The following is a 57671-nucleotide window of genomic DNA, read 5'->3' as shown; positions in this document are numbered from 1 at the left end:
CTAGATGTTGCATTGGAAAAATTACTATCTCAAACGAAAACCGTCACAGATACAGAAATCATTCCACTGACCTCCTCTGCACAGCGCATCATTGCAACAGACCTAATTTCCCCTATCAATGTTCCGCCATTTGATAATTCTGCGATGGATGGTTATGGCTTACGTTTTGCCGATTGGGATGGTAAAACGCCAATGCCTGTGGCAGGTAAATCATTTGCTGGCAACCCGATGGAAGGTGAGCTCAAAGCGGGTTGCTGCGTGCGTATTATGACGGGTGCTCCAATTCCACAAGGTGTGGACACTGTTGTCATGCAAGAGTCTACAGAACAAACCGAACAAGGGATTATATTCACCCACCCCATCAAACAAGGCAGTAATATTCGTAAAGCTGGGGAAGATATTGCCCAAGGCAGTGCGGTGTTCCCTGCAGGAACCTTACTTACCACTGCTCAGCTACCTTTAATTGCTTCACTGGGTATTGCAGATGTCACCGTATATCGTCGCCTTAAAGTTGCCGTTTTTTCAACGGGTGATGAACTGCAAGCGGTCGGCCTTCCTTTAGCTGATGGGCAAATTTATGATACTAACCGCTTTACCGTCCGTCTGATGCTTGAAAAACTTAACTGCGAAGTGCTCGATTTAGGTGTGATACCGGACTCGCCAGAAAAACTCAAACAAACCTTTATCGAAGCTAACCAACACGCGGATTTAGTGATCAGTAGTGGTGGAGTTTCCGTGGGTGAAGCCGACTATACCAAACAAATTTTGGATGAATTAGGCACGATTGGTTTTTGGAAGTTAGCTATAAAACCAGGAAAACCCTTTGCATTTGGCAAGCTGAGTGACGCTTGGTTTTGTGGGCTACCGGGGAACCCCGTTTCCGCAGCACTCACCTTCTACCAATTGGTTCAACCGCTGATTGCTCGTCTTTCAGGGCACAGCCAATGGCGTGCCCCGCTACGCTTTAAAGTTCCAGTTACCACCACATTGAAGAAAAGCCCGGGCCGTTTAGATTTTCAACGAGGAATTCTAAGCACCAATGAGCAAGGACAGTTACAAGTCGCCACAACGGGTCACCAAGGCTCACACGTGTTTAGTTCATTTAGTTTAGCTAACTGCTTTATTGTCCTTGAACGAGAGCGTGGGCGTGTTGAAGCAGGTGAAATGGTTGAAGTCGAAATGTTTAACTATTTATTAAAAAGTGAATAATAACTGTGCAAGAGCTTAGCGATCTGGAAATGTTGCGGTATAACCGCCAAATTATCCTCCGTGGGTTTGATTTCGATGGGCAGGAAAAACTTAAGGCTGGCAAAGTGCTAGTTATTGGCCTTGGCGGTTTAGGCTGCTCTGCAACACAATACCTTGCTGCTGCCGGTGTCGGTCATCTGACATTGGTGGATTTCGATACTGTGTCGTTATCTAACTTGCAACGGCAAATTTTGCACCGTGACGCCACCATTGGTACACCCAAAGTTGATTCAGCTAAAGTGCAACTTGCTGCCATTAACCCACATATCCAAATTGACACCGTCAATGCACAACTAGATGATGCTCAACTTGATGAATTAATCATGCACCATGATGTGGTCTTAGACTGCACCGATAACGTTGCCATTCGTGAACAGCTTAATCGCCTGTGTTTACCACAGAAAAAACCACTAGTTTCAGGTGCTGCCATCCGCATGGAAGGGCAATTATCTGTTTTTACTTATGAAGAAAGCACCCCTTGTTATCACTGTTTAAGCCGTTTATTTGGTGAAAATAACTTAACTTGTGTTGAAGCCGGAGTTATGTCCCCTTTAGTTGGTACCATTGGTACGCTAGAAGCAATGGAAACAATTAAATTATTAGCTAATTATGGGAAAGTTAATTCAGGAAAAGTATTGTTATTTGATGCAATGACTATGGATTTTCGCCAATTTAAACTTAGCAAAGATCCCCACTGTGAAGTCTGTTCTAAAGGCTAACGACTAAATTTTCGGGCAAGTTGTTTTTTCTCATCACTCAGGCGAGGCTTTTCTCGCCTTTTTCCCATTTTCATCACACCAAAATTAGGAATAATCCGAAAAAATAATTTAATTGTCCTTTCACCTTATACTATCTCTCTTTTGTGGTGCTTGATGGTTTAAATATCACCACTGTTTATTCTTTTGATAAAGTTACTGAGAGTATGAATATGCAATTCCCTCCTTGCCCGAAATGCCAGTCTGAATACACCTATACTGATAACGATATGTATATCTGCCCTGAGTGCGCGCATGAATGGAATGATGCCGAGCCTGTAGCTGATATTGATGAATTGATTGTAAAAGATGCCAATGGCAACCTGTTAGCTGATGGTGATACCATCACGGTTATTAAAGATCTTAAAGTCAAAGGCAGCTCTTCTATGCTAAAAATTGGTACCCGCGTTAAAGGTATCCGTTTGGTCGAAGGCGACCACAATATCGACTGTAAAATTGATGGCTTCGGCCAAATGAAATTGAAATCTGAATTTGTGAAGAAAAACTAAGTTTACTTCGCCCATTAAAAAGCCCTCAGAATTGAGGGCTTTTTGTTTTTCATCCAAAAACCAGATTTAAAGAACGACACCTTGGCTTGTCAGGTATTCATCATAAGTACCTTTGAAATCAATGACTTTATCTTCTTTAATCTCCAAAATACGGCTCGCTAACGAGCTGACAAACTCACGGTCATGGGAAACGAAAATTAACGTTCCTTTGTATAATTCGAGAGCTAAGTTTAATGATTCGATAGATTCCATATCCAAGTGGTTGGTTGGTTCATCCATAATCAAAATATTTGGTTGTTGCATCATTAACTTACCAAATAACATGCGCCCTTGTTCACCACCGGATAACACTTTAACTTTCTTTTTAATGTCATCTTGAGAAAACAGTAAACGGCCTAAAATACTGCGCACCGCTTGCTCGTCATCTCCTTCACTTTTCCACTGACTCATCCAGTCAAACACGGTTAAATCTGTTTCAAAATCTTCTGCGTGGTCTTGAGCATAGTAACCAATGCTACTGTTTTCTGACCATTTAACCATTCCGCTCGTTGCAGGTTGTTCACCCACCAGCGTTTTTAAGAATGTCGTTTTACCGATACCGTTAGCACCAATAACCGCCATTTTTTCGCCAACTTCCAGTAATAAATTGACGTTTTTAAATAATGGCCCTTGGTCATAACCGTTCGTTACCGCTTCTAATTCCAGTGCATTGCGGAACAATTTTTTCTCTTGTTCAAAACGAATGAATGGGTTTTGACGGCTAGACGCTTTCACCTCATCCAATTGAATTTTATCAATTTGACGTGCGCGGGAAGTCGCTTGTTTCGACTTAGAAGCATTCGCACTAAAACGACTAACGAAAGATTGCAGCTCAGCAATTTGCGCTTTTTTCTTTGCGTTATCCGACAATAGACGTTCACGAGCTTGGGTTGCCGCGATCATATATTCATCATAGTTACCCGTGAATAAACGTAATTCACCATAATCTAGGTCAGCCATGTGCGTACATACGGTATTTAAAAAGTGCCTATCATGGGAAATAATGATCATGGTACAGTTACGATCATTCAGCACTTGCTCTAACCAACGAATCGTATCGATATCCAAGTTGTTCGTCGGCTCATCGAGTAATAAAATATCTGGATCAGAAAATAGGGCCTGTGCCAGTAGCACACGCAGTTTCCAGCCAGGTGCGACTTCACTCATCGGCCCATAATGCTGTTCAACAGGGATACCTACACCCAGTAATAATTCACCTGCACGTGCTTCTGCGCTATAGCCGTCCATTTCACCATAAGCGACCTCTAAGTCAGCGACTCGGTAGCCGTCTTCTTCGCTCATTTCAGGTGAGGCGTAGATCCTATCGCGCTCTTGTTTGACGTCCCACAGTTCGCTATGCCCCATAATCACGGTATCAAGCACGGTAAATTCTTCAAATGCGAACTGATCTTGGCGAAGTTTACCAATACGCTCATTTGGATCAGTCGTGCTCACATTACCCGCTGTTGGGGTTAAGTCTCCCCCTAAGATCTTCATAAATGTGGATTTACCTGCGCCATTTGCGCCGATCAAACCATAACGGTTGCCTGTGCCAAATTTAACTGAAATGTTTTCAAACAGTGGCTTACTGCCAAACTGCATAGTGATATTGTTCGTTGTTAACACTGCTATGCCTTAAATTAAACGGTGTAAAATAGCCTGCGATGATTTGGGTTCCATGACTACAGCGTGCAAAACAACCCAAAATAGTGATTTGAGCAGCAAAATACATTCCATGCATGGTCATTAGAGTATGGCAGGTATAAATAGCGGCGCATTATGCCATATTACACCGCTTAGATCTTGTGCTGTTTTCAGCAAATTGATTAACACAGAAGGAAAGGCTGACTAAATGCCAAACTAAAGCGTGATCCCCATAGTACGGCTGATTTCTGTTAGCCCTTCTCGCTCATAAAACTTAATGGCTTTATGATTTTGCGCTAATACCGACAGCTCCAAATGGCTAAACTGCCTACTCTTCGCCCATACTTTAATGCCATCGAGTAATTTTTGCCCTGCTTTTTCACCACGGAAATTGGGGTCAACCACTAAGTCAAAAATATAACCAAAATTTCGAGGAACAATGCAGCTATAAGGATCAGCAACTTGTTGTTGCGCGATGCAAAATCCTTTAATCTCACCGTTAAATTCAGCAACTAACAAATAAAATTTATCATCGATAATCGCATTTTCAATAAATTCCCTAGCCTGCTCTGCAGGTTGTAAGCGCTCGGGGTCTAGTAATGCCATTTCCGAAAACAAAATTTGATAAAGCGATAAAATAGAGTCTATATCACTTTTTATAGCTTCCCTTATCATGCATTCCTCTCTGTGATTTCGATATTAATGCTAATCGTAAGTTTTAATTGGTGGCGCAATATACGTTTCGAAGCTTTCTAGTAATTCAGCTGGCGAATCATTCACAATCGCCATATGACGATATTTTTCATGTAGGAAACCTTCATCCGCCATTTTATTTGTCATATCAATCAATGGTTGCCAATAATTATTAATATTAAACAAGGCACATGGTTTAGTATGTAAACCAATTTGGCTCCAAGTAAATACTTCTGCGTACTCTTCAAGCGTGCCATATCCGCCTGGTAAAGCGACAAAAGCATCGGCAAGTTCAATCATTTTACTTTTACGCTGATGCATCGTTTCAACTTTATACAGCTCAGTTAAATTCTTATGAGAAATTTCGCGTTCTTCTAGCAATGAAGGGATCACACCAATCGCCTTACCACCTAATGACAAAACAGTATCAGCAACCGTTCCCATAATCCCCACACTCGCCCCACCATAGACTAATGCGATATCGCGACTAACCATTTCTTTAGCAAATTCAATGGCTTTTTGCTGATAAATTTCGTTTTTCCCCATGCTTGAACCACAATACACTGCAATGCTTTTAATTTTTCCCATTTGTTCCTCATTTCCATTTTTATAGTGGCTTTTTAGAGAATGGAATTATACGAGCCTAGTGTAGAAGCTCAAGCATCATCCTTCCCACCATAAAATTAATCCATGTTTATAACATCGTCATTCAGTTAAACCAACACCTTGAATACCCATAGAGCACATTTATCACCTTGTTATCGTTAGCTGTAAAATAAAGAAATATAAAGCAGCAGGGTTTTATGAGATAATCTGTCAGAAATTATTTTTCATCATCAAATACTTATTTTTCTAAATATTTATTGCCAATTAAGTTACGTTGTCTGAGGTTTACTTATTTATGTCTGCCGACACTAAAAAGAGCGCATTTCCGCTATTACCTATCGGGTTATTACTGCTTGCTATGACCTCTATTCAAAGCGGGGCTTCTTTAGCTAAAACTTTATTTCCTGTTATCGGCGCTCCCGGTGTTACTGGTTTACGTTTATTGCTTGCTACAATTATATTATTTGTTATTTTTAAACCTTGGCGTTTAAAATTCAGAAGAAGCTCGCTAGTTCCACTGCTAGCCTACGGCTTGTCCCTAGGTACGATGAATTATTTGTTTTACCTTTCCCTTGAGCGCATTCCATTAGGAATAGCCGTTGCACTAGAGTTTACTGGTCCTTTAGCTGTCGCAATGTTCTCCTCTCGCCGCCCAATTGATTTTTTGTGGATAGCCCTTGTTATAGTTGGGTTATTATTTTTACTCCCAATTGGCGATAATATTGAATCCATTGATACACTCGGTGCTATCTATGCTCTCGGAGCCGGTGTCTGTTGGGGGTTGTATATTATATTTGGCCAACGAGCGGGAGCGGGCTATGGCGCTGCCACCGTGGCTATCGGTTCATTTATTTCTGCGATGATTTTCTTCCCGATCGGTTTAATGCAAACAGGTGTCGAGGTGATGTTCGACCCCTCAATTTTACCTATTGCACTAGCAGTCGCGATTTTATCAACCGCATTTCCTTATACTTTAGAAATGATCGCGCTAACGCGTTTACCTGCCCGAACTTTTGGTACATTGATGAGCCTTGAACCTTGTATGGGTGCATTTTTAGGAATTGTTTTCCTAAATGAGCACTTAACGATGACTCAGTGGTTAGCCTTATTATGTATTGTCTGTGCTTCTATTGGCTCCACCTCAACAGCGGTACCAAAGTCAAAAATTGAAAAAGTGTCCTAGCCACTAAAAGCTAGAAGCAAACAAAGACAGTCAAGGTTAATAAATTCGATATATTGATATTTATTAACCTTTTTTCGTGTAAAGTTTTATTCATCAATTTGAAATAATCTATTTTTATTTCTAGTTTATGCTTTAAATAAAAATTAATTATCTCTATCGCACTTATTGTCAAAAACGATTAGTATCGAAGATCCACAATTAATTAACGGTTAATAAAGTTTATCGAATAGACCTATTAAATTAATCGTTTATTACATTATGACAAATTAGTTTGGTTATTTTATATTTATTGACAGATGAGGTTACTAAACAAATTCATATTTAAGAGAGGATGAATCATGAGCACAGCTAAATTATTTAAAGCATCTTCAAATGAACTTTTATATACACGTAATGATATGGAAGACAGCGTAAAATTGGAAACCATTGGAATTCTTAATGTTATGGTTGTCCACTTTACCGATCTCTCTCTAATGACTAAACAAGCCCACTGGAATATGCGTGGTCGCAATTTTATCGCTGTACATGAAATGCTAGATGGCTTTAGAACCACGTTAGTTGAACATTTAGATGAATTCGCAGAGCGCGCGGTTCAATTGGGTGGGGTTGCTATTGGTACAACCCAAGAAGTTAACCGCTTCACCTCGTTAGAAGCTTACCCAATTAATATCCATAGCGTACAAGACCACTTGAAAGCGTTAGCCGACCGCTATGCTATTGTCGCGAATGATATCCGCAAAGCCATTGATGAAGTGGAAGACGAAGACACTGCGGATATGTTTACTGCGGCTTCCCGCGATATGGATAAATTCCTCTGGTTCTTAGAAGCAAATATTGAGTAATGTCGTAAATAGAGTCAATTAAAATTGACCAATGGCCACTGAAAAGTGGCCATTTTATTTGCGAGTAAATAACTATAAATCAAACTGTTATTTAAATATCTAAAAATAAAATGAGTTAATTTAATTATTTACTGTTTTTTAGGTATTTCGGGTTGTTCTATCGGAAATACTGGTAATGCATTTAATAGCCTTTTACCATAATTTTTAGTCAGCAAACGTTTATCATAAATAATAATTTCACCATAACATTCATGACTACGAATTAGCCTGCCCGCTTGCTGTATCAAATTAAATGAAGCGCTCGGTAAACTTTGTACTTCAAATGGGTATCTCTTCAATGATTTCAACCAATCCCCTTCTGTGATAATCACTGGGTTTGTTACTGGTGGAAACGCAATTTTATGAATATGGACCTGAGTTAAGTATTCCCCTTTGAGGTCTAACCCCTCAGCAAACGATTGTAAGCCAATTAAGGCACTAGCTTGCCCTTGGTTAATTCTTTCGCAATGTGTTTCAACTAACCGGTAGCGAGGTTGATCTCCTTGGACCAAAAGCTGCAAGCGCAAACCTTTTACGTGTTCGAGAAAGCCTTCCATCGCTCTTTGGCTACTAAATAAAACCAATACTCCACGATGAGTATTTTGAGTAAATTGCTCACGGAAAAATACCGCCATTTCTGCTAAGTGTTCAGCTTCATTATTGATAGTTGGCTCATATTCCATTTTAGGAATAATAATTTTACCCTGCTCAACATGGTTAAAAGGGGAAGACAATGTCACAAAGCGGTCATCACTTTTTTCGGATAGCCCTGTGAGCTCCATAAAACGTGAATAACTGTTCAACGACCTCAGTGTTGCCGAGGTAATGACAATATGAGGCACATTGCGCCATAACAAATGTTGTAACTGCTCACTTACTCGGATCCCCGCACAATGCATAAAGAAACGAGATTGGTTTTTCTCATAACGCCGACTTAACCATTTTGACACAGGAGCTCCTGAACTTTGCTCTAATGCCGCCAGCCGCCATAGCTTCGACATATTTTCAAAGTACCCCATAGCCCTGCTAGTCACAATAATGGAACGATGTAAGCGAACGATATCTTGTTTCGCAGTTTGTTCCGTTAAATCATTTAAGATAGCTTCAGCCAGCCCTTGTAACGCATCAGTCTGCTTGAACAACACCTGACAGCTTAATTGCATTGCTTCAGGTAACACACCTAGTGGAAATAAATATTCAGTTTCTTTTGATGTTTCTGGTAATAATGCATTCGCTAATAATGAGAAATCGCGAAATGTTTCCCGTAATTTTTCTGCATGTTGCTGTAACCGTTCAGGATTAGCAAGCTTTGGTGGCTTCACTGGACGAAATTGGCTCATATATTGCCCAACATGCTGAATAAAGCTATCAAGCTGTGCCGTTAATTGAACTAACGTAATTTCGCCTTCAACTTCAAGGGCATCCCTCGCAACGTCTGGGACATGGTGGCCTTCATCAAGCACTAATAATAAGTTTTTCGGGTCCGGCAAAACCGACTCACTCTCCATTGCGGCCATAACCAATGCATGATTAGCGACCACCACATCGGCATCTTCGATTTCCCGCCTAGCAATAAAAAATGGACACCGCTGATAAAATTGGCAATTACGACCCAAACAATTCATTTTATCAGTGCTAACTTTACGCCATAAACTATCACTAAATGCACGTTTGTGGTGATCCCTTAACCCATCCCATGCAAAGCTCTGAAAATCATGCCGCAGCTGCTGACAAATTGCCCGTTCTTCACTATTCGCAATTTCTGTTTTATCTTCCACCAATAACATTAAATCAATTTGTTCGCCTTCTGCTGCGCAGATAGCTTCTAAATTACGAGGACAAACATAACGAGCACGCCCGAATGCACCCGTATATTTTAGATCAGGAATAATTTTGCTTAATAACGGTAAATCTTTGCTATAAATTTGGTCTTGTAGCGCCACATTTGCCGTACTGACTACTAAGGTTTTTCCTTCTTCCCTGCCAACTGCAATTCCCGGTATTAAATAAGATAGCGTTTTCCCCACCCCTGTAGGTGCCTCTATGACCAAATGGCGACCATCATCATCCGCTAGGTTTTTTGCGACTTGCGCGATCATCTCCCGCTGTGGGGCTCGGGAAACAAACCCGTCAATTTGTACGGACAACCCTTTATACCACTGAGTTATTTGTTCTTTAGTTTTATTTGACAGGGACATAAATTATGCAGGTGACCAAAGTTAAGATGAAAGATAACGAAACCGACAACAATACGAAATAGGAAAAAAATTTTTTTGCCAACCGCTTCGCAAAACTACTGTATTAATACCCATTATACATAAAAATTGGGAAGCTTTTTGCAAAACGCCCATTATGCAACAGAAAAAATAGCTTTTAACTTGTTTGCAACACTCATCTGGTTATACTCTGAGTTCTTATACTATTTTGAATTTTTATCACTAGGCAGGCTATAAAAAATGAAAAAGGTTGTTATCGCACTTTGCGCATTATGTGCTTTTGGTTCTGTTGGCGGTATTGTTTTAGCGGGTATGAACATTTATACACGTTCAACAACTCCCCTTGAACAAGGGCAGCCACAATCCCCTTCAGCACTGCCAGCACCCAATCAAATTCAATAATTTTAAAATAATTTATCAGCCCAGGATGGAGATAGCTTATGTACAACGATTATTTCGTCACCCCACAATGGTTAAATTCACATCTATTTGATGACAACATCGTTGTACTCGATGCATCCTCTCCACCACCGACTGCACCTTATGATTGCCGCCAGCAATATTTAGAAGAACACATTCCTAACGCTCAGTTCTTTCATCAAGACGAAATTGCAGACAAAAGCTGTGATTTACCCCATATGCTGCCAAGTGCCGATATTTTTAGCCAAGCCGTTAGTGCCATGGGCATTGGCAATGACACCCACGTTATTATTTATTCGCAGAATAATTTATTTTCATCCCCAAGAGCATGGTGGACTTTTACCACAATGGGCTGCAAAAACGTTAAAATTTTAGCTGGTGGTATCGATGCTTGGAAAACTGCTGGGTTTGATGTTCAGTCCGGGGAAGTCACTCCACCAGCTGCGAAACAGTTCCATGCAACACGCAAAGACAGTAATGCACTGAATCAAGAGCAAATGCTTGATATTGTGAATCAAGGCAAAATTCAAATTATTGATGCTCGTGCAGAGCCACGCTTTCTTGCCCAAGCGCCGGAACCTCGTCCAGGGTTGCGTATGGGTCATATTCCTGGGAGCAAAAACGTCCCATGGGATCTTCTCGTTGAAAAGGGTGAATTCAAATCACCAGAGCAACTTAAAGCTATCTTTACTAAACAAGGTGTGGATATCCATGCACCTTCTGTGACGACCTGTGGTTCAGGAATGACCGCTGCGGTGGTATTAATGGCATTAACATTATTAGGTAACCAAAACGTACGTTTGTATGATGGTTCATGGGCCCAATGGGGGCAAGATAACGGCCTGCCAATTGAGTCGTAGCCTCCCCACCGCCATAAAAATATAAGCCACTTAATATTCAAGTGGCTTATAGAATAAAGATTTATCAAGTAGAGAAAATAGCTATTTGGCAAATATCCCAGCTAAGAACAGCACGACTATCGCTCCGATAACCGCGACAACAAAGCTACCAAAGTTGAAGCCATCAACTTTTCCTTTACCAAAGAAAGTGCTGATGTAACCACCCACAACAGCACCAACAATCCCCAACACGGTGGTCATAATGAACCCCATGTGGTAAGTACCCGGCATCAGCCACTTAGCTAAAACACCAGCAATTAGACCAAAAATAATCCAAGCTATTACACCCATCTTACGCCTCCCAGACTAGGTAATTTCACGACATACATCAAAATATTCTCAGACAACAGTATGAGCTTTAAATAAATTAAATCGCTCTCCTACCAATTAAGTAAAGACCCTATGAGTTAATTTCGCAACTATAAAATTTTGCTAATTAACATTATTCATAACTAATTACTCACAATTTCAGTTATCACTTGCGCAATCTGTTGGGCATTTTTTAACGATCTAACCTGAGAAAACAGTTCATCTGCCTGATGGTATTCTTTACGTAAATAACCTAGCCACTGCTTGATTCGAGCAGCATGGTAATGGCCTGTATCTCCTTGTTTTTCAAGCTCCGTATACTTTAATAACAACCTGCCAACCTGCTCCCAAGGCATTTTAGATTCATTAAATTTAACCACCCGGCTAAGGTTTGGGGTGTTTAGTGCTCCACGACCAATCATCACGGCATCACAACCTGTGATTTCAAGGCAGCGCTGTGCGCTCGCATAATCCCAAATTTCACCATTAGCAATCACTGGGATCGATAATTTACGGCGGATCTCTCCAATAGCAGACCAATTAATACTCTCTGCTTTATAACCGTCTTCTTTCGTTCTACCGTGAACAGTGAGCTCTGTGGCCCCTGCCTGTTGAACCGCATCTGCAATTTCATAAGCAAATTCAGAGCTATCCCACCCTAAACGGACCTTAACCGAAATAGGTAATTCTTTTGGAACCGCTTCTCGCATTGATTTAGCAGCTCGATAAATTAAATCAGGTTGTTTCAATAATGTCGCACCACCGCCATGGCCATTGACTGTTTTTGATGGACACCCGCAATTTAAATCAACCCCCCAAGATCCTAACTCGACCGCTCGGTTTGCATTTTCTGCTAACCACTGAGGATGCTGCCCTAGCAACTGTACACGGACAAGTGTCCCTGAAAGGGTACGACTTTCATGCTTTAGCTCAGGGCATAAACGGTAAAATGTTTTTGCGGGTAAAAGGGTATCAACCACACGAACAAACTCTGTTATGCATAGGTCATAGTCATTAACTTCACTTAATAAACAACGAACTAGAGGATCTAAAACCCCTTCCATAGGAGCTAATAAAACGCGCATAAGTGACTCACAAAAAACGTAATAATTCCTGCTTATCATACCGTTTATTTAATTGATAAGCAGGAAAAATTCTAAGACAGGAGTGGCCAGAGACTGGCTTGAAATGTTTTTTCAAATAGCTCTAGTCAATGCTATTAACATTAAAAAGAGCTACAAGATTACGGGAGGTTAACTATCACTACGCCCTTGTTTGACTTTTTTCTGTGCGTTTTTCCATGGGGAACCCGCCCCCTTTCCTGAACTCGGCTTTGACGATGGTGCATTGCTACGACGTGGTGCTTTACTTTGATTCCTATCACCTGAACCGCCTGAACGACGTTCATTCCGTTGTGGTGTTTTTTGAATAGGCTCCGCTTTGATGGATGGGTCGGGCTCATAGCCTTCAATCGCCATCAATGGAATCGATTTTTTCAATAATCTCTCGATATCCTTGAGTAACTTAGCCTCATCAATACAGACTAAGGAAACAGCCATTCCAGTTGATTCTGCACGGCCTGTACGGCCAATACGGTGAACATAATCTTCTGCAACATTAGGTAGCTCAAAATTCACCACATAAGGAAGCTGTTCAATATCAAGACCACGAGCTGCGATATCCGTTGCCACTAAAACACGAATATCTCCAGATTTAAAGTCAGCTAATGCACGTGTACGCGCCCCTTGGCTCTTGTTGCCATGAATAGCCGCAGCTTTAACGCCATCTTTATTTAAATGCTCAGCAAGACGGTTTGCGCCATGTTTTGTACGTGTAAAGACGAGGACTTGTTGCCAATTTTCACGGCCAATCATAAACGAAAGCAGCTCTGCTTTTCTTTTTTTATCAACCAGATGCACATACTGGGTAATTTGCTCCGAAGCTGAGTTTCGTGGAGCAACTTCAATAGTCACTGGATTATTGAGTAATTTATTCGCCAGTTGTTTGATTTCGTCAGAAAACGTTGCTGAGAATAATAAGTTTTGGCGCTTTTTAGGTAACTTATTAATCACCCTACGAATATCATGAATGAACCCCATATCTAACATACGGTCAGCTTCATCAAGTACGAAAACTTCGACTTGAGAAAGATCTACCGCATTTTGGTGCGCTAAATCTAATAAGCGCCCCGGAGTTGCAATTAAGACATCAACCCCGCCACGTAACTTCATCATTTGTGGGTTAATGCTTACCCCACCAAAGACCACAAAAGAACGAATACGTAAATGACGGCTATATTCTTTTACATTTTCAGCTACTTGTGCTGCAAGCTCCCTTGTTGGCGTCAAAATTAACGCACGAATAGGCTTGCGATCCTTCCCTGCTCGAGGAGTTGTAATAAGCTTTTGTAAAATTGGCAATGTAAAACCAGCCGTTTTACCTGTACCTGTTTGAGCGCTAGCTAAAAGATCATTTCCTGCAAGCACGGCTGGGATAGCTTGTTGTTGAATAGGCGTAGGGCTTTCATAACCTAATTCATTAATGGCAAGCAAAATTTCCTCGTTTAACGCGAGGTCTGAAAAAGTAGTCAAATTAATTACTCCGGGCTTCACCGCTTCAAATTGAATGTGGCAGTTATGGGGAAGTGAGTCAGAAGAAAAGCGCAAACTGCCGTGCGACACTGTGTAAAATTCTAACATCATTTGCTGATGATAAATATATTAATTTAGTTTGGTTAATAAATTAATATAAAATCTCATTCGTATAGTATATATACTTACATGGTACTATGAGATGTCGTTTTTTGATTTTTATAAAAATGAAAAGCCACCAAGAGCTAATTAGATATTATTTAATTCTGAATTTTTAAAGGAATGGTTATGAATACAAATTCATCGTCAACATTGCGAGGAGAAAATGCGAAAATGCAATTGCTTCTCACTGCTGCTGATGTATATGGAGAACAAGGGCTTGATGGCGCTACCACACGCAAAATCGCACAGGCATCAGGGCAAAACATTGCCGCAATTTCTTATTATTTTGGCTCAAAAGAAGGACTTTACTTAGCTGTTGCTCAGCTTATCACACAAACAATCCGGGACGATTTCCATGATGTCTTTCAAGAAATTGACAACTTTCTAAATCAACCTTTATCAGTTCAAGTCACTGATGATGCGCTTGGTTTACTACAAAAAACAGTCATTGCCTATAATCACTTTCAGTTGGAAAAGAAAAATTTAAGTTTTTCTCGCATATTAGCACGTGAACAACTCAACCCAACCGAAGCCTATACAATCATCCACGAACAGGCTTTAGGCCCAATACATTCGCGTCTAAACCGTTTGATTGCCATTTACATTGGTGCTGATCCCAATCATTTAACAACGCTAATTCACACTCACGCTATCCTTGGCGAAACGCTGTCATTTCGTATTGCTAGAGAGACGTTATTACGTCAAACCGGTTGGAAGCATATTAATGAAAATGAATTTAAAATTATTAATCAAGTTCTTATTGAGCATACAAATATATTATTAGCAGGCTTACGCCATCGCAAACAATATGAAAAGTGATATGATAAAAATATTAAAGTGATTTATTCACATTGATAATAACTAGAGGCTGATGATTTTATTGTAATTTATGCCACATTTTTCCACTAAAAACAGCGGCCTCTAACAACAAATTTGTTTTCATATCGTGGATTCTTTAAGTAAGGTTAGCTATGAGCAATAAAAACCGTTCTGTTGTTGTTTTCATTATTCTCATATTAATCGGCGCTGCAATTGGCGGTTATTACTACTATCAATCACAGCAAGACAAGATATTAACACTCTACGGCAATGTTGATGTCCGCACGGTAAATCTCGGTTTTCGTGTCCCGGGCAAGCTTGCATCCCTAAGCGTTGATGAAGGTGCAAAAATTATTGCAGGCCAGCAGCTTGGTCAACTGGATGACGCTCCCTACATTAACGCGTTAAATAAAGCCAAAGGGGTGCGCGACAGCGCCAAAGCCCAACTCGCTTTGAAAGAAAGTGGTTACCGCACCCAAGAAATCGCACAAGTTGAAGCGGAGTTGGCTCAAAAACAAGCAGCTTGGCAATATGCCGATAACTTTTATAAACGTCAGCAAGGGCTTGCAGCATCTCGCGTTATTTCAGCTAATGATTTAGACAACGCGAAAAACAACCGAAACCAAGCATTTGCCGCTCTTCAAGCAGCACAAGACAAGCTGAATCAATACCAAAGTGGCTTTCGCCAAGAAGAAATAGCCGCTGCACGAGGTGAATGGTTACAAGCTGAAGCGGCTGTTGCCCAAGCTGAACTCGACTTGAAAGACACCATTTTAACTGCACCTTCATCTGGGACTATTTTAACCCGAGCAATAGAACCGGGCACAATCATCAGTGCAGGTAATACCGTATTTAGCGTCACATTAACAAACCCCGTTTGGGTTCGAGCCTATGTTAGCGAACCACACCTCGGAGATGCCATCCCTGGTAGAGAGGTCTTGCTGTATACCGATAGCCGCCCGAATCAGCCTTATCATGGTTCCATCGGGTTTGTTTCCCCTACCGCTGAGTTTACGCCTAAAAGCGTACAAACCCCTGATTTAAGAACCGATTTAGTCTATCGACTGCGTATCGTTGTCAATGATGCTGACGATGCTTTACGCCAAGGAATGCCTGTGACTATTCAGTTTGCTGATAATAAACAGTAAGAGTTTGCTATGAGTGATGATTACAGTATTCGCCTATCCAACGTCGAGAAAACTTTTGCTGGCTTAGGTGCACCTGCCGTTGAAAGCTTAACAATCGATATTCATGGGGGCTCTGTAACTGGCCTTGTCGGCCCTGATGGTGCAGGAAAAACAACCTTAATGCGCATGATTGCAGGGCTATTAAAACCAGATGCTGGGAAAATTAGCGTGATGGGGCTCGACCCCATCGACGACAGCATTGCTATGCGAGCAGACCTAGGCTATATGCCCCAAAAATTTGGTTTATATGAAGACCTGACCGTACAGGAAAATTTAAATTTGTACGCAGATTTGCGTGGAGTACTCGGCGAAGAGCGGCAAAAAACCTATCAGCAGCTGCTTTCTTTCACTAGCTTAGCTCCTTTTACCAGTAGGCTGGCGGGTAAATTATCGGGCGGAATGAAGCAAAAACTCGGGTTAGCCTGTACATTATTAGGAAAACCCAAGGTTCTTTTACTCGACGAACCCGGTGTTGGTGTTGACCCTATCGCTCGGCGGGAACTATGGCAAATGGTTCATACCCTTGCCGATGATGGAATGCTGATCCTTTGGAGTACTTCCTATTTAGATGAAGCACAACAATGTAAAAATGTACTGCTATTAAATAAAGGCAAACAGCTTTATGCAGGCAAACCTGAATTATTGACTGAAAAAATGGCGGGACGCTCCTTTTTACTCGATGTACCTGCCACACAAAAACGTACAGTATTGCAAAATGCACTCGTATTACCAGAAACCACCGATGGCGTGATCCAAGGCCGCTATATTCGCTTAATTTTGAAGCCGAATGCATCCCAAACGAATTTATTAAACGCATTAAATATGGCAGATGGGAAGCTCATTGAAGCGCAGCCTCGTTTCGAGGATGCATTTATTGATTTATTAGGTGGAGGCCCATCTCATCGTTCGGAATTAGCCGCTATCGTACCGCAAATTCCGCCTGATCCTGAAGAAACCGTCATAGAAGCGCGTAATTTAACCAAAAAATTTGGCCAATTTGCCGCAACTGATCGCGTAAATTTCCAAGTGAAACGCGGGGAAATTTTTGGTTTATTGGGGCCAAATGGTGCAGGGAAATCAACGACCTTTAAAATGATGTGTGCGTTAATGAAACCCACAAGTGGGCAAGCACTCGTTCTTGGAATGGATTTAAAAACGAGTTCAAACAAAGTCAGGCAACAACTTGGCTATATGGCACAAAAGTTCTCGCTGTACGGCAACCTGAAAGTGGGACAAAACCTGAAATTCTTTTCAGGTGTTTATGGGGTACACCATCAGCAACAAGCCAAAAAAATCCACGAAATGGTTGAGGCTTTTAATTTCAAACCGATTATCAATCAGGTTACTGAATCCCTCCCTCTGGGTTATAAACAACGTTTAGCCCTCGCCTGCTCATTGATGCATGAGCCTGATATCTTATTTTTAGATGAGCCAACCTCAGGCGTTGACCCACTCACTCGTCGGGAATTTTGGCTACATATCAATGGAATGGTAGATAAAGGCGTCACCGTAATGGTCACGACTCACTTTATGGATGAGGCAGAATATTGTGACCGTATAGGGCTGGTTTACCATGGAAAAATTATTGCAGCTGGCACGCCTGACGAGCTCAAGCAGCAAGTGACGACTACCGATAATCCCGACCCATCGATGGAAGATGCATTTATTGGCTTGATTATGGATTATGATAAGCAACAGGAGGCAAAATGACGCATTCCGCTTCTCATTTTTCGTGGCGTAGGCTTAAAGCACTATGCTGGAAAGAAAGTAAACAAATTACTCGTGACCCCAGCAGTGCCCTTATCGCTGTACTTATCCCATTGATGTTATTATTTATTTTTGGTTACGGTATCAATTTAGACTCAAGTAAATTACGTGTCGGTATTTTACTTGAGCAACAAAGTTCGCAAGCACGTGAATTGGTTGATACCTTCACGGGCTCACCATTTATTGATGCCACCATTAGTAATAACCGCCATTTATTAATCGATAAAATGCAAGCAGGAGAAATTCGTGGCATTATCGTCATTCCTGTCAATTTTTCAGCCCAATTGCTGAAAAATCAAGGCCATGCTGCAATTCAAGTCATTACTGATGGTAGCGAACCGAATACTGCTAACTTTGTGCAAGCTTATACTCAAGGCGTGTGGCAAACGTGGCTGGTGCAACAGGGGGAAAATAAAGGCTACCCAACAGAACCCTTAATTGAGCTCAATATGCGCTATTGGTTTAATGAAGCTGCAATTAGTCAGCATTTTATTATTCCAGGAGCAATTAGTATCATTATTACCGTAGTTGGTGCCATTTTGACCTCTTTAGTTATCGCAAGAGAATGGGAACGTGGCACGATGGAAGCATTGCTTTCAACCCAAATTACTAAAACTGAATTATTGCTTTCAAAATTATTGCCTTATCAAGTTCTTGGGTCTTTTGTGATGGTGTTATGCATGCTTGTCACCACATTTATCTTAGGGGTGCCTTATCGTGGTTCTTTATTCGTATTATTTGTCATTACCAGCCTTTATTTAGCAACCGCACTGGGGATGGGGTTATTGATTTCAACAATTACTCGCAACCAATTTAACGCAGCGATGGTCGCTCTGAATGCCGCCTTCTTACCGGCAATTATGCTCTCTGGGTTTATTTTTGAAATTGATAGCATGCCTGCAATCATTCAGGCTGTAACTTATTTTATCCCTGCCCGTTACTTTGTCAGCAGCCTACAAACGCTATTCCTTGCGGGTGATATCTATATTGTTTTATTGATAGATTTCCTGCTACTAATCGCTTCTGCAATACTATTTATTGGACTGACGGCGCTAAAAACTCGCCGTCGTTTGGATTGAGGTGAAGTTATGTTTTATCGCCTATACACCTTAATTATGAAAGAGCTTCAATCATTACTTCAAGAACCACAAACACGGGTTATTTTGATTTTACCCGTGATATTTCAGATGATTTTATTTCCCCTAGCAGCCACGCTTGAAGTGACTAACACAACTATTGCTATTTTTGACCAAGACAATGGTGAACATTCTATCGAGCTGACTCAACGTCTCGCCAAAGCCAGTGCGTTTTCTCAGGTTTTATTATTGAAGAATGAACACGAAATTCGTGAAACGCTTGATAACCGCAAAGCGCTGCTGGTTGTCCGTTTTGGGCAAAACTTTAGTGCCGATGTTGCAAGTCGCCATAGCGCTAACATGCTGTTACTCCTTGATGGGCGTAATTCAAATAGCGCGCAAATTGCAGCAAACTATGTTGCACAAATTGTCACTCAATACCAACATGAGCTAACGCAAGCACAGGCTCTGCCAAACAACAGTGAATTAATTGTTCGCAATTGGTACAACCCAAATTTAGATTATAAGTGGTTTATTGTGCCCTCATTGGTAGCGTTGATAACCACAATTGGAGTGTTGATTGTGACATCTCTTTCTATCGCGAGGGAAAGGGAGCAAGGTACCCTTGACCAATTGCTAGTATCCCCCCTGACTACTTGGCAAATATTTATTGGTAAGGCGGTGCCTGCATTGATAGTAGCGACAGCACAAGCAAGTTTGGTCCTAGTTATTGGGATCTTTTGCTATCAAATTCCTTTTGCTGGCTCCCTGCTCCTCTTTTATGCCACCATGTTATTTTACGGGTTGTCATTGGTAGGGTTCGGTTTACTCATTTCAGCACTGTGTTCAACTCAGCAACAAGCATTCATTGGGGTATTTGTATTTATGATGCCAGCGGTGCTGTTATCGGGATACATTTCCCCAGTCGAGAACATGCCAATTTGGCTGCAACAAATCACGTGGATTAACCCTATTCGCCATTTCACTGAAATCACCAAACAGATATACCTAAAAAATGCTGATTTTTCAGTTATCTTTCACAGCTTATGGCCGCTATTTATCATTGCGATAATCACCAGCTCAGTGGCTTATTATTTATTTAGGAAGAAAATAGCGTGATCATAAAGAAATCACATTACGCTTTGGAAGCACAATTTAAAGCATTGGAACTACCATTAACGCTTTGAATAACAAGCAAGCTAATAATATCCAAATCATATTTTACGATAGTATTTAGATCAAAAAACCCTTGTTACCGAAGTAACAAGGGTTTTCAATTTTAACGACGTCTATCCCCTCATTTCATCGCATTATGAGGAGAGTCTCTGAATTTAGCGACGGTCACCGAAGATACGCAGTAACATTAAGAACAGGTTAATGAAGTCTAAATACAGAGACAGTGCACCCATAATAGAGTACTTACGCATTGTTTCCCTGTCGTCTTCATCAATTTGTGAACCCATTTCTTTCAGTTTTTGAGTGTCATAAGCGGTTAAAGCAGCAAACAGTAAAACACCACCGTAGGTGATCACCCAATACATCATGGTGCTTTGCAGCCAGATGTTAACCAAAGAAGCGACAACAATACCGATCAGCGCCATAAACAGGAAGTTACCCATACCTGTTAAGCTACGTTTAGTGGTATAGCCGTAGAAGCTTAATGCACCAAACATCACTGCGGTAATAACAAATGTGCCCGCAACGGACTCACCAGTATACGCGGCAAGAATAACTGAAATTGTTAAGCCTGTGAGCAATGAATAGAGCATAAACATGCCCGTTGCTGCCATGCCACTAATTTTTTGTAGCAGAAATGAAATGCCCATCACTAAACCAAGTTCAGCAATAATCATTCCGAAAAAGAGGATTTTATTGGTTGCAATGGTGTAGTACAAACCACTGCTAACTGAATACCATGCCACAAAAGCTGTCAGCAGTAGACCGACTGTCATCCAGCCGTATACTTGCGACATAAATGCCTGAACGCCAGTATTGGCACCCTGGACAAGAGAATCATTACGTTGATCAAACTGACCCATGATGGTTACCCTTTCGCTAAAAGAAAAATCGACCCAGTAAAAATACTGCAATCGGAGAAATTAACCAAAGTCTAACACATTCTTTTGACAATACCATTCAGCAAATTCGTATTTTTTAGCGGAAAAAATGCGATTACCAGCGGTTTGCAGACGCTTCGTCAGTTTCTTTCGCTTCCACCCAACGTTCATTTTCAGGTAAGGTTTCTTTTTTCCAAAATGGGGCTTTGGTCTTTAAGTAATCCATAATAAATTCAGCGGCTTGAAATGCAGCGTTACGGTGGGCGCTCGTGACCCCAACAAAAACAATTTCTTCACCTGGTTGTAAGGTACCAATGCGGTGGATCACACTAACTCGCTGCAATGGCCAACGTTCTTTTGCTTCTACAACTATATTTGCTAACGCTTTTTCGGTCATTCCTGGGTAGTGCTCGAGCGTTAATGCCGCCACACTATCACCTAAATTATGATTACGTACTTTCCCTGTGAAAGTCACAACAGCGCCATCACTATCACACTGTGCAAGCCATTGATATTGTTCACCAATACTAAAATTTTCTGTTTGTACTGCAATATGAGTGTTTTCCATATTACCCCCCAGTGACTGGTGGGAAAAAGGCCACTTCATCCCCTTCTGAGAGTGGGTGGTCTAGTGAAACAAATGATTGATTAACAGCGGCAAGTAATTTGCCATCTTCAAGTGCCAACGCCCAGCGATCGCCTTTTTGTGAAAGGGCTTGGCGTAAGTCTTCCACTTTTTGGTAAGTCTCTGTAAGTTCTAAGCGATCCGTTCCAACTAGCTCACGGACTTGAGCAAAAAATAATACTGTGATCATTATTCCACCTTAAAATGTCCAGACTTACCGCCTGTCTTTTCTAACAAACGAACAGGGCCAATCACCATATCTTTTTGCACTGCCTTGCACATGTCATAAATCGTCAAAGCAGCAACAGATGCAGCAGTTAACGCTTCCATTTCTACCCCTGTTTTCCCTGTTAACCGGCAACAAGTTTCAATACGGACACGGTTATGTTCAGGTTCCGCTTTCAGGGTTACCTCAACTTTAGTTAACAATAGTGGGTGACATAATGGGATAAGCTGCCAGGTATTTTTTGCCGCTTGAATACCCGCAATACGCGCTGTAGCGAACACATCCCCTTTATGATGGCTACCATCAACAATCATCATTAAGGTTGCTGGGTTCATAGTGACATAAGCTTCTGCGCGAGCTTCACGGACAGTTTCAGCTTTGGCTGAAACATCAACCATATGCGCCTCGCCCGACGCATTAAGGTGAGTCAGTTGGGACATATTTTCTCCTGAAATCAAAAAAGGATTAACCGCCAATTACGGATAAATTTGGTGTAATTCCGCTATCACCCATATGCAGAAAATGGGTTTCTCGTTTATGGTGTAAACCTCGCTGAATACGGGCTTTCAACGCTTCGTTTTGGTCATCTGCGCCCAATAAATCACGAAGCGGAATGCCATTTTCACCAAATAAACATAAATGCAGATTTCCTAATGAGGAAACGCGTAAACGGTTACAACTTTGGCAAAAATCTTTTTCGTACGGCATGATAAGCCCGATTTCGCCTTGGTAATCTGGATGACTAAAGACTTGCGCTGGCCCATCACTACGAGAACGAGGAAGCATATACCAGCCTTCTTCGATTAAACGTTCGCGAATAGTTTCACCTGAAATATGAAAACGTTGGAAGATATCACTACCATCACCGGTTTCCATGAGTTCAATAAAACGTAATTGAATTGGACGGTGTTTGATCCAATTTAGGAATGACTTCAACGCAATGTCATTGACATTTTTCATGAGCACGGCATTAACTTTTACTTTTTCGAAGCCTGCTTCAAAAGCAGCATCAATGCCTTTCATCACCTGAAAGAATTTGTCTTGCCCTGTGATAGCCGCAAATTGGCGTGGATCTAAGCTGTCAACGCTCACATTAATCGCGTTCAACCCTGCGGCTTTCCATTCTTGCACGTCTCGCGCCATACGATAGCCGTTAGTTGTCACGGCTATTTTTTTGATTGATTCATTTTCATTGATGGCAGCAATAATATCACTGAAATCCTTGCGCATAGTCGGCTCACCGCCCGTAATACGCACTTTTTCTGTGCCTAATTCTGCGAATGCCGTGCTAATACGACGAATTTCATCGAGTGTTAAGAATTCATGACGACCGCTTGGCTTGTAGCCATCGGGTAGGCAGTATGTGCAACGAAAGTTGCAAACATCTGTTATAGAAAGCCGAAGATAGTAAAATTTCCGGTCAAATTGATCGACAAGTTGCTGCATAATCACACCTTTCCAAGTACGGGAGATGCAGACATTTCTATCTTGCACCCTGGTGGCTCTAGGCCACGGCCAGTGCATCATATTCAGTCGTTCAAACTTAGACGCAAAGGCTAGGAGTTTTATTTGGAACCGAGTTACTGATTTTAAACTATAAAATACGCCACTCTGTTCACTTAATTTATGTAAGGATTCTAGCCGATAGAAATTGAAAAAGCGAATTACAATTCGATATATACTATTATATACAACGACTTACGAAAAACATAGTTAGATCACCGAAGCTATTATTATCACTGACAATTTTCTGTTTTAACTCGCTTTAAACCGCATAATTTCATGTTAATTGATTAACATCTCTAACTATTTAATTAAACATTTATTGATATAGATCTAAAATGGGGAGCAAGCTCCCCATCTAATTGTTTACGTTGTAAATAACAGCACTTAACGCTTATCAAAACCGGTATTTCAAATTAAATAATTGGCATATCAATTAAAAATAAATAGTAAGGCACAAAATTTATTAACCAAAACGCCACAGCGTAAAGTATGACGTGTATTTAGAAACGATACTCTATCCCTCCCGACACTGTTCGACCTCGACCTAATGTATTAGCCAAACTTTCCCCATAACTAACCACATACGCTCGATTGGTTAAGTTCTCAACATTTCCACGAATAGTTAAATTGTCGGTTAATGCATAACTTGCATATAAATCAATCAGTGTATATTTAGGCCAATCGGCTAAGTAAGGGGAATTAGAGCCCGTTGAATAGTCTTGAAAACCAGGTGTAAAGCGAATGACCATTCCCCCATCGAGTTTTCTGTCAAACGCTCGCCCACCTAATGTAAAGGAACCGCGATCTCCAGGTAAGTTCGCGGCACTACTGAAAATAGCGCTGCTATCACAATCCACATGGTTATTTGATGCCTCATTTGGCTCAACATACCAGTTACCGGGACCAACATCTTCGCCATACTTCAATACGCCACCTAACCATGCGGGCCGTGAACAGAATTTATTTTTGCCGATCATGTGGGTAAAGGTCAGGTCTGCATACACAAAGCCTGCATCATAATTCAGTTGGTATTCAAACCCTCTAAAACGGGTTGCAACCAAGTTATTGCTGTATGCGGCATTACCAATATTAGGGCTAACCATTCCGGGTTTTTTACGGTCAATCGCTAAATTAATGTAGTTATCTACTCGAGTATCAAAATAGGCGATTTTCGCCACAAATCGGTCCTCTTCGATAAATAATTGCGGATAGTTGATGTTCATTCCCACTTCCCAAGCATTTGAACGCTCAGGTTTTAAATACGGATTCGGGAATTGGGTCGAACTACTGTGAGCACTACCTGTGGTTAACGTTTCTGTAATAGCTGGCGGGCGCCATGACCGCCCATAGCTGGTAAATAATTCCATCCACTCAAGATTAGGACGTACCGCTAAGCGAATGTGGGGTGAAAATGCCCCTTCTGAGTTATCAACATCCCAATTCTCAGTCGTCATAACAACTTTGCAATCACGTAACCTTCTGCCTGTACATGGGTTGTCTTTGGTATAAGGAAGTACGCCATAACGCATACTGGTTTGGCCTTTGAGAGAATAGTAGTCATAACGCACTCCCCCTTCTAATGTTAACCAATCATCGTATTCATAAGCCAAATTAGTAAATAATGAGCTCAATGAACGTTTTCCGTCCGGTGTCACGCCACTAGCTGCTTCACGTGTTGAACTACTACTCGCTTTGTCTTGGAAGGTTTCCAAACCATAATGCGCTTTTAATACATTGTTATGGTTAAATTCAATTTCTGAATGATTTTCAAGCTGTACCCCTACCGTTTTGACTCGAGTATCCATCTGGTAGCCATTATTATAAATTTGGCTCGTGGAATAGGTGTCTGTATTGTCTTTAGTATCAACAAAATACACTTTTCCCTTTAACTCAGTGCTCCATGGGTTATCGCTAAATTGAGTGTAATCAAGAGAATAATTTTTGGCGGTTACATCACTGAAACCGCTACTTTTCCACCCTAACTTGTAGGGCCATGTGCCACCTAAGTTCGTTAATGTTCCTGCATTTGGCGTTGCCACTTTGGTTTCTAAGTAATTAAATTGCAAACGCTGCTCATCACTTATATTCCAACCAGCTTTTGCTAAATAAGAGGTCATTCGGTAATTACTGTCATTAATGCGAGTGTGTTTTAATTGGTGTGCAAGTTCATCGTAATGTCCGGCCCCATTGTTGACTCGTATATTACCAATATTACCGTGAGTTCCCGGTTTATAATCCCCAAGGCGCCGTTCGCTTGCCGCAAACAGTAAATCCGCTTTTTCATTCCCTAATGCCAGCACACTACTACCAATAAAGTGCGTATTATTTGACCCTGTACTCGCATGCAATTTCCCACCAAAGGTTTTATCTTTCGATAAAAAATCAGACGCGTTGACAGTATTGAAAGTCGCCACCCCTCCTAAAGTTCCACCACTCCCCATCCCACTCGTATTGCCCTTCTGTATTTCCACTCCAGAAAGCAGTTCTGAGTCGATATACATAGAACCATTGCGCTGGCCGTGTCCGCTTTTTTGAAAGTTTTGCCGCATGCCATCGATATTCATATTCACGCGACCATAATCCTGTATCCCACGGATATTCACAGATAAAGAAGGGTCTTGCTGGCTAACACTCGAATAGACGCCTGTCGTGAGTTCTAACACATCGGCTATGTGCTTTGGTGGGCGGTCATCAATTTGTTTTTTACTAATCACACTGACGGATGATGGACTGCTATATACCCAATCCCCTTGTTGGAGCTGGCTTGCTGTGACAGTAATATTATCCAATTTGATCACTGAATCACTGGTAGCAGGCGCGATACGCTCAATGGTTATCCGGTTATTTTGCAACTGATATTGCACAGGGTTTGAAGCAATTAATCGACGTAACCCCTCCTGTAGCGTAAAACTCCCCTTCAAGCCTTGAGTTTGTAAACCATTAACTTCTCGGCTCTGAATGATAATTTCTACCTTTGCTTGCTGGGCGAATTGCAGCAAGCTGTTTTCAAGCGAACCCGCAGCAATAGAAAATATGATTTCCTGTTGTGCAGGTGCTACCGCTGAGTTTGCCTGTGCTAGACTAAAAAATGAAAATGCAGGTAACGTAAATAATGCAAGGTGAACACAAAGTGTCGCTTTTTTATAGTGGTGCTTTTTTTGAGTCATTTCCCATCCCTAAAATGATAATGGTAATAAAAATCATAATCACTTAGGTTAAGACGCGAAAATTAGGAAAACCCGTAAATAAATTTTTATAAAATAATTCGGTATCACTTAATATCTATACTACTTATTCATAATCAATAGATTAAAGTAAAAAATGGGATTTCATAAACGGATAAACCGTACGATGACACCAGATGCGTCAGCCCACTATCGAGTGCGTTAATCTGTAATACACCACTAATGTGCCCTACTGGCTCCTCAGCCAATAAAATAATTTGCTTGTCACGGTAACGATTTATTTCAGCAATAACTTCTGGAAATATTTGCTGTTGAAAAATAATTTGCCCTTCGCGCCATACTGTAGAATGCGAATTAACCATGGAAGCCATAGGCGTTATCTCTGATTGATATTGTGTGAAGTTTCCTGCTGGAATAAGCATTTCCTGCCCTGATAATAGCGACACCTTTACGCTGTGTTGATAAACACTGACCACCACTTCGCTATTTTCATTATCAATTGAAAATTCAGTACCAAGCGCCTGAGTTATGCCATTTTTCGCCATAACCTGAAAAGGCCTTGGTTCCGTATCCGTTTTTGGTGCGACGGTGAAGTAAGCGCGTCCCCGTAATAAATTGACTTGCCGGTACTGCGAATTAAACGCTAACTGCAACTGTGCGCCACTGTCGAGATCTACACGGCTACCATCCGGTAAGGTGATATGCTGTATTTCACCGGTTTTCGCATAGTAATCCACTTGCTGTGTATATTGAAAATACCAAATTGACATGGATAACACACTCACTAGCACAGCCGCGGCGATCGATAAACCAACATAGCGAGGGCGTCTCTTTTTTTTCATTCCCTGTTGATTTTCTGCTGTTTGTTGTCGTGGTTTATTCGCCGTTAGTGCCCATAATTGCCGAGCACGGAAGTAAGCTGATGCATGTTGTTCTGACGCATTAAGCCAAGACTGGAACGCTGCATTCTCTTGTGATGTCAACTCGCGATGCGTTGTTTTCACAACCCACATTGCGGCTTTGTTTTCAATTTCAGATGGACTATCAGATGGCTTCATGACTAGTCTCTCCATTTATGAATTAGCATTGCCAATGCACTGGCTAAATGTTTTTCGACTGTACTTAATGAAATATTTAAATGCTGCGCCACTTCCGTTTGGGTTAGTCCTTCTTCTCGATGCAAGCGAAATATCTCCTGAGTCCTGAATGGCAAAGTTTGGATAATTTTTTGAATTTGTTCTAGTTGTTGATCATGAATGACAGTGGCTTCTAGGCCTTTCACCCGCGATGGGATCTCTTCCCACTGTTGGTCACTGATAGCCATTAATCGTTGTTTTTTCTGTAGGCGGAAATGGTCGACCATCAGGTTTTTCGCAATTCGATACAAATAAGCATCAAAATCTTGAATGGCAGGGTTTTTCATCAACTCGGCCAACCGAGCAAAGCTTTCCTGCGTAATATCCATACTTAAACTATGGTCTTTAAGGTAGATGTTCAGATAACGACATAACGACGACGAATGGCGAGCAAACAGGCGCTGTAATTCTGAATCAGACATATTGATCCATAAAATAAACAATGAAAATGAGAATTATTTACATAATATAGATAATAATTTGAAATGAAAACTCTCTCGCGCATTTTTCCGTCTAAGGCCCACATCAATACAGAATCATCTCTTTTATTGTTTTTTGTCACAGTACTTAAGCTAAGAATGATGTTTTATGGTAGATTAATGCCCAATTTATTTTAGTCGCCATAAAACGGGCTTTAGCGTAAAAAACCGCATTCGTAACTCGCTGGTTTACTTGCTTTTATAAGTACTGGAAATTAACTGATATAGGAACACTATGCCGAATTGCAGTCTGGCGGATCTCAGACATGTTGTCGCTCTAGGTGGCGGGCATGGACTTGGTCGCGTGATGTCTTCACTTTCTTCTTTAGGTTCTCGTTTAACGGGTATTGTTACCACAACCGATAATGGAGGCTCGACAGGTCGTATTCGTCGTTCCGAAGGCGGGATCGCTTGGGGAGACATGCGTAACTGTTTAAATCAGCTAATTACTGAGCCGTCTATTGCTTCAGCGATGTTTGAATACCGTTTCAGCGGTAATGGCGAGCTTTCAGGCCATAATTTAGGTAATTTAATGTTAAAATCATTAGACCACCTAAGTGTGCGCCCGCTAGAGGCCATAAATCTTATCCGTAATATGCTAAAAGTTGATGCGCAGTTGATCCCAATGTCGGAATCCCCTGTTGATTTAATGGCTATCGATGAAATGGGCAATGAAGTATACGGTGAGGTGAATGTTGATGCCTTACATGAAATCCCACAAGAGTTACGTTTGTACCCGACCGTCAAGGCGACGAAAGAAGCCTTACAGGCCATTCACCAAGCAGATTTAATTATTATCGGCCCTGGCAGTTTTTTTACCAGTTTAATGCCATTACTGCTTTTGGATGAAATTGCGGCTGCACTGCGCGAATGTAAAGCTCCGATGATTTATATTGGCAATTTAGCGAAAGAAATTAGCTCCCCTGCAGCAAACCTGTCTTTGCCTGACAAACTAAAAATGATGGAACATTATATTGGTTGCCAAAAAATTGATGCGTTAATCCTTGGCCCACGGACACAAACAAGCAATATCAGCCCAGAACGCAAAATAATCCAACGAGTACTCGAAGCAGACGATATCCCATATCGTCATGATAGAAAGCTGTTACTACAAGCCATCGAAGAAACCATCAACTTGTTATAACCCCCCACCTGCCATTCCGCTGCTAAATACTCGCAGCGGAAAACTTTCCCTAAAATTAGCCCTATGTTTCCCGTATTTCCACTAAATCTATTTTCAAAATACTTTGCGTTGTGGGTAGGCGGCAAGTGAAGGCAGCTCGGGGAGCATAGTGACCCGAGTGACTAAACGTAGCCAACACCCCCACAGCGTGAAGTATGAGGAAAATTAGGAATTAGCGATAAACTGAGAGCGTATCTCCTGCAATTCGTCTCGGACTCGCGCAGCCGCTTCAAATTCAAGGTCTTGAGCATGCTTATACATTTGCGCTTCAAGCTGTGAAATCCGTTGCTCCAACTCTTTTGTCGACAGTGATTGAATATCAACCGAATTATTATTTTTACCATTATCTTTCGTACGGCTTTTTCCTTTACCGCCCACTTTGTGGCCAATTTGCAGGATATCACCGATTTTCTTATTCAAACCTTGCGGAACAATGCCATGTTCTTCATTGAACGCCATTTGTTTAGCACGGCGACGCTCTGTTTCTGTGATCGCTTTTTGCATGGAGTTGGTGATCCTGTCTCCATAGAGGATTGCCTTACCATTTAAGTTACGGGCCGCACGCCCTATGGTTTGAATCAGCGAACGTTCCGAACGCAAGAAACCTTCTTTGTCCGCATCTAAAATAGCCACCAGAGATACCTCTGGCATGTCTAAACCTTCTCTTAATAAGTTGATCCCAACTAGTACATCAAACTCGCCAAGTCGCAGGTCACGAATAATTTCCACGCGCTCCACTGTATCGATATCGGAGTGAAGATAACGCACTCGCTCCCCATGCTCTTCAAGATATTCCGTTAAGTCCTCTGCCATGCGCTTTGTTAAGGTGGTCACTAACACACGTTCACTTTTTTGCACACGAATACGAATTTCAGATAGTAAATCATCCACTTGCGTAGAAACTGGGCGAACTTCAATAATCGGATCAAGTAGACCTGTTGGCCTAACAACCTGCTCAATCACTTCATTGCCTGATTTATCGAGCTCATAGTTACCCGGTGTTGCCGACACATAAATAGTTTGCGGCGCTAAAGCCTCGAATTCTTCAAAGCGCATAGGGCGGTTATCTAATGCAGAAGGGAGACGAAAACCGTATTCCACTAAGGTTTCTTTTCTTGAACGGTCCCCTTTGTACATCGCACCTATTTGCGGAATAGTAACGTGAGACTCATCCACCACCAGTAAGCCATCAGCAGGTAAATAATCAAATAATGTCGGTGGTGGCTCGCCAGGAGCACGACCCGATAAGTAGCGTGAATAGTTTTCAATACCTGAACAATAACCGAGCTCATTCATCATTTCTAAGTCAAATTGTGTTCGTTGAGCAATGCGTTGTTCTTCAAGTAATTTATTGTTTTCCAGTAATACTTTTCGCCTGTCTGCCAATTCAACCTTAATCTGTTCCATGGCCTCAAGAATACGTTCTCTTGGTGTGACATAGTGCGTTTTTGGATAAACGGTAAAACGGGGAACACGATGCTGTATTTGCCCTGTCAATGGGTCAAATAATGACAACCGTTCAACTTCGTCATCAAATAGCTCTACACGTAAGGCATATTCGTCTGATTCCGCAGGAAAAATATCGATAACCTCACCACGGACTCGGAAAGTCCCTCGTGTAAAAGCTTGGTCATTACGCGAATATTGCAAGTCCGCTAAACGCCTTAAAATTGAGCGCTGGTCGATGATCATGCCATCGGTGAGGTGCAACATCATTTTTAAGTAGCTATCCGGGTCACCCAAACCGTAAATAGCGGACACAGAAGCCACCACAATCACATCTCGGCGTTCGAGTAAGGCTTTGGTTGCAGATAGACGCATTTGCTCAATGTGTTCGTTTACAGAGGCGTCTTTTTCAATAAAAGTATCTGAGCTTGGAACGTATGCTTCTGGCTGATAATAGTCATAGTAAGAGACGAAATATTCCACCGCGTTATCTGGAAAGAAGGCTTTCATTTCGCTATAAAGCTGTGCAGCTAAGGTTTTATTATGTGCCATTAACATGGTAGGCCGGTTCTCTTGCGCAATAACATTGGCAATTGTGAACGTCTTACCGGACCCTGTTACGCCTAATAGAGTTTGATGAGCAAGTCCATCTTGTAGCCCTTCCCTTAACTTATGGATAGCTTCGGGCTGGTCCCCTCCCGGCTGAAAATCAGAATACAGCTTAAAATCCTTACTCATATTAACGCCCCTTAACTAGTTTCTCCCATTATGATACTGGATAAAAAACCAGCTTCAAGTATTGAAGCTAAATTTTCTGTTATTCTCCGTTCTAATATGTTTATAAAAATGTTATCCCCAAAAAAGTACTTGACCTTTTTGAAACTTTATATTTTATGCTATTGCATTTTTATGCCGTATCTCAAATACAAATTGAAGTCTTGATTTTATTTAACCATTTGTATTTATTATAGATTAATTTAAAGTCCAGAATCACATCAAATAAAGTCAAAGCCGCTTGCCACCTAGCGTAGAACTTGTTTTATAACGTTAATACACAAGGTTATCCACAGAAATGGTGGATAACTCTTGAAGCCCTTTCGGCTCATGGATTCACGAGATCTTGAAGATTTGTTCAATGAAGGCTAAATGACAAAAAGATGGCAGTTTAATGAAAAAATTTTTACGTAGTAACCACGATGAAAAACAGATTTTATCTTTTTTATTAAGATCTGAGTGGTATTTTTACTGAAAAACTTGACAGTATTTAAGTTGAGAACGTTAAAAAAGATCGGATCTTTATTTAACAATCGATCAACCCCAAGCCATTAGCGCTGCTTGGGGAAAACATGTCTATTTTTATATAATCAAATAGTTAATAAAGAAAGATCCAAATAGCGTCCTAATTTGCCGCTAAGTGTTTTTTGGTGCGGGATCACGCCTAAACAAGGTGCTTTAATCATTCGATTAAGTGTCGACAAATATTGCGCTTGGAAAACACCTGCGGGTTCAACTTCATTGGCCACCCAGCCTACCACAGATAAACCTGAAGCTTTGATAGACTCCATGGTTAACAGTGCATGATTTATACAACCTAACTTAACCCCAACGACTAAAATAACGGGTAGCTGCTGTTCAATCACCCAATCTGCATACGTTTTTTCTCTGGATAGCGGGGTATACCAGCCACCAGCACCTTCCACTAATAGCCAATCAGCTTGGGACTTCAAATAAGCCAAGCCTTTATTTATCACTGAAAATTCAATGGGTTGATTTAGTTCTTCACTGATAATATGCGGTGAAGTTGGCGCCTCAAATACAATCGGGTTAATCACCTCATAGGGTAATTTAACCTGGCTATTAGCTTGTAATAATAATGCATCACTATTTCGCAGGCCATGCTCAGTCATCTCACTTCCTGATGCGACTGGTTTATAACCCACTGTTTTCCAGCCTTGTTTTCCCGCGGCTTGCAACAAAGCACAGCTCGCCACAGTTTTTCCGACCTCAGTATCCGTTCCGGTTACAAAGTACGTTTTAGTCACGGTAAAGCACTCCAAACACCGTATGATAAGTTAAAGGTAAGCCTTGTTCTGTCATTGGATAGAGCAAAGCAAGTTGCTGCAAATGCTGGCGGGTCATTAGCCCCGCTTTACGCTTCGTGGTCAAGTGTGTCGCGCCAATCCCTTTCAGTGAATGAAGCAGCGCTATTAACTCAGGAAAATAGAGTGTATCCTTCTGAAAAATAAGTTCATGTCTCCATGACTGACAACTATTTCGTATCTGCTGAACACTGAGAAAGGCATTCACATGTGAATAGCCGTCAAGTGAATGCCAAGCTGAGGATAATTCTGTCAGAGAATGCTCTGCAAGTGTGGTGAACACCACTACTCCCCCCGGTTTTGTCACTCGATATAACTCGCTTAATGCTTTGCTCAGATCTTGGCACCATTGGACCGACAAATTGGAAAAAACCACGTCAAAGAGTTGTGGATCCAATGGAATGGATTCTATATCCGCACATAAATAATGATCGGCAACGGCTTTCGTTTGCGCCATTTCGAGCATTCCCACAGAAAGATCTAATGCGGTGACGCGATGCCCTTGATTTTTCAATTTATGGCTGAAATACCCCGTACCGCACCCTGCATCTAAAATATGCAATGGCGCCGTTGATTGTGAGTGATTTAAGGCTGAAGCCAGTTGACCAAGCAGTTGTGTTCCTGTTGATCGTTGATAACTTGCCACTGCGTCATAACTTTTAGCCGCACGGCCAAATGCCGCCGCAATTTTATGCTTTTCACGACTGAGCGATAAAGTCATGTAAAGCCTCCAATAATTGATCGATATCTTGACGTTGGTGTGCAGCACTTAACGTGATCCGTAACCTAGCACTCCCAGGCGGGACCGTTGGCGGTCGGATCGCTTGCACCCAAATGTTTTTTTTGCGTAAAAAATTGGCTAACTGTTGGCTCGCTTGGTTTTCACCAACAATTAGTGGCTGAATAGCCGTGGTTGAATCAGTTAGCTGCATACCATCAAAGTCAGCATTATGTCTAAAATATTTAATATGTTGGTTAAGCTTTTCTCTTGCGTGCTCTGCGAGCTTAATTTGCTCAACGGCTGCTAGCAGTGCGACAGCCTGAGCGGGTGGCATTGACGTGCTATAAATTAAATGGCGTGCGGACTGTACAAAATAGTCAGCCGTTGGCTCATCACACAGCACCGCTGCGCCACTTAAACCAAATGCTTTGCCAAATGTCACGACTAAAATTTCAGGTTTAATTCCACTCGCAAAACAGCTGCCACGGCCTTGCTCTCCGGTAACGCCAACACCATGAGCATCATCAACCATCAACCAAGCTTGCTGATTTCTAACGATTTCCTGCAATTGTTGAAGGGGAGCACTATCACCATCCATACTAAAAACCCCTTCCGTGACGACAAGCGTTTTTCCTGAAACAGGTTTTTGAATTAACTTATTAAGTGATAGAGGATTATTATGCTGAAAGCGCCTTAATTGAGCCCCTGAATGAATCGAGGCCTCCACAATCGATGCATGGCTAAGTTTATCCGCTAAAATACGATCATTTGCCGTCATTAATGCCGTGATCACCGCATGGTTCGCAGCAAAACCTGAAATAAACAGTAAGGCTTTCGGGTAGCCTAGCCAATCAGCGAGCGCTTGCTCTAATTTATCATGTGCTTTGGTGAACCCGGTAATATGCCCCGATCCCCCACTTCCCACACCATATTCATCAGCACCGCGTTGCCACGCGGCAATTACTTGAGGATGATGAGATAGCCCCAAATAATCATTGGATGAAAAATTAAGAAATTCTTTTCCAGCTAGAAAAAGTGAACGACCATTAGCACTATCAATACAGCGCCGTTGACGCCAGATAGAAGCCTGCTTACGCTGCTCTATCTGGTTTTGTATAAATGATTGCCAAGTCATTATACTGCTGCGTTATAAAATTGATGGTTATCCGCGGTTAACAGCGTTTCGGCTAACTTAGCAGCTTGATGGTTATCCCCTTCGTCAGTTTCAATTCGCTCAGGGTTAATATTCAGTTTTCTAAATAGTGCTAAATCTTTGTTTTCATCGGGGTTTGGCGTCGTTAATAATTTACACCCATAGAATACGGAGTTCGCACCGGCCATAAAACATAATGCCTGAGTTTGCTCATTCATATATTCACGACCTGCCGATAGCCTAACGTATGACGTTGGCATCATGATACGTGCAACGGCAATAGTGCGAATAAAATCAAATGCATCGACATCTTCGTTATCGGCCATTGGGGTTCCTTCAACTTTCATCAACATGTTGATCGGCACACTTTCTGGTGGCTTCGGTAAATTTGCCAATTGCACTAATAATGCCGCTCGGTCACTGACTTTCTCACCTAAGCCTAAAATCCCACCAGAGCAGACTTTGATCCCTGCATCTCGGACATTTTCGAGTGTATTCAAGCGGTCTTGATAACTGCGAGTCGTAATAATATTGCCGTAGTATTCAGGAGAGGTATCAAGGTTATGGTTATAATAATCTAACCCGGCTTCTGCTAAGCGTTGAGCTTGGGAATTATCAATCATCCCTAATGTCATACAGGTTTCCATCCCTAATGACTTCACTTCTTTTACCATCATCTCAAGATAAGGCATATCGCGTTCTTTCGGATTCCGCCACGCAGCCCCCATACAAAAGCGGGTTGAGCCTGCTTGCTTCGCTTTTTTCGCGGATTCCAGCACTTGCTGAACTTCCATTAACTTTTCAGTTTCTAGCCCTGTTTTATAGCGCGCACTTTGCGCACAATATTTGCAATCTTCAGGGCAAGCCCCGGTTTTAATCGATAACAACGTACTCACTTGCACTTGCTGCGGGTCGAAATGTTGGCGATGAATTTGCTGTGCCTGAAATAATAATTCAAAAAAAGGCATTGAAAACAGTTCATTAGCTTGTTTTATTGTCCACTGTTTTAATTGGCTCACGGAAACTCTCCAGTTGAAAAAGTTGTTGCCAGTTTAAATATTGCGACTATCATGTCAACTAAAATGATCTAAAAAAGTTGACGATGATAGCAAATGGATAATGTAGATATTCAGTTTGATGCCAAACATATTTGGCACCCTTATACCTCGATGAGCCAACCAATTCCGGCTTACCCGATAGTTGAAGCCCATGGCGCTGAGCTAATCATGGCCGATGGAAAAAAATTAATTGATGGTATGTCTTCATGGTGGGCTGCTATTCATGGTTATAATCATCCTGTATTAAACCAAGCGGTAACAACGCAATTAGCGAAAATGTCCCATGTGATGTTTGGCGGGATCACACACCCACCTGCTGTGAACCTATGTAAGCAATTGGTTGCCATCACACCAGAGCCGCTGGAATGTGTCTTTCTTGCCGATTCCGGCTCCGTGGCGGTTGAAGTTGCTCTGAAAATGGCATTGCAATATTGGCAAGCCAAAGGGGAAAAGCGCCAGCGGATCCTCACATTACGTCATGGATATCATGGAGATACTTTCGGTGCGATGGCCGTTTGTGACCCTGATAATTCAATGCATGGCCTGTATAAGGGGTATTTACCTCCGCATATTTTTGTGGAAGCGCCTCAATGCGGTTTTTACGACGAATGGGACAGCACCGATTTGCATCCTCTTGAAGTACAACTTGCCGAAAATAGTGATGAAATTGCAGCGATCATCCTTGAGCCGATCGTCCAAGGTGCCGGTGGTATGCGCATCTATCACCCTGAATATTTAAAGGGAGTCCGCCATTTGTGCGATCAGTATGGTTTGCTATTGATTGCTGATGAAATTGCGACTGGTTTTGGTCGTACAGGGAAATTGTTTGCTTGCCAGCATGCTGATATATCACCCGATATTATGTGTTTAGGTAAGGCACTAACAGGTGGTTATATGACACTTTCAGCCACCCTCACAACTCGCCATGTGGCAGAAACCATTAGCAATGGTGAAGCAGGTTGTTTTATGCATGGGCCAACCTTTATGGGTAACCCTCTCGCCTGTGCTGTAGCGGATGCCAGTTTGACCTTATTACTCAATAGCCCTTGGCAGGAAACAGTTGCCGATATCGAACAACAACTTAAGGCTGAATTGATGCCTTTAATATCCCACCCTAGTGTTGCAGATGTGCGCATTCTTGGTGCAATTGGCGTAATTGAAATGAAGCAGCCCGTAAACACAGCCGCTTTGCAAAAAGTATTTGTGGAAAATGGTGTTTGGGTTCGCCCATTCGGCAAGCTGATTTATGTGATGCCACCGTATATCATCACCCCCGAGCAACTCAGTAAAGTGACAAATGCAATGGCAAAAGTGTTGGGATAGCACGATAAACTCAATGATAATCGAAGTGATTCTAACTGAATTTTTAATCTAGAGTATTTCATAAATCATTTGAGCTGTAACAAGGCGGCAAGTGAAACTAAGCCCTAGGAGCATACACCAGTATGTGACTAGGGTTAGTAAACGTAGCCAACACAGTTACGGCTCAAAGGATGACTGAAATGACCCACATAGGACCTTTCCCGACCCTATACCTTCCTATTTGCGTCAATTTCCCCGTAATTGGGTCAATTTCAGAGACTGAAATATGGTCTGACTTTTGCCCGCTCGAAATTAAAAAACGGCCTGTCGCATCAATATTAAAGCCCCTTGGGTGCGTCTCTGTTGGGTAGCGTGCTTCTAATGTTAGCTCGCAACCGTCATCAGAAACCAGATAGTGGCTGAGGTAGCTTTCTGAGCGCTCACTAACATACAAATGGCGGCCATCTGGCGTAATATGGATATCGGCAGCCCAGCGCTGGCTTTCGTTACCTAATGGGTAATTTGCCAAAGTTTGCATATTACGATAGCGAGTAAATTTATGATACACGCCTACCGTTGAGTCTAACTCATTCACACAATAAATGACTTTTTCACTTGGATGGAAGGCCAGATGACGAGGGCCTGATTTCGCTGCTGTAGTAATTTGATCCGCAGTTGCTTCGGTTAAATAACCATTTTCATGTAAATCGAATAAACGGATATGGTCTTCGCCCAAGCAAGGAACCCAAAGCTGTTGATTATCAACATCGACATGGGAAGAGTGTGGATTACGCAAGCCTTCAATAACTTGGACGACTTGATTTGGCACACCCTCGCCATTGATGGCCAGCACCGATAGGTTGTGTTGATGGTATGAAGGGACAAATAAATATTTGCCCGTGTTATCCAATGATAAGTGAACTGGCGTTCCCGGAACGGATGTTTCTGCTTTTAAACGCAGTAATCCTTTCTCTTCAATTTCATAGGTTACGACGCGAAAATTCGGGCGCACGCCAATATAAAGGTGTTTTTTATCATGGCTTAGTACCATAGGTTGCACTTGGCCCGGTGTTTTTACCGTTTGTAAAAGAGTAAGTTCACCAACCTCATTCATCGACCACACGTGAATTTGCTGACTCTCGGGGCTCGCAATATAAACAACCTGATTCATCCTGACTCCTTAATTCATGATAAAAATACAAAACCGTATCTATAGCCTACTACATTGGCTTCACTATACCCTATATTATGCAAATTACGCTGAGTAAATAGCGCCAAGGTTCAGTATCATAAGTTTAAAGCTACAATCACTTCATCCAATAACTCAGAGGAGGATGCTGACACCAAACTTCCCCCATTGATCACGTTTGTTTTATTACCATTAATATTTGCATAATAAACTCCAGCTTCAGTAAGGCAAGGTAAAATAGCAGCGATATCCCATGGTTTCATTAACGTATCAATAGCACAATCGATCCTTCCTGTTGCTACCATTGAATGCTGATAACAATCATTTATAAAAACCATATCTTGAGCAGAATTAACGACATTTGATAGATTGTAAGCTTTGTTACCTTCTCTACTATCAAAATTAGTACTGTGAATTCCTGATATCGAAACAACAGCTTCACTTAATTTTTTCGTTTTTTTTATCTGAGTACATATCCGTTTTGGTGCAAGATCACCTTTTTTAGACCAACACCCGTTTCCTAACGATGCATAATACATAGTATCAATGGCGGGAAATGATATAACACCGACAAGGGGGATGCCACGTTCAACATAAGCAATCAAAGTACTAAATAATGGAACGCCATACAAAAATGCGCGTGTTCCATCAATAGGATCTATTATCCATCCGGTAGAAAATTCACCTTCAATATTTGTTCCGAGCTCCTCCCCTAAAATAGAAATATGTGGGGTTTTCACCTGAAGTACTTCTCTTATCACATTTTCTACTTTAAGATCTGTAGCGGTAACAATGGTGTTATCTATTTTTCTTGTAAATGTACCAGCTTCGTAAAAGCCTTTTAGTGAATATTTACTAGCAGTATTAGCGGCTTCTAAAGCAATATTTAACACTGTAGAACTCCTTGACTAGTTTTTTTGTCACTCATTGCAATCCGAACGTTCTCAACATAAAACCATCAAGATTACCCTTGAATGACTCAATAGTAGACCATGCAAAATCTGAGTGCTCAGAACTTAAACAAACATGACCAGAGCATAAAACATTGAAGTTTAATTGAATACAACTTTGGCCAATTGCTTGGTACTCAACCGCACCGACAAAACCAGAAATTTCAATAACTATCATTCCGGTTTCTTCTGCAATTTCACGACTAAGCGCTGTCTGCATATCTTCATCATACTCCATGCCACCAGAAGGAATTTCCCATACATTTGGCATGAACTCGCCTTCTGAACGCTTCAAAAACAGAATTTTTGAATCATGTCCAGCTTTGATTAAACCGCCTACAACAACACGATCATAGTTTTTAAGTTTGGATATTACTGAATGAGGAATATATTTCTCTATCATCTTCGATACTTCTCTGCAACAGATAAAATGATTGATAAATAATTATCAATAAAATTGAAACGCTCTTCTCCATACCAAATATCCAACTTAAACATGCTATTGTGAAATTTTATAGCATTTTCGAAATGAGCTTTATTAACTCGAATTTTCTCATCATAGTCACGAGAGATTTTATTTGGTGAATGAAAGAGAAAATATTCATTCATAGGGCACGTTGAGCCAGGTATATCAGCTTCAAGTGCACCAGCTTGGTTTAGTTTCTCTACGAATTCATGCAGACCAATTGAAAATTTAGACTCATCAAATATAATTGGCATGGCATACCACGCTGGATTTGCTTTTTTGGGAATGCGAACTATCTTTAACCCATCAATTTGCTCAATTCCTGTTTTCAATAAATGAGCAGTTTCCCTTTTTTCTTGCATCATCTGTTCAAAGTTTAGCATTTGAGGCATAACAACCGAAGCGCCTAGTGGGTGCATTCTTAAATTAAGACCAGTACCTGTAATAGCAAAATCTCTTAAAATATCAGTGTTCACTTCCTTTTTTGCACGCTTATTAAAATGACCGACTAACACAGCTCGTTCGTAGAATTCGCGATGCTTAGTGGCAAAGAAGCCACCTTCACCTGACGTTAGTATTTTCTTCCCCTGAAAACTCCAAGCAGAGCCATCAGAAAAACTCCCAATCATTTTGCCATCCCAAGTTGCTCCATGTGCATGAGAGCTATCTTCTAATAAAAGAATTTCGTATCGTTCACATATATCTATCAGTTCATCCATATCACATGGTATTCCCCACATATGTGTAATAATCACCGCTTTCGTTTTATCGTTAATCAGAGCTTCTACGGATTTTGGATCTACATTGCCATTATCCCCACAGTCTGCAAATTTTAGTTCAGCGCCTAGCTGGTGAAGTGGGGAGCATGTAGCAAAGAATGTATAGCTAGGAACTATTACTTCATCTCCTCTGCCTATACCTGCCCCATAAAACATGGAAAATAATGCTGTAGTGCCAGAATTAACAGCAATTGCATTTTCTACATTGAAAATTTCTTTAAATGTACTTTCTAGACGCTCGTAAATCCCACCATTATCATAAATTGATATATCTTCAAAAAGTTGCCTATTAACACTATCTTTAATTTCATCTGTAATAATTGGATGGCTAAACTTACAGTATTTCGATTTCATCATATTTCCATTCCTTTTGATTTTTTTACTTTATAACCACTATCTTTGAAAGCAACTTCTAAAATATCGGTCACGGCAAGTGAACTAACTAAGTTACTATTGAAACCGTCTTGAGAATCACTAAATAAAATTTCTCGATACATACGAACAAATGGTGACTCAAGTTCATTAATAAAATCAAATTCATTTATTATTTTTTGTTTTTTTGATTTAACCTGAACCATATATTTATTTCCATAAATAATAAAATTATCACTTATTAATGTTACATCCTCATGTTTTTTATATCCTACGCAGGATATATATATAAATATAATTACACCTCTGCATTGTAACTCTACAAAAGCAATATCATCAACATCATATTCACCAGAAGAAGTATTTATTAACCTAGAATAATTAACACTGATTTCATCCCCATCAAATAAATAGTTTACTAAATTTACAATATGGTAGCCCATATCCAACCAAACGCCACCACCAGAAATCGCATTATTGCCTCTCCAGTCACTATTCGGATTTTTACTAGGTATAGTATATCTTATTTCTACTTGGGAGGCCTTTTCTCCTGTTGAGATTAAACATTCTTTCAGTTTTTCATAAGCTAACGTATATCGTTTTTGACAAACAGTAAAAAACCTCATATCATTTTTAATTATTAAATCCTTTAACTTTCGTGCCTGCATGACATTTAACGCAAATGGCTTTTCTTTTATGATTGTTGTTACATTACTTTTACAGCAATAACAAATTATATCTTCATACAACTCATGAGGAAGAGCAATAATAATTGTATCTGGCTCAATTTCATCGATCATTTTACGATAACAAATATAAGTAGAAGGACTGTAATTTAACAATAACTTTGCTTTATAAATATTGCTTATAGATATGTCACACAATGCACTAATACTCACCCCCAAATTACATAATGCGGGTATGTGTTCCTTTCTTACAATATTTCCACATCCAATTATCGCTAGCCTCATATAATCAGATCCCCATATTAATGGTACGGTTAATTTTCAATTTAAAGCAACATGCATATCAGTTATATATCTTATGAAAAAAATCATCTAATAAAATTACTTTTTATATTATGCTTATCTATTTTTAATAAATATCAAGGTATACTATTTCAATTTCATGTTTTAATTTCGCATCAAAATTTTGTTAACCACGACAATAAACCCTTTATTCTCATCGCTACGAATTATTTCAATGTAGTATGAGTCTATGCTAACGATTTTTTAAGCACTCAGAATTCTGACTCCGCAATTTTCTCAAAGAACTCCTCATTACCTTAAAATTTAAAAATCATAGTCGATATTGAGCTTTTCACATCAAAAATATCTATCTTAACAAGATGGAATATCTATCCCTGATAGACAACCTTCAGCAACAGCTAGATTTAACAATGCCAATTAATATTATCTACCATTTGACGCAGCTATTAGTTTGATTTCGCTTTAATTGTAAGGATGACACAAAGAACAAATAATAATGATACTAAAACGGTTCAGTTAACGTTATGATGATAAAACATACCAAGTTGACTGTTTTTATAGCAATAATTTCTCGTTATTCGTTAAATTCATCATCTCCCTATCTCTAGCCCTTTAGTAAGATAGGTAACAACTAAATCACGTGGAGCCGTTTATGTCATACCGCGTTATTGCGCTCGATCTTGATGGAACACTGCTTGATCACCAGAAAAAAATCCTGCCAGAATCGTTAGCTGCTTTACAAGAAGCTCGCCGCCAAGGCGTTAAAGTGATCATTGTGACAGGTCGTCATCATGTCGCTATTCATCCGTTTTACCAAACCTTAGACCTTGATACGCCAGCGATCTGTTGCAACGGAACTTATCTATACGATTATTTAGGCAAAAAAGTCCTAAAATCCAATCCAATGACCCTCGATTCCGTTACACAAATGATAGACAAGCTGCGTGGAACGGATATTCAGCATTTAATGTATGTTGATAACGCTATGTTATACAACGCAAAAACAGAGGGCATCCAGCGTACACTTAATTGGGCCGAATCCTTACCTGTTGCACAGCGCCCAGCCATTGAATTTGTTGAAGACTACGCCGATGTGATGCATCACTATGATTCTATTTGGAAATTTGCTGTTAGCTCACCAAATACGGAGCAACTTCATCAAATCGTTAGTGAAATTGAAAATGACTTTGGTTTAGATTGTGAATGGTCTTGGATGGATCAAGTGGACGTCGGTCGCAAAGGCAATAGCAAAGGCCAACGCTTAAAAGAGTGGGTCGAATCCCAAGGGATGACGATGAATGATGTTGTGGCTTTCGGCGATAACTTCAATGACTTAAGTATGCTGACCACCGCAGGTTTAGGTGTTGCCATGGGCAATGCGGTTGATGAAATTAAGCAGCAGGCCAAATTAGTCACTCGCATTAATACCGAACCCGGTATTGCTGAAGTAATCCGTAAATACGTTCTGTAATCTTCTCGTGAATTATCAGTTCAAAGGAAAGCCCCGCTTTCCTTTTCTTATTTTCTATTGCCACAGCGCCAAGAACGATACCCTTTACTCTAAGTCATTGGTGTTGTGGCTAGGCGGCAAATGAAGCTATCCCAAGGAGCATACAGAAGTATGTGACTTGGGTAGCTGAATGTAGCCAACAACGCCACAGCGACAAGGACGACGAGTAATTATAGATGACGTGATAATGATACCGCCTTCACTTGCGCATACACCTTGCGACCCTTACGAATAGAAAGCTCATCCCTTGCCCAGCGAGTGATCCGCGCCCATAAATAATGTTCTTCGCCTAAATCTAGCTTCACATCCACTTGTTCGCCATCTTCAATCCATTCAACGACTTCTGCGGCTAAAATATTGCGAATACTACTCACTTGTGGCTTTTCGAGTACCAAAGAAACATCAGCGGCGTCAATACGTATCCGTACATCAGCCCCCTGCTGTGCCTCAACGCGTGGGATCCACAGTTTTTGGCTACCTACAATCACCGCTGTCATTTCATAATCAGGGTGTTGGCTATGCACCGTTGCACTCACCACACTGCTTAACGTTTCTTGCTGTAGCCAAGGGCGCAAAGCACTACTTGCCCAAACGTCTTCCAAAGGGCCAAACGCTTTTACTTTTCCTTGCGCCATCACAATGACTTTATCCGCAAGGCGTAAAATTTCATCCAAACTATGGCTGACATATAAAATTGGAATTTTAACGTCTTGGGACAGTTTTTCTAAATACGGTAAGAGTTCGCGCTTTCTGGGCAAATCCAAAGAGGCTAGCGGCTCATCCATCAGTAGAATTTCAGGTGCTGTGAGCAAGGCTCTACCAATAGCTACACGCTGTTTTTCACCGCCAGATAGTGTAATTGGATAACGATTTAGCAGTTTTTCTATACCAAGCAAGCCGACAATATCATCAAAGCGGTCTTTCATTATAGGTGACATGCCATAACGCAAATTGCTTTTCACCCGATAATGAGGAAATAACCGTGCATCTTGAAACACATAACCGATATGGCGTTGTTCCGGTGGTAAGCAAATACCTTTTTCCATATCCACCAATGTACGGCCATTTAGCACAACTCGCCCTGTATTGGGTTTCGTTAACCCACCTATCACATTGATAAGCGAGGTTTTACCTGCACCTGAAAGCCCAAAAACCGCAGTAATGCTTTCCGTTGGCAGTTGTGTTGTGACTTCAAGCTGTAAGTCCCCTAGTCTTTGAGAAAAATCGAGTTCTAACATGCTAAGCCACCCCCAAACGCTTTTTACCCCAACGGGTGAGCCACTCTGAGATCAATAATGAAATCAAGGCTAAAATAATCGCAATGACACATAAACGCGCAGCGTCTACCTCCGCTCCCGGCGTTTCAATTAAGGTGTACATCGCTAATGGGATGGTTTGTGTTTCACCGGGTATATTCGAAACAAATGTAATTGTGGCGCCAAATTCACCAAGCGAACGTGCAAATGCTAATACTGTTCCGACAATAATGCCGGGAAGAGAAAGCGGAATGGTTATCGTGAAAAAAACACGCAACGGTGTTGCACCTAATGTCCTCGCGGCTAATTCCAATTTTTGGTCAACCGCCTCAAGCGCTAAACGAATTGCACGCACCATCAGTGGAAATGCGACCACGGCAGACGCAAGCGCAGCCCCTCGCCAACTAAAGGTAAAACTAAAACCAAACCAGTTATATAACCATTCACCAATAAAACCGCGTTTTCCCATACTGATCAACAGTAAATAACCCACTACCACTGGCGGCAGCACCAGTGGTAGATGGATAATACTATCGAGCAGTGTTTTTCCAGGAAAATTACAGCGAACTAGCACCCATGCCACTAAAATACCTAACGGTAAACTGAAAATGACAGCCACACTGGATACTTTTAGGCTTAGGTAAATCGCTTCCCATTCATAAGGACTTAACATCTGCAAAAAAATGCTCTCTTAACGTTTATTGAGTACGAGGTTCAAAACCGTAACGTTTGAATACTTCTGAAGCCGCTGGGGTTTTTAAGTATTCATAATAATCACGCGTTGCTTGGTTATCTTGATCTTTAACAATCGCCATTGGGTATTCAACAGGTTTATGGGTATCTGCTGGGAAAACACCAACGACTTTCACTTTTTGGCTAGCGACAGCATCAGAACCATAAACAATCCCTAAAGGGGCTTCTTGGCGTTCAACTAATGCCATACCGCTACGCACGTTATTCGTACGTGCTAACAGCGGGTCAACCGTTTCCCATGCACCTAAGTTGCTTAATGCCTCTTTCGCATAGATACCAACAGGAACATGATCAGGGTCACCAACGGCTAAACGGCCACCGTCTAACAGTTTTTTCCAATCAGTTTGTTTATTAATTTCAACTTTATCGATTTTTGCATCTTTCGGTGCGATTAACACCAATTCATTACCTAATAATGTATAGCGCGTATCTTCCACCATCAACTTTTTATCGATGGCGTAATCCATCCATTGTTGATCAGCAGAAATGAACAAGTTAGCGGGTGCGCCTTGCTCAATTTGACGAGCCAAAGTTGAAGAAGACGCATAAGAAGCAACAACTTCAACTTTCGTGTCTTTTTTATACTGCTCTGAAATTTCATTCAATGCATTCGTCAAAGAAGCCGCTGCAAAAACCGTAATTTTATCAGCTGCAAAGCTATTGCTAGCCAGAGTTAATGTCAATGTTGCGCCAGCAAGAAGTGATACCAAACCTTTTTTCATTTTAATTCACCATAGTATTAATCAACACGCTATATATAACAGGATACAGCGATAACTTAAAGTCAAACTACGTATAAAAGTGTGCTGGCTCAAGAAATGATGCAATTTTGTTGCATGTTTTCCCTAAAACTCCACGAGCGATGAAAAATCCCCCAACCGTAAAATCGTTTTTATGTAGAGAACAATTTATTTCCTTTGTAATTTTATCGGCACAAATTGTGCCTATTTCAGTATTTCATTCTACTTTTACAAACGACATAGCAAAGGTAATTATATGGGGACGTTTTCGACAAAACTAACGACTCACCTTATGGCTGAGTTAACAATTGAACAATTTAATGGGTTATTTGATAAAGAAATAGCACCTGAAACCTTAGATTCTTTAGCAAAATCGGCGAGTGATGGAAACTTAGAGAGTATTGATTTATTGCATAACATTGCTCTTAGGCAAGACTCTGCAGGAAAAAATGCAGAAAACATCCTATTTGATTTATTTAGTGGAAAACGTTCCGCGGTAAAAGGAATCGATAAAGAAATACAAAAAACCAGTCAGGTTCTGTATCAATCCAAACACCATAGAGAGGCTTTTAAACACCCTTCTAAACTGTTGTATATCATTGGCTCAACCCTAGAAAAACTCGACGATAAAATCGAATTAACCCATTTATTTGCGCAAAACCTACCACCAGTGTTAGGTCATGAATCAGATCTCTGGGGTAATAACCGGATGATAACAAGCGATGAAATTGGCTCTACCGATAAGAGAGAAACGGGATCCTCGACAATGTTAACGGTTAATAGCCCTATTGGCCTCATGCAAAATAATGAGAACCTACTATATGACATAGTTTCTCAGAAAATTATAAGCCAACAACCTCTTAGCCAACTGGAACTATTTCCTGTCAATATTAATAATAACCATTGGGTCTTATTTGTGCTTTACCAAGATGAGGTAAAAAATGAGATAAAGGGGATGGTTTTTAATTCTTTTTACGAGCTCGACTCGGAGGCTAAACAGAAAATTGCGCAAGCAGCTGAATTAGCTGGAGCAAAAAAAATTCATTATATTGAAAAGAATATTCAACAATATGTCCCTAATGGATGTGGGCTTTTTGTTCATCAAGCAATCAAAGAACTTACAGAACAGACACCAACGGACCCCATTGAAGCCCTAATGCAGTTCCTATCCTCTTTTTCAGAGAAAACCAGTGAAGAACAACAACAATTTAATATTCAAAAGCGCAGGCAATTATATTCTAGCTACCTAGATAGCCTAAAACCAAAAAGAAAAACCCCCTGACAGCATTTACCATCAAGGGGTCTATAATTAATTCGAATAGTATTCGCTAAGCGTTACTTATTCTCAGTATTATGATGATGAGGTACGTGTGCTTTAGACAGTAAGTTAAAGAACGCGCCCAAACCATAGATCAAACCCATGATCAAAAACATAACAACTGGAACCATCATCAGGGCAAAACCCAGACTTTTAATTAGTTCTAACATAGGAAAAAACCTCTTCAGTGATACTGTACCCACCAGCCTACAAGATACGCTGACGAGGGAAAACTTGACTCTCAATACATTGAGTATAAATCAAATCAAAATAATAACGCACAATTACGTTATAATGGAGACTATTTTAGACAAAATATTATACTAACGACATACTAAACGTGCTTTTTACGTCTGTCATCACCAGCCACACCGGAAGGGAGGAATTTATGCAGGCCGAAATTTTACTCACACTGAAACTACAGGGCAGTTTATTTGCTGATCCTCGCCGTATCGCGCTACTCAAACAAATTAAAGCGACAGGCTCTATCAGCCAAGGGGCTAAACTTGCTGGGATCAGCTATAAAAGTGCTTGGGATGCCATCAATGAAATGAATCAACTCACTGATGATATCCTTGTTGATAGAGCAACAGGGGGTAAAGGCGGTGGCGGTACAACACTCACACACTACGGTGAAAGATTACTTCAACTGTATGATTTATTAGCACAAATCCAACAAAAAGCCTTTGATGTTCTAAAAGAAGACAATCTCCCTTTAGACAGCTTATTAGCAGCTATTTCACGGTTTTCATTGCAAACCAGTGCTCGTAACCAATTTTTTGGGACGTTAATTTCCCGTGACCACATGCAAGTTCAGCAACATGTGCAAATTCGCTTATCAGATAACAGTACTGTGATTAATGCCGCACTAACAGAGCAAAGTGCTAACCGTTTAGGGTTAACTGAAGGTAAAGAAGTACTCGCATTGATTAAAGCGCCTTGGGTAAAAATTACTAAACAACCCGCCCCAACTGGCTTTGATAACCATCTTGAAGGGAAAATTACCACGTTAGAGCGAGGTAATGAGAACAGTGAAGTCATTGTGACACTTACAGGCGGTGAAACGTTATGTTCAACCATGCCAAACAGTGAAATTGATAGTCAATCATTGAAAGTGAATAATAGCGTTACCGCATTATTCAATGCGGACCAAGTGATTATCGCCACCCTCTGTTAGTGTGCTAACTAAGCTTACTTGCTATCATAAGTGAGTAAGCATTCACCTTTTTTCTCTTACCATGCTGTTCAGCTGTTGACTTTATCTTCAATCCTGATTATTTGTGATAGATGACAAGGTAAATAATCATGATAAGGAAGCTTGATGGGCACAATAACAATACAACATGGCAACTTTAAGCTCAGCGAAATACAAACTTTAGACATTCAACAACTTAATATCGAAAAAGGGGATAATTGGGCTTTTATTGGTGCCAATGGTAGCGGTAAATCTTCACTTGCTCGGGTACTTTCTAATGAACTTCCCCCACTTTCTGGCGTTGTAAAAAATACATTCACCTCTCCAGTTCGTCTATCATTTGAACAATTACAAAAAATCATCAATGAAGAATGGCAGCGCAATAACACAGATATGCTCAGTGATGATGAAGATGACACAGGGTATACAGCCGCTGAAATCATCCAGTTTAACCATAAAGACAATGAATATTGCCTTGAGCTTGCCGCTCGCTTCGGTATCAGTGACCTGCTGTCTCGTCGGTTTAAGTACCTTTCTACAGGAGAAACTCGCAAGGTACTGTTATGCCAAACATTAATGGGTAACCCCGACCTGCTAATCCTTGATGAGCCATTTGATGGCCTAGATGTCTATTCCAGAAGTCATCTTAGCGAGCTGCTATCAAGTTTGTCTGAAAAAGGCTTAACTTTAGTATTAGTGCTAAACCGCTTCGATGAGCTCCCAGACTTTATTGAAAACATCGGTGTCGTCGCTGACTGCAAGTTAACGATGGCAGGAGATAGAGAGTCAGTACTCGCTAACACGCTAATAACGCAATTACAACACAGCGAGAAAATTAAGCAGCTTTCCATCCCTGAAACAGAGGACCCCACCACAGACGAAAAACTGGATGACACGACACCCCGTATTATTTTGAGAAATGGTATCGTTAGCTACAATGACGAACCGATATTGCACGGGTTAAATTGGCAGGTAAACCCAAACGAACACTGGCAAATTATCGGTGAAAATGGGGCTGGAAAATCAACGTTACTGAGCCTGATCACAGGGGATCACCCTCAGGGATACAGTAATGACCTAACGTTATTTGGTCACCGTCGTGGAACAGGAGAAACCATATGGGATATTAAGCGCCATATTGGTTACGTCAGCAATAGCATTCACCAAGAATACCGTGTCGCCACCAGTGTACTCAATGTCATCATTTCCGGTTTTCATGATTCTATTGGCTTGTACCAAACCCCTTCCGACCGCCAAATACAATTAGCGTATGAATGGTTAGCTTTGTTAGGTTTTTCAACGCAAATAGCTCAACAACCTTTCCATAGTCTTTCATGGGGGCAACAACGCTTAGTTTTAATTGCTCGCGCGCTAGTTAAACACCCTGCTATGCTGATCTTAGATGAGCCATTGCAAGGTCTAGATGGTCTTAATAGGTTGTTAGTTCTGCGGTTTATTGATGTCATGCTAAGCCAAGGTAACACACAGCTCCTGTTCGTCAGCCATCATCAAGAAGACGCCCCTGCTTGTATTACACATCGGCTCACTTTTGTCCCTGACAAGGGTAAATACCGTTACGATATTGAAGAGCTTTAATTTTTAACTTATTTGCCAATAGATGCGATAAAACTATTGGCAAATTTAATCTACTGTTTAATAAATAGTGACGAAATCACACGAACACAATCTATTGATTTTACTTAACTTATTATTTTGTTGATTATTTTAAATTAGAAAATTCACACAAAACCATTACACTGCGCCCCTTCTAATAATTTAGACATCTTAATGGATATTCTTTATGGCTTGGTTAATGTTAGCCTCTTCACTTACAGCGCTTGCAACACATCGTTTAATTGCACTTTTTTTACTCGCTTGCACAATTATTACCGCAGCACTTACACAGGTTATTGATTGGCAAGCAGTTCTGCTATTGGTTGGTATTACAATAATTGTCATTATTCGTTTGCGTATCCAACACTATTTATCCATAAAAATTATCAGTGAAACTACCTTACTCGTTTGTGCAGTTGGCCTCTTTATTCACTTATTTCCCGGGTTTAATAACCTAAAATATCTCGATAAAGTTTCCGTAGGCGCGCATAGCGCCCCTTTCACAATGTATTTTAATTTTGATAAGGCACTCGTCCCTTTTATTTTATTTGCCTGCTTACCAACGTTATTTGTCTGCCGCCCAGCCAAACATGCAACTAAAGTTCAATGGGCACTGCTGGTTATTTCTGTCCCGCTTTTATTGTTAATCGCTACTGCCGCCGGTGGATTAGCCTTTGAATCACATTTCCCTAGTTGGCTACCGGCCTTTGTGCTCTGTAATCTATTTTTTGTTTCCTTAGCGGAAGAAGCGCTATTTCGAGGATATTTACAGCAACGTTTAACCCTTTGGTTAAAATCCCCATACCTCGCATTAGTGATTGCTTCGCTGTTATTTGGTGCTGTACATTTTGCTGGTGGACCACTGTTAATTCTCTTTGCTACGTTAGCGGGTTTGATTTATGGCCTAGCTTGGATGTGGAGTGGTAAATTATGGCTTGCTGTATCGATTCACTTCGGGTTAAATTTGGGACATCTGTTATTTTTTACTTATCCTGTAAAAATGGTGGTGAGTCAATAAAAAGGCAAGGCAACGAATTTTAAACTAAGTTTCACATGAAAATTTCTTTGATCGTGACTTTTTTGATTTGGTTTAGATAAAACGTAAGTTGCTACTGGCGTTCGAGTTGACTATCCCTATAATGTAGGTCAGCAATAATTCATTTTTAATTTGAGTGTACTGATAGGAGTTTTAGCTATGGCTGTAACTAAACTGGTTTTAGTAAGACACGGTGAAAGTGAGTGGAACAAAGAGAACCGCTTCACAGGTTGGACTGACGTAGAACTGTCTGATAAAGGCCGCGAAGAAGCAAAAATTGCAGGCCAACTGCTAAAAGACGAAGGTTTTGTTTTTGATTTTGCTTACACTTCCGTTCTGAAACGCGCTATCCATACTTTATGGAATATCCTTGATCAAGTTGAACAGCAATGGTTACCTGTTGAAAAAAGCTGGAAACTGAACGAACGCCATTACGGTGCACTGCAAGGTTTGGACAAATCAGAAACCGCTGCAAAATACGGTGACGAACAAGTTAAATTATGGCGTCGTGGTTTTGCCATCACTCCTCCAGATCTGACTAAAGATGATGAGCGTTTCCCTGGCCATGACCCTCGCTATGCGAAACTGTCAGAAAAAGAACTGCCTGTCACTGAAAGCTTAGCAACCACTATCGAGCGTGTTGTCCCTTATTGGGAAGAAGTGATTAAGCCTCGCGTTGCTAGCGGTGAAAAAGTCATCATTGCGGCTCACGGTAACTCTTTACGTGCCTTAGTTAAATACTTGGATAACATGGGTGAAGATGAAATTCTGAACCTGAATATCCCAACTGCGGTCCCAATGGTTTATGAATTCGATGAAAACATGAAGCCAATCAAACGTTACTATTTAGGTAACCAAGATGAAATCGCAGCTAAACAAGCTGCAGTAGCAAACCAAGGTAAAGCGAAGTAAGCATTTACGATTGCTATCGATAGAGGGTTAAGCGAAAGCTTAGCCCTTTTTTTGTCATAATTATCTTTCTTTTCCGCAAAATTCATTAACTCAAGGTGTAAGAAATCACAATAACCGACTATCATAGGGAAAACAGATTGAAAGGTTGATAAAACAATAAAATGAACAAATTTAATATGTATGTTTGGGTTGGTCTTGTACTTAGCGCCAGTATTTTAGGTTCTCTGCTGTATATGATCCAAGGCGGTGAATTAGTCGTTGATGGTTCAAATGGTGCAGCTAATGCCGAACTGATGAAAACCTTAATGATCATTGCTTGTGTCAGCTTTCCAGTACAAATTATTAGTATGATGGTGATGACTTATAAACCTCGGTTATCCATTGTTCTTGCGGTATTAAGTAGCCTCGCATTAATGCCAATCACCATTGTGTTTACCATGGGAATGATTTTCTCTGCGATCCGTTGGCGTTACCATCAACTAAACCAATTTGATACCTCATTAAATGTTCAATTTGACCAGCGCGTTGAGTTCAACAAACGCAATAACCGTATTTTAGTCGTTGCACTTGGTTTAATTAGTGTCACTTTTATTATATTGAGCCAAAGCTTGGGGATGTTTCTATTTGTTTTCACAATTTTCCTTGGTTACTTTGGCAAAAAAGCGAGTGACAGTATCTATTTAGCGATTAAAGATTCATATTTCTATATTCGCCCAAATATTTTCGCCTACTGCTATCGTATTCCATTAAAAGAGGTGAAATATGTTAAAGGCGAGAAAGGCAAAGTACACTTTGATGTTCAAGTCGATAATGAAGTACTGCAATTAACGGCAACGCCAGCGAATGCAACACCGGAAGAGCAAGCTAAGCTGGAAGAATTATTAAATAGAATTCAAAAATAAAATACCATAAAAAAGCCAGTTAACGATGTTCTTTCATCGCTATCACTGGCTTTTTATAACTAAGTTTTATCGATTGCGGCGGGCAATCACTGCATCCGATAATTGACGTAACACTTTTTCAGTATCACTCCAACCGATACACGCATCTGTCACACTTTTACCGTAAACTAGTGGCTCATCAGATTCGAGATTTTGGTTACCTTCCACAAGATTACTTTCAATCATAATTCCTGTAATTGAGCGGTCACCTTGGCTGATTTGCTCGCTAACATCTGTTGCCACTTCCATCTGTTTTTCGAATTTTTTACAGCTATTCGCATGACTAAAATCAATCATGATACTCGGCACAAGCCCTGCTTTCTCTAGCCCTTCACGTACTTCTTGCACATGCTTAGCACTGTAATTCGGCTCTTTACCACCACGTAAAATAATATGGCAATCTGGGTTTCCGCTAGTGTTCACAATAGCAGAATGTCCCCACTTAGTTACCGATAAGAAACAATGAGCTGAACGTGCTGAATTAATTGCATCAATTGCAATTTTAATCGTACCATCAGTACCATTTTTAAAGCCGACAGGGCAAGATAAGCCTGACGCTAACTCACGGTGAATTTGTGATTCAGTGGTACGAGCACCGATTGCCCCCCAACTCATCAAGTCTGCCACATACTGTGGGCTGATGACATCTAAGAATTCACCCGCAGTCGGTAAGCCTTGGTTATTGATTGTTAACAGCAATTCACGTGCAATACGTAAACCTTCATTAATATCAAAGCTACAATCCATTTTAGGGTCATTAATTAGCCCTTTCCAGCCTACTGTTGTGCGCGGCTTTTCAAAATACACACGCATCACGATTTCCAATGAGCCTTTTAATTCCTCACGTAATTTACCCAAGCGCTCAGCGTACTCTAAAGCCGCTTTAGTATCATGAATTGAGCAAGGGCCAATGACGACCACTAAACGGTCATCTTTACCGGCTAAAATATTGTGGATTGCCAGGCGTGCTTCATGAACGGTAAACGCAGCTTTGTCGGTTGCTGGAAATTTTTCGAGCAGAGCAATTGGTGGTAATAATTCTTTAATTTGTTTTATTCTGACGTCATCGTTCTGATAATTCATACCCGTATATCCAATGTTTATTATTTTTTACTGTAGTTGATTTACATGCCAAATTTATCCACGTTAGTTTCGCTCGAACAAAGCGCAGAGTAAACAGCTGAATTTCCTCGCTGTACCCAAAGGATAAAAGAGAATTAGCATCGAAATTTTAATCTAACCGTTCAACAGACATCTGTAAACAGGCAAGCGCACGATAAAACTAGGACTTTATTAGCCGCCAATTATAAAATGAGGTGAAATGTTGAAATTTAGCACAATAAGTCAGCGAAAATAGCATTTTACAGAGCAAATAATAGCTAAAACAGCTAAATGACGATAATGTCACTTTCGCTGTTTTAGTCGATTTTTTCTCTCTAAGTGCGGGAAATAGGCAAAGAGCCGTTTTCTTTTGCTGATTTTATCCAAAGTCTAGAGCCATTTAGGGCGATACCTAATAAAATTAAGTATTCTAATGACATGGCATAAACGCCTTGAATAAAGAAAATCACAATACTGATGACGTTAATAATGACCCACAATAACCAGTTTTCAACATACTTACGCGTCATTAAAATCATTGCGACAACAGAAAGAATGGTCATTGCTGAATCCCAGAATGGGAATGCGTCAGGTTCTATCGTAGGCATCGCAAGGTTGGCACCAAATAGGTTTAATAACTCGACAGCCCATCTCGCAAGCACACCAAATACCGCATCAATATTAAATGTCAGATAAATAATAGCGATGATTGAAATAACGAGTGTGATAGCAGCTTTTGGTAAGCTCAACCAACGAATTTTTAGTTCTGCTTGCTGTGAACTAGTCACTCGGCTCCATGCGTACCAGCCATAGATATTAGCAACAAAGAAAAATATCTGTAGCAATAAATTTGCATATAGCTGAATTTGAAAGAAAATAACCGCGAATAGAGAAACATTAATTAACCCAAACAGGTAATTAATCGTTTTTTCTAGGCTAGCAAGCAAAATGCAAAGTAAGCCGGCAATCGTCCCCACGGCTTCAATGTAAGATAAATCATAAACTGAACCCCAGAGTGGGATCTGCACTAACGTATTGGCTGTACTAAAGAAATCCATCCCAAAATCCTTTATAAGTGATCGTTAATGTTGTATTGCTCAGTACTTCATTCAAATTGTATTTTATTATTTTAGACTCTCTGCAAAATCTAGCATCTTATTTAATGGTCGTAATGCTTTTTCTCGTAATATTTCACTAACTTGAATTTGATGGCCTTGGGTACTCCCTTCTAAAGCATCAGCAATCGCTTTTAAGCCATTCATTGCCATCCAAGGGCAATGTGCACAAGTGCGGCATGTAGCGCCCTCACCCGCTGTAGGAGCAATGTAAAGCGTCTTATCCGGGCAAGCTTGCTGCATTTTGTAAAAAATACCTTTATCCGTCGCCACTATCATTGATGGGTTAGGTAAATTTTGTGCCGCTTTAATTAACTGGCTTGTAGAACCCACCGCATCTGCAAGGTCGACAATCGCTTGTGGTGACTCGGGGTGAACCAATACCGCTGCCTCGGGGTACAACGCTTTCATTTTTTCTAATGATTGGGTTTTAAATTCATCATGAACAATACAAGCCCCTTCCCAACAAAGAATATCAGCGCCTGTTTGCTGTTGAACATAGCGTCCGAGATGGCGGTCAGGAGCCCAAATAATTTTCTCACCCAAGCTGTCAAGGTGTTCGATTAACTCGACAGCAATACTGGATGTCACCACCCAATCAGCCCGCGCTTTTACTGCTGCTGATGTATTCGCATATACCACAACAGTCCTATCAGGGTGCTCATCACAAAAACGGATAAACGCCTCTTCAGGGCAGCCTATATCCAGAGAACATTGGGCTTCTAATGTTGGCATTAAAACTTGCTTTTCTGGGCTGAGGATCTTTGCAGTTTCCCCCATAAATTTCACGCCAGCAACAACCAAAGTTGAAGCCGAATGCTTAGCACCAAAACGCGCCATTTCCAATGAGTCTGCAACGCAACCTCCCGTTTCTTCAGCCAATGCTTGAATTTCAGGGTCGGTATAGTAATGTGCAACGATTACCGCATTTTTATCCACCAAAAGCGACTTAATCTTCTGCCGATAAAAGGCTTTTTCATCCGAGCTTAATCGTGCTGGTTTTGCTGGGAATGGATAAACTGACTGGTCAAAATCGATAAACACGCTCATTGGTTGCCTCTGTTTAGCAAAAAGCGATTTTATCACCTTGTATAAGTTTAAAACCGCAAGTTTACGCACATTTTGTTTTATATACTAAACAAGATACCCCACTTAGCTTAATAAGTCTCCTTTCTTTTTACCTATCGAATGACCTTTTGAGCTCACATTTTGGCTTTTTTACACTTTTTACGTCTGAACCTTCGCTTTTATATGCCTTTATCGGTATCGTAGCAGCCATTGTTATACTTAATAGGCAAGTTATGGAATCACCTGCATCTTTAATAAATAAAATTATCTCTATTTCATTACTCGATCCAAGAATTGAAGCAGTCATATTGACGGGATCTCGTGCTCGGGAGCAAGACATTGATAGCTATTCAGATATTGATATTGAGTTGATTGGCCATGGTACAACTGAAATATTTAAGCAGAAGTCTTGGATTAATCAGTTTGGTGAACCTTTAGTTGCTCTTCATTTGCTAAATCTTGAAGAAGATGCGCCTGATTGGCCAACCTGTTTGGTCATTTTTAAAGAGGGTCGTAAAGTGGATTTCACCTTTGCCGAACCTGAGCGATTATCTAAGATGAAGCAGGAAGGTTTAGATGCCACTTTTTCTCGCGGCTTTGCAGTATTACTCGATAAAACCGGGATCACCGAAGGCTTACCTGAAAGTATTAATCAACAAGTACTCACACCACCTCAATTCACTGCGGAGCAATTTACTGAAGTTGTCTCTGACTTTTGGCATGAAGCTCATCAGGTCACGGTAGCTTTAACTCGAGATGAATTATGGGTCGCATGGTCAAGAAGCGCTGATATGAAACAGTATTTTTTGACCATGATAGAACGTCTAGTCGCTATGCAAAATGATGATGTTTGGTATAAAGGACGTAACTACCATGAATGGATGCCTAAGAAATATATCAAAGCGCTAGAAATTATCTTTAATTGTGGAACCGCACATAGCGCAGCATTGTCTCTTCAATGCTTAATGCGTTGCTTTAATGAGGCCACTACCGAGCTCGCTAGCCTGCAAGGCTTCGATGATATGCAGCTGATGGCAGAGCAAATGCAAGAATTGCTTATTGGTATTTTACAGGATAACGCGCTACTCCCTGAAATACTGTAAAATAAGGTAACTAAAGCACAACGAAGGAACGTAGTGCTTTTATTGCCGAAGTACGACCAATCGAATATATATTATTGACTTAAA

Annotated in this window: 54 protein-coding genes and 1 riboswitch (1 of these 55 running past the window's edge); of the genes, 22 read left to right on the top strand and 32 right to left on the bottom strand. The window is 40.8% G+C overall.

All coding sequences use genetic code 11. The features are described 5' to 3' along the window. From moeA to PR800_RS00260, 3 genes are all read left to right on the top strand, one after another. Positions 1–1209: the 3' portion of a molybdopterin molybdotransferase MoeA gene (gene moeA / locus PR800_RS00270; protein WP_239979128.1), read on the top strand. It extends 33 nt beyond the left edge of the window; 1209 of the gene's 1242 nt are visible here — the last part of the coding sequence; its start codon lies beyond the left edge, outside the window; it ends in the stop codon at positions 1207–1209. Between the two features lie 5 nt (positions 1210–1214). After that, positions 1215–1967, top strand: a complete 753-nt coding sequence (moeB, locus tag PR800_RS00265) for a molybdopterin-synthase adenylyltransferase MoeB (RefSeq protein WP_272529910.1) — start codon at positions 1215–1217, stop codon at positions 1965–1967. A 209-nt stretch (positions 1968–2176) separates the two neighbouring features. After that, complete coding sequence (locus tag PR800_RS00260) at positions 2177–2512, top strand: zinc ribbon domain-containing protein YjdM (protein ID WP_004909208.1); 336 nt, start codon at positions 2177–2179, stop codon at positions 2510–2512. 66 nt (positions 2513–2578) lie between these two features. On the opposite strand, the gene PR800_RS00255 is transcribed toward PR800_RS00260, so the two are convergent. The 3 genes from PR800_RS00255 to PR800_RS00245 all read right to left on the bottom strand — a co-directional run bounded on the left by PR800_RS00255 (position 2579) and on the right by PR800_RS00245 (position 5476). Next, positions 2579–4177 (bottom strand): ABC-F family ATPase, encoded by a 1599-nt coding sequence (locus PR800_RS00255; protein WP_102138382.1) that lies wholly within the window; start codon positions 4175–4177, stop codon positions 2579–2581. A 234-nt stretch (positions 4178–4411) separates the two neighbouring features. Beyond that, positions 4412–4870 (bottom strand): GNAT family N-acetyltransferase, encoded by a 459-nt coding sequence (locus PR800_RS00250; RefSeq protein ID WP_195698361.1) that lies wholly within the window; start codon positions 4868–4870, stop codon positions 4412–4414. Positions 4871–4900: 30 nt separating this feature from the next. Further along, on the bottom strand, positions 4901–5476 hold the full coding sequence (locus PR800_RS00245) for a TIGR00730 family Rossman fold protein (protein WP_166266405.1): 576 nt from the start codon (positions 5474–5476) through the stop codon (positions 4901–4903). A gap of 313 nt (positions 5477–5789) precedes the next feature. Between PR800_RS00245 and rhtA the strand changes: the two genes are divergently transcribed. Beyond that, positions 5790–6677 carry a threonine/homoserine exporter RhtA gene (gene rhtA, locus PR800_RS00240; RefSeq protein ID WP_102138379.1) on the top strand — a complete coding sequence of 296 codons (888 nt, stop codon included), beginning with the start codon at positions 5790–5792 and terminating at the stop codon, positions 6675–6677. 338 nt (positions 6678–7015) lie between these two features. Next, positions 7016–7519: a DNA starvation/stationary phase protection protein Dps gene (gene dps, locus PR800_RS00235; RefSeq protein ID WP_102138378.1), complete on the top strand. Its 504-nt coding sequence runs from the start codon at positions 7016–7018 to the stop codon at positions 7517–7519. Between the two features lie 128 nt (positions 7520–7647). Here dps and dinG read toward each other — a convergent pair whose 3' ends face one another. Continuing rightward, positions 7648–9756 carry an ATP-dependent DNA helicase DinG gene (gene dinG, locus PR800_RS00230; protein ID WP_239978864.1) on the bottom strand — a complete coding sequence of 703 codons (2109 nt, stop codon included), beginning with the start codon at positions 9754–9756 and terminating at the stop codon, positions 7648–7650. A 258-nt stretch (positions 9757–10014) separates the two neighbouring features. Between dinG and PR800_RS00225 the strand changes: the two genes are divergently transcribed. Together PR800_RS00225 and sseA are read left to right on the top strand one after the other, a co-directional pair. Beyond that, positions 10015–10176, top strand: a complete 162-nt coding sequence (locus PR800_RS00225) for a hypothetical protein (RefSeq protein ID WP_004256593.1) — start codon at positions 10015–10017, stop codon at positions 10174–10176. Positions 10177–10214: 38 nt separating this feature from the next. Next, positions 10215–11054: a 3-mercaptopyruvate sulfurtransferase gene (gene sseA / locus PR800_RS00220; RefSeq protein ID WP_239978863.1), complete on the top strand. Its 840-nt coding sequence runs from the start codon at positions 10215–10217 to the stop codon at positions 11052–11054. 81 nt (positions 11055–11135) lie between these two features. On the opposite strand, the gene PR800_RS00215 is transcribed toward sseA, so the two are convergent. The 3 genes from PR800_RS00215 to rhlE all read right to left on the bottom strand — a co-directional run bounded on the left by PR800_RS00215 (position 11136) and on the right by rhlE (position 13993). Continuing rightward, complete coding sequence (locus PR800_RS00215; protein WP_004256598.1) at positions 11136–11384, bottom strand: GlsB/YeaQ/YmgE family stress response membrane protein; 249 nt, start codon at positions 11382–11384, stop codon at positions 11136–11138. 161 nt (positions 11385–11545) lie between these two features. Further along, on the bottom strand, positions 11546–12487 hold the full coding sequence (gene dusC, locus PR800_RS00210) for a tRNA dihydrouridine(16) synthase DusC (RefSeq protein ID WP_102138375.1): 942 nt from the start codon (positions 12485–12487) through the stop codon (positions 11546–11548). Between the two features lie 168 nt (positions 12488–12655). Then, positions 12656–13993 carry an ATP-dependent RNA helicase RhlE gene (gene rhlE, locus PR800_RS00205; protein WP_166266396.1) on the bottom strand — a complete coding sequence of 446 codons (1338 nt, stop codon included), beginning with the start codon at positions 13991–13993 and terminating at the stop codon, positions 12656–12658. Positions 13994–14275: 282 nt separating this feature from the next. Between rhlE and cecR the strand changes: the two genes are divergently transcribed. The 5 genes from cecR (at position 14276) to PR800_RS00180 (ending at position 20123) form a co-directional block, all read left to right on the top strand. After that, complete coding sequence (gene cecR / locus PR800_RS00200; protein ID WP_195698358.1) at positions 14276–14974, top strand: transcriptional regulator CecR; 699 nt, start codon at positions 14276–14278, stop codon at positions 14972–14974. A 152-nt stretch (positions 14975–15126) separates the two neighbouring features. Beyond that, on the top strand, positions 15127–16122 hold the full coding sequence (hlyD, locus tag PR800_RS00195) for a secretion protein HlyD (RefSeq protein WP_166266390.1): 996 nt from the start codon (positions 15127–15129) through the stop codon (positions 16120–16122). Positions 16123–16131: 9 nt separating this feature from the next. Beyond that, entirely contained in the window at positions 16132–17871 is a 1740-nt protein-coding gene (locus PR800_RS00190) for an ATP-binding cassette domain-containing protein (RefSeq protein WP_272529909.1), read from the top strand. Then, on the top strand, positions 17868–19007 hold the full coding sequence (locus PR800_RS00185; protein WP_272529907.1) for an ABC transporter permease: 1140 nt from the start codon (positions 17868–17870) through the stop codon (positions 19005–19007). Before PR800_RS00190 ends, PR800_RS00185 begins: the two co-directional genes overlap by 4 nt. 9 nt (positions 19008–19016) lie before the next feature. Beyond that, on the top strand, positions 19017–20123 hold the full coding sequence (locus tag PR800_RS00180; RefSeq protein WP_195698355.1) for an ABC transporter permease: 1107 nt from the start codon (positions 19017–19019) through the stop codon (positions 20121–20123). A 212-nt stretch (positions 20124–20335) separates the two neighbouring features. Here PR800_RS00180 and PR800_RS00175 read toward each other — a convergent pair whose 3' ends face one another. The 8 genes from PR800_RS00175 to PR800_RS00140 form a co-directional block, all read right to left on the bottom strand. After that, positions 20336–21043 carry a Bax inhibitor-1/YccA family protein gene (locus PR800_RS00175; RefSeq protein WP_004256664.1) on the bottom strand — a complete coding sequence of 236 codons (708 nt, stop codon included), beginning with the start codon at positions 21041–21043 and terminating at the stop codon, positions 20336–20338. A 133-nt stretch (positions 21044–21176) separates the two neighbouring features. Continuing rightward, positions 21177–21629: a molybdopterin synthase catalytic subunit MoaE gene (gene moaE, locus PR800_RS00170; protein WP_272529905.1), complete on the bottom strand. Its 453-nt coding sequence runs from the start codon at positions 21627–21629 to the stop codon at positions 21177–21179. Between the two features lies 1 nt (position 21630). Further along, positions 21631–21876 carry a molybdopterin synthase sulfur carrier subunit gene (gene moaD, locus PR800_RS00165; protein WP_102138367.1) on the bottom strand — a complete coding sequence of 82 codons (246 nt, stop codon included), beginning with the start codon at positions 21874–21876 and terminating at the stop codon, positions 21631–21633. Further along, positions 21876–22352: a cyclic pyranopterin monophosphate synthase MoaC gene (gene moaC, locus PR800_RS00160; RefSeq protein WP_195698354.1), complete on the bottom strand. Its 477-nt coding sequence runs from the start codon at positions 22350–22352 to the stop codon at positions 21876–21878. The genes moaD and moaC overlap by 1 nt, the downstream gene beginning before the upstream one ends. 25 nt (positions 22353–22377) lie before the next feature. Then, positions 22378–23358: a GTP 3',8-cyclase MoaA gene (moaA, locus tag PR800_RS00155; protein WP_102138365.1), complete on the bottom strand. Its 981-nt coding sequence runs from the start codon at positions 23356–23358 to the stop codon at positions 22378–22380. Further along, a riboswitch (molybdenum cofactor riboswitch) is annotated at positions 23348–23487 on the bottom strand. It overlaps the preceding gene by 11 nt. A 431-nt stretch (positions 23488–23918) precedes the next feature. Continuing rightward, positions 23919–26585: a TonB-dependent hemoglobin/transferrin/lactoferrin family receptor gene (locus tag PR800_RS00150; protein ID WP_272529903.1), complete on the bottom strand. Its 2667-nt coding sequence runs from the start codon at positions 26583–26585 to the stop codon at positions 23919–23921. 134 nt (positions 26586–26719) lie between these two features. Further along, the gene (locus tag PR800_RS00145; protein WP_206275904.1) at positions 26720–27661 is read right to left on the bottom strand and encodes a FecR family protein; all 942 of its coding nucleotides are present in this window, start codon (positions 27659–27661) and stop codon (positions 26720–26722) included. A 2-nt stretch (positions 27662–27663) separates the two neighbouring features. Further along, entirely contained in the window at positions 27664–28161 is a 498-nt protein-coding gene (locus tag PR800_RS00140) for an RNA polymerase sigma factor (RefSeq protein WP_102138362.1), read from the bottom strand. A 292-nt stretch (positions 28162–28453) separates the two neighbouring features. On the opposite strand from PR800_RS00140, the gene PR800_RS00135 reads away from it, so the two are divergent. After that, positions 28454–29362, top strand: coding sequence for a gluconeogenesis factor YvcK family protein (locus PR800_RS00135; protein ID WP_004909155.1), 909 nt, complete (start codon positions 28454–28456; stop codon positions 29360–29362). A gap of 204 nt (positions 29363–29566) precedes the next feature. Here PR800_RS00135 and uvrB read toward each other — a convergent pair whose 3' ends face one another. From uvrB to bioB, 5 genes are all read right to left on the bottom strand, one after another. Further along, the gene (gene uvrB, locus PR800_RS00130) at positions 29567–31585 is read right to left on the bottom strand and encodes an excinuclease ABC subunit UvrB (RefSeq protein WP_102138361.1); all 2019 of its coding nucleotides are present in this window, start codon (positions 31583–31585) and stop codon (positions 29567–29569) included. Between the two features lie 626 nt (positions 31586–32211). Then, on the bottom strand, positions 32212–32889 hold the full coding sequence (gene bioD, locus PR800_RS00125) for a dethiobiotin synthase (protein WP_272529902.1): 678 nt from the start codon (positions 32887–32889) through the stop codon (positions 32212–32214). Then, positions 32882–33667: a malonyl-ACP O-methyltransferase BioC gene (bioC, locus tag PR800_RS00120; RefSeq protein ID WP_239978856.1), complete on the bottom strand. Its 786-nt coding sequence runs from the start codon at positions 33665–33667 to the stop codon at positions 32882–32884. Before bioC ends, bioD begins: the two co-directional genes overlap by 8 nt. Continuing rightward, on the bottom strand, positions 33645–34802 hold the full coding sequence (bioF, locus tag PR800_RS00115; protein ID WP_102138358.1) for an 8-amino-7-oxononanoate synthase: 1158 nt from the start codon (positions 34800–34802) through the stop codon (positions 33645–33647). Before bioF ends, bioC begins: the two co-directional genes overlap by 23 nt. After that, positions 34802–35839 carry a biotin synthase BioB gene (gene bioB / locus PR800_RS00110; protein ID WP_102138357.1) on the bottom strand — a complete coding sequence of 346 codons (1038 nt, stop codon included), beginning with the start codon at positions 35837–35839 and terminating at the stop codon, positions 34802–34804. The genes bioF and bioB overlap by 1 nt, the downstream gene beginning before the upstream one ends. A 93-nt stretch (positions 35840–35932) precedes the next feature. Here bioB and bioA point away from each other — a divergent pair, with 93 nt between their 5' ends. Then, positions 35933–37201 carry an adenosylmethionine--8-amino-7-oxononanoate transaminase gene (bioA, locus tag PR800_RS00105; protein WP_102138356.1) on the top strand — a complete coding sequence of 423 codons (1269 nt, stop codon included), beginning with the start codon at positions 35933–35935 and terminating at the stop codon, positions 37199–37201. Positions 37202–37364: 163 nt separating this feature from the next. Here bioA and pgl read toward each other — a convergent pair whose 3' ends face one another. From pgl to PR800_RS00080, 5 genes are all read right to left on the bottom strand, one after another. Continuing rightward, a complete protein-coding gene (gene pgl / locus PR800_RS00100; protein WP_181489880.1) occupies positions 37365–38351 on the bottom strand; it encodes a 6-phosphogluconolactonase in 987 nt (328 codons plus the stop codon). A gap of 116 nt (positions 38352–38467) precedes the next feature. Then, positions 38468–39262, bottom strand: coding sequence for an inositol monophosphatase family protein (locus PR800_RS00095; RefSeq protein WP_102138354.1), 795 nt, complete (start codon positions 39260–39262; stop codon positions 38468–38470). Positions 39263–39293: 31 nt separating this feature from the next. Beyond that, positions 39294–39722: an NUDIX hydrolase gene (locus PR800_RS00090; protein WP_195698347.1), complete on the bottom strand. Its 429-nt coding sequence runs from the start codon at positions 39720–39722 to the stop codon at positions 39294–39296. Then, on the bottom strand, positions 39719–40921 hold the full coding sequence (locus tag PR800_RS00085) for a DegT/DnrJ/EryC1/StrS family aminotransferase (RefSeq protein WP_272529899.1): 1203 nt from the start codon (positions 40919–40921) through the stop codon (positions 39719–39721). The genes PR800_RS00090 and PR800_RS00085 overlap by 4 nt, the downstream gene beginning before the upstream one ends. After that, on the bottom strand, positions 40918–41907 hold the full coding sequence (locus tag PR800_RS00080; protein WP_272529898.1) for a Gfo/Idh/MocA family protein: 990 nt from the start codon (positions 41905–41907) through the stop codon (positions 40918–40920). The genes PR800_RS00085 and PR800_RS00080 overlap by 4 nt, the downstream gene beginning before the upstream one ends. A gap of 670 nt (positions 41908–42577) precedes the next feature. On the opposite strand from PR800_RS00080, the gene PR800_RS00075 reads away from it, so the two are divergent. Then, entirely contained in the window at positions 42578–43396 is an 819-nt protein-coding gene (locus PR800_RS00075) for a pyridoxal phosphatase (RefSeq protein ID WP_102138351.1), read from the top strand. Between the two features lie 209 nt (positions 43397–43605). Here PR800_RS00075 and modC read toward each other — a convergent pair whose 3' ends face one another. From modC to modA, 3 genes are read right to left on the bottom strand one after another with little or no spacing between them, the layout of a single operon-like run. Further along, the gene (modC, locus tag PR800_RS00070; RefSeq protein WP_206275908.1) at positions 43606–44673 is read right to left on the bottom strand and encodes a molybdenum ABC transporter ATP-binding protein ModC; all 1068 of its coding nucleotides are present in this window, start codon (positions 44671–44673) and stop codon (positions 43606–43608) included. A 1-nt stretch (position 44674) separates the two neighbouring features. After that, positions 44675–45364: a molybdate ABC transporter permease subunit gene (gene modB, locus PR800_RS00065; protein ID WP_004256724.1), complete on the bottom strand. Its 690-nt coding sequence runs from the start codon at positions 45362–45364 to the stop codon at positions 44675–44677. Between the two features lie 25 nt (positions 45365–45389). Continuing rightward, positions 45390–46166 carry a molybdate ABC transporter substrate-binding protein gene (gene modA / locus PR800_RS00060; RefSeq protein ID WP_166266355.1) on the bottom strand — a complete coding sequence of 259 codons (777 nt, stop codon included), beginning with the start codon at positions 46164–46166 and terminating at the stop codon, positions 45390–45392. Positions 46167–46476: 310 nt separating this feature from the next. Between modA and PR800_RS00055 the strand changes: the two genes are divergently transcribed. Then, positions 46477–47466 (top strand): ElaD/SseL family deubiquitinase, encoded by a 990-nt coding sequence (locus PR800_RS00055; protein ID WP_272529896.1) that lies wholly within the window; start codon positions 46477–46479, stop codon positions 47464–47466. 53 nt (positions 47467–47519) lie between these two features. Here the strand turns inward: PR800_RS00055 and PR800_RS00050 are convergent, their stop codons facing one another. Then, the gene (locus tag PR800_RS00050) at positions 47520–47672 is read right to left on the bottom strand and encodes an AcrZ family multidrug efflux pump-associated protein (protein ID WP_004256731.1); all 153 of its coding nucleotides are present in this window, start codon (positions 47670–47672) and stop codon (positions 47520–47522) included. A 218-nt stretch (positions 47673–47890) separates the two neighbouring features. Here PR800_RS00050 and modE point away from each other — a divergent pair, with 218 nt between their 5' ends. The 5 genes from modE to PR800_RS00025 all read left to right on the top strand — a co-directional run bounded on the left by modE (position 47891) and on the right by PR800_RS00025 (position 53161). Beyond that, the gene (gene modE / locus PR800_RS00045) at positions 47891–48679 is read left to right on the top strand and encodes a molybdenum-dependent transcriptional regulator (protein WP_166266349.1); all 789 of its coding nucleotides are present in this window, start codon (positions 47891–47893) and stop codon (positions 48677–48679) included. Between the two features lie 144 nt (positions 48680–48823). Continuing rightward, positions 48824–50293, top strand: coding sequence for a molybdate ABC transporter ATP-binding protein ModF (modF, locus tag PR800_RS00040; RefSeq protein WP_102138346.1), 1470 nt, complete (start codon positions 48824–48826; stop codon positions 50291–50293). 205 nt (positions 50294–50498) lie between these two features. Beyond that, positions 50499–51329 (top strand): CPBP family intramembrane glutamic endopeptidase, encoded by an 831-nt coding sequence (locus tag PR800_RS00035; protein ID WP_272529894.1) that lies wholly within the window; start codon positions 50499–50501, stop codon positions 51327–51329. Positions 51330–51506: 177 nt separating this feature from the next. Beyond that, complete coding sequence (gpmA, locus tag PR800_RS00030) at positions 51507–52259, top strand: 2,3-diphosphoglycerate-dependent phosphoglycerate mutase (RefSeq protein WP_102138344.1); 753 nt, start codon at positions 51507–51509, stop codon at positions 52257–52259. A 161-nt stretch (positions 52260–52420) separates the two neighbouring features. Continuing rightward, a complete protein-coding gene (locus PR800_RS00025; RefSeq protein WP_102138343.1) occupies positions 52421–53161 on the top strand; it encodes a hypothetical protein in 741 nt (246 codons plus the stop codon). A gap of 66 nt (positions 53162–53227) precedes the next feature. Here PR800_RS00025 and aroG read toward each other — a convergent pair whose 3' ends face one another. The 3 genes from aroG to nadA form a co-directional block, all read right to left on the bottom strand. Next, positions 53228–54283 (bottom strand): 3-deoxy-7-phosphoheptulonate synthase AroG, encoded by a 1056-nt coding sequence (gene aroG, locus PR800_RS00020; protein WP_102138342.1) that lies wholly within the window; start codon positions 54281–54283, stop codon positions 53228–53230. A gap of 353 nt (positions 54284–54636) precedes the next feature. Beyond that, complete coding sequence (gene pnuC / locus PR800_RS00015; protein WP_102138341.1) at positions 54637–55359, bottom strand: nicotinamide riboside transporter PnuC; 723 nt, start codon at positions 55357–55359, stop codon at positions 54637–54639. Positions 55360–55425: 66 nt separating this feature from the next. After that, positions 55426–56466 carry a quinolinate synthase NadA gene (gene nadA / locus PR800_RS00010; RefSeq protein ID WP_102138340.1) on the bottom strand — a complete coding sequence of 347 codons (1041 nt, stop codon included), beginning with the start codon at positions 56464–56466 and terminating at the stop codon, positions 55426–55428. 251 nt (positions 56467–56717) lie between these two features. Between nadA and PR800_RS00005 the strand changes: the two genes are divergently transcribed. Further along, positions 56718–57587, top strand: a complete 870-nt coding sequence (locus PR800_RS00005) for an aminoglycoside 6-adenylyltransferase (RefSeq protein WP_166266343.1) — start codon at positions 56718–56720, stop codon at positions 57585–57587. Positions 57588–57671: the final 84 nt, after the last annotated feature.

The organism is Providencia sp. PROV205, assembly GCF_028479505.1.
Taxonomy (GTDB): Bacteria; Pseudomonadota; Gammaproteobacteria; order Enterobacterales; family Enterobacteriaceae; genus Providencia; species Providencia huaxiensis.
The sequence above is the reverse complement of the archived record's forward strand: the minus strand, read 5'-3'. Positions and strand labels throughout refer to the sequence as shown.

What these genes read in the sequence shown, in the direction of transcription:
- pgl (WP_181489880.1), bottom strand. Translation starts at nt 38,351, where the DNA reads ATGAATCAGGTTGTTTATATTGCGAGCCCCGAGAGTCAGCAAATTCAC.
- modA (WP_166266355.1), bottom strand. Translation starts at nt 46,166, where the DNA reads ATGAAAAAAGGTTTGGTATCACTTCTTGCTGGCGCAACATTGACATTA.
- gpmA (WP_102138344.1), top strand. Translation starts at nt 51,507, where the DNA reads ATGGCTGTAACTAAACTGGTTTTAGTAAGACACGGTGAAAGTGAGTGG.
- PR800_RS00150 (WP_272529903.1), bottom strand. Translation starts at nt 26,585, where the DNA reads ATGACTCAAAAAAAGCACCACTATAAAAAAGCGACACTTTGTGTTCAC.
- pnuC (WP_102138341.1), bottom strand. Translation starts at nt 55,359, where the DNA reads ATGGATTTCTTTAGTACAGCCAATACGTTAGTGCAGATCCCACTCTGG.
- dinG (WP_239978864.1), bottom strand. Translation starts at nt 9,756, where the DNA reads ATGTCCCTGTCAAATAAAACTAAAGAACAAATAACTCAGTGGTATAAA.
- modE (WP_166266349.1), top strand. Translation starts at nt 47,891, where the DNA reads ATGCAGGCCGAAATTTTACTCACACTGAAACTACAGGGCAGTTTATTT.
- PR800_RS00085 (WP_272529899.1), bottom strand. Translation starts at nt 40,921, where the DNA reads ATGATGAAATCGAAATACTGTAAGTTTAGCCATCCAATTATTACAGAT.
- dusC (WP_102138375.1), bottom strand. Translation starts at nt 12,487, where the DNA reads ATGCGCGTTTTATTAGCTCCTATGGAAGGGGTTTTAGATCCTCTAGTT.
- PR800_RS00075 (WP_102138351.1), top strand. Translation starts at nt 42,578, where the DNA reads ATGTCATACCGCGTTATTGCGCTCGATCTTGATGGAACACTGCTTGAT.
- PR800_RS00050 (WP_004256731.1), bottom strand. Translation starts at nt 47,672, where the DNA reads ATGTTAGAACTAATTAAAAGTCTGGGTTTTGCCCTGATGATGGTTCCA.
- bioF (WP_102138358.1), bottom strand. Translation starts at nt 34,802, where the DNA reads ATGACTTGGCAATCATTTATACAAAACCAGATAGAGCAGCGTAAGCAG.
- PR800_RS00005 (WP_166266343.1), top strand. Translation starts at nt 56,718, where the DNA reads ATGGAATCACCTGCATCTTTAATAAATAAAATTATCTCTATTTCATTA.
- uvrB (WP_102138361.1), bottom strand. Translation starts at nt 31,585, where the DNA reads ATGAGTAAGGATTTTAAGCTGTATTCTGATTTTCAGCCGGGAGGGGAC.
- PR800_RS00090 (WP_195698347.1), bottom strand. Translation starts at nt 39,722, where the DNA reads ATGATAGAGAAATATATTCCTCATTCAGTAATATCCAAACTTAAAAAC.
- rhtA (WP_102138379.1), top strand. Translation starts at nt 5,790, where the DNA reads ATGTCTGCCGACACTAAAAAGAGCGCATTTCCGCTATTACCTATCGGG.
- PR800_RS00225 (WP_004256593.1), top strand. Translation starts at nt 10,015, where the DNA reads ATGAAAAAGGTTGTTATCGCACTTTGCGCATTATGTGCTTTTGGTTCT.
- PR800_RS00215 (WP_004256598.1), bottom strand. Translation starts at nt 11,384, where the DNA reads ATGGGTGTAATAGCTTGGATTATTTTTGGTCTAATTGCTGGTGTTTTA.
- PR800_RS00175 (WP_004256664.1), bottom strand. Translation starts at nt 21,043, where the DNA reads ATGGGTCAGTTTGATCAACGTAATGATTCTCTTGTCCAGGGTGCCAAT.
- dps (WP_102138378.1), top strand. Translation starts at nt 7,016, where the DNA reads ATGAGCACAGCTAAATTATTTAAAGCATCTTCAAATGAACTTTTATAT.
- moaE (WP_272529905.1), bottom strand. Translation starts at nt 21,629, where the DNA reads ATGGAAAACACTCATATTGCAGTACAAACAGAAAATTTTAGTATTGGT.
- nadA (WP_102138340.1), bottom strand. Translation starts at nt 56,466, where the DNA reads ATGAGCGTGTTTATCGATTTTGACCAGTCAGTTTATCCATTCCCAGCA.
- PR800_RS00250 (WP_195698361.1), bottom strand. Translation starts at nt 4,870, where the DNA reads ATGATAAGGGAAGCTATAAAAAGTGATATAGACTCTATTTTATCGCTT.
- moaD (WP_102138367.1), bottom strand. Translation starts at nt 21,876, where the DNA reads ATGATCACAGTATTATTTTTTGCTCAAGTCCGTGAGCTAGTTGGAACG.
- aroG (WP_102138342.1), bottom strand. Translation starts at nt 54,283, where the DNA reads ATGAATTATCAGAACGATGACGTCAGAATAAAACAAATTAAAGAATTA.
- PR800_RS00190 (WP_272529909.1), top strand. Translation starts at nt 16,132, where the DNA reads ATGAGTGATGATTACAGTATTCGCCTATCCAACGTCGAGAAAACTTTT.
- PR800_RS00055 (WP_272529896.1), top strand. Translation starts at nt 46,477, where the DNA reads ATGGCTGAGTTAACAATTGAACAATTTAATGGGTTATTTGATAAAGAA.
- modF (WP_102138346.1), top strand. Translation starts at nt 48,824, where the DNA reads ATGGGCACAATAACAATACAACATGGCAACTTTAAGCTCAGCGAAATA.
- PR800_RS00135 (WP_004909155.1), top strand. Translation starts at nt 28,454, where the DNA reads ATGCCGAATTGCAGTCTGGCGGATCTCAGACATGTTGTCGCTCTAGGT.
- PR800_RS00260 (WP_004909208.1), top strand. Translation starts at nt 2,177, where the DNA reads ATGCAATTCCCTCCTTGCCCGAAATGCCAGTCTGAATACACCTATACT.
- PR800_RS00035 (WP_272529894.1), top strand. Translation starts at nt 50,499, where the DNA reads ATGGCTTGGTTAATGTTAGCCTCTTCACTTACAGCGCTTGCAACACAT.
- modC (WP_206275908.1), bottom strand. Translation starts at nt 44,673, where the DNA reads ATGTTAGAACTCGATTTTTCTCAAAGACTAGGGGACTTACAGCTTGAA.
- modB (WP_004256724.1), bottom strand. Translation starts at nt 45,364, where the DNA reads ATGTTAAGTCCTTATGAATGGGAAGCGATTTACCTAAGCCTAAAAGTA.
- moaC (WP_195698354.1), bottom strand. Translation starts at nt 22,352, where the DNA reads ATGTCCCAACTGACTCACCTTAATGCGTCGGGCGAGGCGCATATGGTT.
- PR800_RS00245 (WP_166266405.1), bottom strand. Translation starts at nt 5,476, where the DNA reads ATGGGAAAAATTAAAAGCATTGCAGTGTATTGTGGTTCAAGCATGGGG.
- PR800_RS00145 (WP_206275904.1), bottom strand. Translation starts at nt 27,661, where the DNA reads ATGAAGCCATCTGATAGTCCATCTGAAATTGAAAACAAAGCCGCAATG.
- PR800_RS00025 (WP_102138343.1), top strand. Translation starts at nt 52,421, where the DNA reads ATGAACAAATTTAATATGTATGTTTGGGTTGGTCTTGTACTTAGCGCC.
- hlyD (WP_166266390.1), top strand. Translation starts at nt 15,127, where the DNA reads ATGAGCAATAAAAACCGTTCTGTTGTTGTTTTCATTATTCTCATATTA.
- sseA (WP_239978863.1), top strand. Translation starts at nt 10,215, where the DNA reads ATGTACAACGATTATTTCGTCACCCCACAATGGTTAAATTCACATCTA.
- PR800_RS00180 (WP_195698355.1), top strand. Translation starts at nt 19,017, where the DNA reads ATGTTTTATCGCCTATACACCTTAATTATGAAAGAGCTTCAATCATTA.
- bioA (WP_102138356.1), top strand. Translation starts at nt 35,933, where the DNA reads ATGGATAATGTAGATATTCAGTTTGATGCCAAACATATTTGGCACCCT.
- PR800_RS00140 (WP_102138362.1), bottom strand. Translation starts at nt 28,161, where the DNA reads ATGTCTGATTCAGAATTACAGCGCCTGTTTGCTCGCCATTCGTCGTCG.
- PR800_RS00185 (WP_272529907.1), top strand. Translation starts at nt 17,868, where the DNA reads ATGACGCATTCCGCTTCTCATTTTTCGTGGCGTAGGCTTAAAGCACTA.
- cecR (WP_195698358.1), top strand. Translation starts at nt 14,276, where the DNA reads ATGGTTATGAATACAAATTCATCGTCAACATTGCGAGGAGAAAATGCG.
- moaA (WP_102138365.1), bottom strand. Translation starts at nt 23,358, where the DNA reads ATGCAGCAACTTGTCGATCAATTTGACCGGAAATTTTACTATCTTCGG.
- bioC (WP_239978856.1), bottom strand. Translation starts at nt 33,667, where the DNA reads ATGACTTTATCGCTCAGTCGTGAAAAGCATAAAATTGCGGCGGCATTT.
- PR800_RS00080 (WP_272529898.1), bottom strand. Translation starts at nt 41,907, where the DNA reads ATGAGGCTAGCGATAATTGGATGTGGAAATATTGTAAGAAAGGAACAC.